Consider the following 56,877-nt stretch of genomic DNA (forward strand, 5'->3'; position numbering starts at 1 on the left):
TTTCCCGGTGTTCGGCAACAATTTCTACGCGCAGGAATTCGAGTCATGTAAAGAGTTGACTCTGATGTTCGACAAAAATTTCGAGGCGTTGCTGATCCCGGCAGCCGATCATCACTTCAGCAACGAAGTGGTCGGGCTCAATGATCAGTTCCGGTTTTTGAATGACCTGCTGGTCGAGCATCTGCTGGAAGTCGAACTGGCAAAAAGCTCGGCACGTTCGTTCGGGTTCTGACAGCGACCGCCGGTCGCCCGGGCACAGACGGCACCGCTCACAATGTTCGCTGGCTATTGCCGATCCCCTTGGCAATATCGATCCCCCAATCCATCGCCGCTTCCATGTCCAGCATATGCGGCCGTGGGTCGTGGTTTTCATCGATGGCCGTACCGTCCGGCCGATAGATACCGATGAACATGCCCAACGAACCGTCTTTCAATATCTCGGCCGTGACTTTGATGTTGCATCCGTTCGATAGCGTTTCCTTGTGCTCCATATGGCGCTCGGTCATGACTGCATTGCTCCCCTGGCTGAATTCAAACCCTACTGGCCATGCTAGCTCAGCCCTCCGGAATGCGCCGATTGGCAGGACCGGAGGCCTGCCCTGACAGCGGCGCAATGCCACCTATACTGAAGACCACCTCCCCCCAGGGGATCTGCACGTCCAACAATAAAAAGCAGAGGTGGAACATGGTCTGGCAGCAAGTCTACGATCCGTTCGGTAACCCGGTGCTTTCAACGCTCATGGCGGCGGTGCCGGTAGTGGTGATGCTGGCGTCCCTGGCGTTTTTCCATGTCAAGGCGCACCTGGCGGCATTGCTCGCCCTGGCCTCGGCCTTGCTGATCGCGATCTTCGCCTTCGGCATGCCAGCGGGCATGGCCGGTTCGGCGGCGTTGTTCGGTGCGGCCAACGGCCTGCTGCCCATTGGCTGGATCGTGTTGAACATCATCTTCCTGCACCGCCTGACCACCGAGAACGGTTCGTTCAAGGTGTTGCAAGACTCCCTGGCGCGCATCACCGATGACCGGCGCCTGCAATTGCTGCTGATCGCCTTCTGCTTCGGGGCGTTTTTCGAAGGCGCGGCCGGATTCGGCACGCCGGTGGCGGTGACCGGGGCGATCCTGATCGGGCTGGGGTTTTCGCCACTTGCCGCTTCAGGGCTGGCACTGATCGCCAACACCGCCCCCGTGGCCTTCGGCGCCCTCGGCACGCCGATCATCACCCTGGCCAAGGTCACCGGGCTCGATGAAATGGAACTGTCGATGATGGTCGGCCGGCAGTTGCCGTTCTTCTCGGTGCTGGTGCCGTTCTGGCTGATCTGGGCCTTTGCCGGCTGGCGCAAGATGCTCGAAATCTGGCCGGCGATCCTGGTGGCCGGGGTCAGTTTTGCCGTACCGCAGTTCCTGGTGTCCAACTATCACGGGCCGATGCTGGTGGACGTGATCGCCGCACTGATTTCCATGGCCTGCCTGACCGGTTTCCTCAAGGTGTGGAAACCGGCCACCGTACACACGTCCGCCGCCCTGACCGGCCGGGTCGACAACTCGAAAATCGACGCCGAGCACGACGAAAAGCCAGTACCCACTGCAACCTTTGCCAATGAGGCAAAACCGGCAGTGATGCGGGCGTGGATGCCGTGGCTGATCCTGACGGTCTTCGTGTTCATCTGGGGCACCCAGGGCTTCAAGAACACCTTCGACACCCGCCCCGCCATCGACCCGCAAACCAGTGCCGCCAAGCTCGATCCACAGGGCAAGCCGATGCGCGAGGCGAATCCGCTGTTTGCGCCGGTCGTGACCTTCACCACCCTGCACTTGCAGGTCGAGAAAGTCCCGCCCGTGGTGGCCGCGCCGAAAACCGAAGAAGCGGTATACAAGTTCACCTGGTTCACCGCCACCGGCAGCGGCATTCTGCTGGCGGCGATTGTCGGCGGTTTGCTGATGGGGTACTCGATCCCGCAACTGATTCACCAGTACCTGCGCACCCTGTGGGTGGTGCGTTATTCGCTGATCACCATCGCGGCAATGCTCGCGCTGGGCTTCCTCACGCGCTACTCGGGGCTTGATGCGACCATGGGCCTGGCTTTCGCCGCGACGGGCATTTTCTACCCGATGTTCGGCACCCTGCTCGGCTGGCTCGGCGTGGCGCTGACCGGCTCGGACACGGCGTCCAACGTGCTGTTCGGCGGTTTGCAACGGGTGACGTCCGAGCAACTGGGCATCAGCCCGGTGTTGATGGCCGCCGCCAACAGTTCCGGCGGGGTCATGGGCAAGATGGTCGACGCCCAGTCGATCGTGGTCGCCTCCACCGCCACCCGCTGGTACGGCCATGAAGGGGAAATCCTGCGCTACGTGTTCTTCCACTCGATTGTGCTGGCGATCCTGGTCGGTGGCCTGGTGACGCTGCAGGCCTACGTCGCGCCGTTCAGCCACATGGTGGTGGGCGGGCGCTGAATCGACCCCTTGTGGGAGCGGGCTTGCTCGCTCCCACATGGTACGTCGTGCAGACAAACATCCCAATGGACAGTCGGCTGTATCAGGCCAATGATGAAGGTCAGTGGCCTCCTGCGAGAATCGTGAACCCATGAACATTCTCTACGATGAACGCGTTGACGGCGCCCTGCCCGATGTCGACAAACAGGCGCTGTTGCAGGCCCTGCAAACCCGCTTGCCGAATCTGCAAGTCCTGCATCAGCGCGAGGAACTCAAGCCCTACGAATGCGACGGCCTGTCGGCCTATCGCACCACGCCGATGCTGGTGGTGCTGCCCCGGCACATCGAGGAAGTCCAGGGGGTGCTGCGGGTTTGCCATGAACTGCACGTCTCCGTCGTGGCCCGTGGCGCCGGCACCGGGTTGTCCGGCGGTGCGCTGCCCCTGGAGAAAGGCGTGCTGCTGGTGATGGCGCGCTTCAACAACATCCTGCACATCGATCCCGCCGCCCGCACTGCGCGGGTACAGCCCGGCGTACGCAATCTGGCGATCTCCCAGGCGGCGGCACCCTTCGGCCTGTATTACGCGCCGGACCCATCCTCGCAAATCGCCTGCTCCATCGGCGGCAACGTCGCGGAAAATGCCGGTGGCGTGCACTGCCTGAAGTACGGCCTGACCGTGCATAACGTGCTCAAGGTCGACATCCTCACCGTCGATGGCGAGCACCTGAGCCTGGGCTCCAACGCCCTCGACGCCCCCGGTTTCGACCTGCTGGCGCTGTTCACCGGGTCCGAAGGCCTGCTCGGGGTGATCACCGAGGTCACGGTCAAGCTGCTGCCCAAGCCCCAGACCGCCAAAGTGCTGCTAGCGGCGTTCGACTCCGTGGAAAAAGCCGGGCGCGCCGTCGGTGACATCATTGCCGCCGGCATCATCCCCGGCGGCCTGGAAATGATGGACAACCTGGCCATCCGCGCCGCCGAGGACTTCATCCACGCCGGTTATCCGGTGGATGCCCAGGCCATTCTGCTGTGCGAACTCGACGGCGTTGAAGCCGATGTCTCGGATGACTGCGAGCGGGTGCGCCAGGTGCTGCAACAGGCCGGCGCCATCGAGGTGCGCCAGGCCGGGGACGAAGCCGAGCGCGTGCGTTTCTGGGCCGGGCGCAAGAATGCCTTCCCGGCGGTGGGCCGCCTCTCGCCGGACTACTACTGCATGGACGGCACCATCCCCCGTCGCGAACTGCCCGGCGTGCTGCACGCCATCGCCGAGCTCTCGAAGGAATACGGTCTGCGGGTGGCCAACGTGTTCCATGCCGGCGACGGCAACATGCATCCGCTGATCCTGTTCGATGCCAATCAACCCGGTGAACTTGATCGCGCCGAAGCCCTGGGCGGCAAGATCCTGGAGTTGTGCGTGAAAGTCGGCGGCAGCATCACCGGTGAACACGGCGTGGGCCGCGAGAAGATCAACCAGATGTGCGCGCAGTTCAACAGCGATGAGCTGACCCTGTTCCATGCCGTCAAGACCGCCTTCGACCCCGGTGGCCTGCTCAACCCCGGCAAGAACATTCCGACCCTGCACCGCTGCGCCGAATTCGGTGCCATGCACATACACGGCGGTCAGTTGCCCTTCCCCGAGCTGGAGCGTTTCTGATGCGCAGCCCTGAAGATTTCGATGACAGCCAGTCACTGCTGGAACAGGTCAATCAGGCGCTGGAAAACGCCACGCCGTTGCGCATCCAGGGTTCCAACAGCAAAGCCTTTCTCGGGCGCACCACGGCCGGGGAAATTCTCGACACCCGTTCGCACCGGGGCATCGTCAGTTACGACCCGACTGAACTGGTGATCACCGCCCGTTGCGGCACACCGTTGTCGCAGCTGGCGCAGGTGCTGGACGCCGCGCAACAGATGCTGCCCTGCGAGCCACCGTCCTTCGGCGACGGCGCCACCGTCGGCGGCATGATCGCCTGCGGGCTGTCCGGGCCAAGGCGCCCGTGGTCCGGTTCGGTGCGGGATTTCGTGCTCGGCACGCGGGTCATCACCGGCCACGGCAAGCTGTTGCGCTTCGGTGGCGAGGTGATGAAAAACGTCGCCGGCTACGACCTGTCGCGCCTGATGGCCGGTAGTTACGGCAGCCTCGGGCTGATCACCGAAGTTTCCCTCAAAGTGCTGCCCAAACCCCGGCAAGCCTTAAGCATCAGCCTGGAAATGGACGCCGAACGGGCCTTGCTGCGCCTGGCGGAATGGGGCCAGCAGCCGTTGCCGATCAGTGCGGCCTGTCACGACGGTTCGCGCCTGCACCTGCGACTGGAGGGCGGCGAGGGATCGGTGGCGGCGGCCCATGAGCGCCTCGGTGGCGAACGTCTGGAGGCTTACTGGTGGGACGATCTCAATGAACAGCGCTTGAGTTTCTTCGATCAAGACCAACCGCTGTGGCGCCTGTCGTTGCCACACAACACGCCGCTTTTGTCGCTGCCGGGGCGCCAGTTGATCGACTGGGGCGGTGCCCAGCGCTGGCTGAAATCCGATGCCGATGCCGCGTACATCCGCCAGGTCGTCAACGAGGTCGGCGGCCATGCCACCTGCTTCAGCCACGGCCTGTCCGACAGCCCCTTCCATACGCTGCCACCGGCGCTGATGCGTTATCACTGCAACCTCAAACAACAACTCGATCCACTGGGCATCTTCAACCCCGGACGCCTGTACGCGGAGCTATGAACCATGCAGACGACCTTGAGTGAACGCGCCAGCCATCTGCCCCGCGCCGCAGAAGCCGAAAGCATCCTGCGCACCTGCGTGCACTGCGGGTTTTGCAATGCCACGTGCCCGACCTATCAATTGCTCGGCGATGAACTGGACGGACCACGGGGCCGTATCTACCTGATCAAGCAGGTGCTGGAAGGCAACGACGTCACGCAAAAGACCCAACAGCACCTGGACCGCTGCCTGTCGTGCCGCAACTGCGAAACCACCTGCCCGTCGGGCGTCGATTACCACAACCTGCTGGACATCGGCCGGGCGGTGGTCGATGCGGCGGTGCCGCGCCCGCTGGGTCAGCGCCTGTTGCGCGAGGGGTTGCGCCAGACTGTGCCGCATCCAGAGCTGTTCAAGAGTCTGGTCAATGGCGGCCAGGTGTTCCGCGCGCTGCTGCCCGGCACCCTGCAAAGCAAATTGCCGCGCAATGCATCGCCGGCCAAACAGCGCCCCGTGACCGTGCGTGAGCGTCAGGTGCTGATGCTCGAAGGTTGCGTGCAGCCCAGCCTGTCACCCAACACCAACGCCGCGGCGGCGCGGGTGCTGGACCGGTTGGGGATCAGCGTCATCGCGAGCCGCGAAGCCGGTTGCTGCGGCGCCGTGGACTACCACCTGGACGCCCAGGCCATCGGCCTCGACCGTGCCCGGCGCAACATCGACGCGTGGTGGCCGGGCATCGAAAAAGGTGCCGAGGCGATTGTGCAGACGGCCAGCGGTTGCGGCGCCTTCATCAAGGATTACGGCCACCTGCTCGCCAGCGACCCGGCCTATGCCGACAAGGCGAAAAAGGTCAGCGCGCTGGCCCGGGACCTGGTGGAGGTGTTGCGCGACGAACCGCTGGAAAAACTTGGCATCCACGCCTCGCAACGCCTGGCTTTCCATTGCCCCTGCACCTTGCAGCACGGGCAGAAACTCGGCGGTGCCGTGGAAGCGCTGCTGACCGGACTCGGTTTCAACCTGACCTCCGTCCCCGACGGCCACCTGTGCTGCGGTTCGGCGGGCACCTATTCGCTGACCCAGCCCGAACTCTCGCGACAACTGCGCGACAACAAGCTCAACGCCCTGGAAAGCGGCCATCCCGAGGTCATTGTCACGGCCAACATCGGCTGCCAGTCGCACCTCGACGGCGCGGGCCGAACCCCGGTGCGACACTGGATCGAACTGGTCGAAGCCGCCCTGCCTTAACCGAACCCTGGAGATGCCCATGAACAGCAAAGCCGTCCTGAGCCAGGCCGAAGTCGGCCAGATCATCAAAGCCGCCCGCGCCGAAGCACAGGCCAATCAATGGGCCGTGACCATAGTGGTGGTCGATGACGGCGGCCACCCGCTGGCCCTCGAACGCCTCGACGGCTGCGCCCCCGGCAGTGCCTACATCGCCACCGAAAAGGCCCGCACTTCAGCCCTCGGGCGGCGCGAATCGAAAAGCTATGAGGACATGGTCAACGCCGGGCGCTACGCTTTCCTTTCAGCCCCCTTGCTGACTTCACTTGAGGGTGGCGTGCCGATTGTTTTCGATGGCCAGGTGATTGGTGCCATCGGGGTGTCGGGCGTCAAGCCCGGGCAGGATGCGCAGGTGGCCAAGGCCGGGGCGCAGTGCCTGAAATAAGATGTCGGCATCACCATTCCCCCTGTGGGAGCGAGCTTGCTCGCGATAGCGGCAGACCAGTCGACATCGATGTTGAATGACACTCCGCCATCGCGAGCAAGCTCGCTCCCACAAGGTCCGTCCCACAGAGTCCGTGTTAAACCAGCCGAGAGGAGTTGCAGCAATGACCCGTCTAACTGCCAAAGACTTCGCCCCTGAACTGCTGGAACTCTACGACTACTACGCCCACGGCAAGATCAACCGCCGGGAGTTTCTCGATCGCGCGGCGTTGTTTACCTTCGGCGGTTTGACCGCTGGAGCCCTGCTCGCCGCGCTAAGCCCAAACTATGCGCTGGCCGAGCAAGTCGAGTTCACCGATCCGGACATCATTGCCGAATACATCACCTACCCCTCGCCCAAGGGCCACGGCCAGGTTCGCGCTTATCTGGTGCGTCCGGCCAAGGCCACCGGCAAGGTGCCGGCGGTGGTGGTCGTGCACGAAAACCGTGGGCTCAACCCCTACATCGAAGACGTGGCCCGGCGTGTGGCCAAAGCCGGGTTCATCGCCCTGGCCCCGGATGGCCTGAGTTCGGTCGGCGGTTATCCCGGCAATGACGACAAGGGCCGCGAGCTGCAGGCCAAGGTTGACCCGGAAAAGCTCATGAACGACTTTTTCGCCGCCGTCGAGTGGATGATGAAACACCCTGCCGCCACTGGCAAAGTCGGCATCACCGGGTTCTGCTACGGCGGTGGCGTGACCAACGCCGCCGCCGTGGCCTATCCGGAACTGGGGGCCGCCGTGTCGTTTTATGGCCGTCAGCCGACGGCCGAGGAAGTGCCCCGGATCAAGGCCCCGGTGATGTTGCACTATGGCGAACTGGATACGCGGATCAACGAAGGCTGGCCCGCCTATGAGACAGCGTTGAAGGCCGGGGGCAAGACCTATGAGGCCTATATCTACCCTGGCTGCAACCATGGCTTTCACAATGATTCGACACCGCGTTATGACGAGGCGGCGGCGAAGCTCGCGTGGGAGCGGACGTTGGGTTGGTTTCGCAAGTATCTGGTTTGACCAGAGGTTGAGGCCGGCAGGGCTGGCCTCATCGCGAGCAAGCTCGCTCCCACAGGGTCCGAGTCGAAGCACCTGTCTGTGAACGACTCAGGAACCTGTGGGAGCGAGCTTGCTCGCGATGGCGGCATCACTAATGGCGACTACTTCGGCTGAGCCACGGTCCGCAGATACGGCTTCAGGGTCTTGAAGCCATCCGGGTATTTCTTCTTCGCGTCTTCGTCAGACACTGAAGTCGGGATGATCACGTCTTCACCCGGCCGCCAGTTAACCGGCGTGGCAACGGTGTGCTTGGCATTGAGTTGCAGGGAATCGAGCAGACGCAGCACTTCATCGAAATTGCGCCCGGCGCTCATCGGGTAGATCAGCATGGCCTTGACCTTCTTGTCCGGGCCGACGATGAACACCGAACGCACCGTGGCGTTGTCCACCGCCGTGCGCGCGCCGCCGCTGGCATTAGGGTGAATCATGTCGTAGAGCTTGGCCACCACCAGGTTTTCGTCGCCGATCAGCGGATAGTTGACCGCCGTGCCCTGGGTCTCGGCGATGTCGCCGACCCAGCGGTTATGGTCACTGACCGGGTCGACGCTGAGGCCCAGGACCTTGGTGTTGCGCTTGTCGAATTCCGGCTTGAGTTTGGCCAGGTAACCCAGTTCGGTGGTGCACACCGGGGTGAAATCCTTGGGATGGGAAAACAGGATGGCCCAGCCATCGCCGATCCATTGGTGAAAATTGAGGGTGCCTTCAGTGGTGTCGGCGGTGAAATCCGGTGCTTCGTCGCCAATGCGGATAGCCATGTTCGATCTCCTTGCAGTGATGGACAGGGACGCCGTCAGGGCAGCGAATGCACTTCCCACGGCATGGACGCGAATCAGTATAGGAGAGGTTCGACGACTCGCCGCGACGGGTTGAACACGTCGCTAGCCCACCAGCGCAATCAATTGCTGACGCTGGGCATCGGTCAGCATCGGGCCGAAACCGGCCCGGGCATTTTCCGCCATGTAGCGCGGGTTGCCGGTGCCGGGAATCACGCAGGTCACCGCCGAATGTGACAGCAGGAACTTCAGCGCCAGTTGCGGCCAGCTCTTGACCCCGACCTGCGCCGCCCAGCCTGGCAGCGGCTTATCTTTCAGTTTGGCCAGCAAGCCGCCACCGCCAAACGGCCGGTTGCAAATCACCGCCACGCCCCGCTCGCGGCACAACGGCAGCAGGCGTTTCTCGACGCCGCGATCATCCAGGGCGTAGTTGATCTGCAAGAAATCCACTGGCTCGGCCTTGAGTACCGCTTCCACTTCTTCATAGGCCGATGCCGTGTAATGGGTGATGCCGATGTAGCGGATACGCCCTGCTTCCTTCCAGTGGCGCAGGGTCGGCAGGTGCGTCTGCCAGTCCAGCAGGTTGTGGATCTGCATCAGGTCGATCCGGTCGGTCTGCAACAGGGCGAAGGATTGTTCCATCTGCGCGATGCCTTCTTCGCGGCCCCGGGTCCACACCTTGGTGGCCAGGAAGGCCGGCGAGCGCGGCTCATGGATCGACAGCAACTCGCCTATGGTCTGTTCGGCGCGACCGTACATCGGCGAGCTGTCGATTAGCTTGCCACCCTTGTCGAACAAGGCATCCAGCACTGCGGGCAAGTCCTTGTAGGCCGGTTGCGAAGGCTCGACATCGAATCCGCGGTAAGTGCCCAAGCCTACGATCGGCAAGGACTCGTTGCTGGAAGGAATGACGCGGGTCTGCATGGTCTTGCCTCCTGTTCCCGTCGACGGCGCGGGTTGTGCCCCCGCCTGACCGAAGGTGAAGACCGCCGAAGCACCGGCAGCCAGCGTGAGTACTTCTCTACGGGTGTAACCCTCAGGATGGCTCATAAAACGTTTCTCACCAGTCGCCGGGGTCCGGGTTGTTGCGCCGACAACCCGGATAACCCGCGCCAAGGGTCGATTGACTACACTCAGAAAGCCTTGCGGCGCCAGCCACTTTCAAACCCCGAGCAGTCAATGCCGCCCACTAACGTTAGTCGAATGTCACGCACCTTGTTGTTACTCGTCGTCATCGTCGCTGCGTTGTACCTGGCGCTGTGCGTGGCGCTGTTCGTGTTCCAGCGGGCGCTGATCTACTACCCGCAACCACGCGCCGTCGGGACCGCCGGGATGCTGCTCACCCTGCCGGTCGCTGACGCGCAGGTGCTGGTTTCCATCCGACCGCACGAAGGTCCCAACGCACTGATTTATTTTGGCGGCAATGCCGAAGACGTCTCGCACAACCTGCCCGGGTTCTCTCAAGCGTTCCCTGACTACGCCCTGTACCTGCTGCATTACCGTGGTTATGGCGGCAGTTCCGGCTCGCCTTCCGAAGAGGCCATTGCCCGCGACGCCATCACTTTGTTCGACCAGGTACATGCCAGCCATCCGCATGTGGCGGTGGTCGGCCGCAGCCTGGGTTCCGGGGTGGCCGTGCGCCTGGCCAGCGAACGCCCGGCCGCGCGACTGGTGCTGATCACGCCCTACAACAGCCTCGAAGGGCTCGCCGCCCGGCAGTTTCGCTGGTTTCCGGTGCGCTGGTTGTTGAAGGACAAATACCCGTCCTGGCAGTACGCCGCCCGCATCACGGTGCCGACACTGTTGATCGCGGCCGAGCATGACGAGGTGATTCCGCGCCCGAGCACCGAACGTTTGTACACGCACTTCACCAAAGGCGTGGCGTCATTGCGGGTGATACCGGGGACGGGGCATAACTCGATCGGCGAAAGCCCTGAATACTTAAAGGCGCTGGGGGATGGGTTGTAGCAAGCAAGGTAGAACATACCTGTGACCTGTGGCGAGGGAGCTTGCTCCCTCGCCACAGACAAGCCCTTAAGTCGCCGCGCACGATTACCCGCAGTTGCGTCCGAGCGCCCCCCCGGAGCCCCCACACGAACACTGACCTTACAGATCGATCATCTGCATGTTCGCTTTGAGAAAGCCCATCAACTCGGCTGCCGCTGGCGACAGGCTGTGCCCCTTGCGGCACAGAATGCCGATCTGGCGTTCCAGCCGCGGTTCTGAAAGCGGCAGGAACGTCAGTTTCTCATTGCCCTGCGGGAACGCCAGGGACGGCAACGTGGTGATGCCAATGCCCTCTTCAAGCATCGCAATCAGCGAAATCATGTTGGAGACGAACAGCAGACTGCTGTCCAGCAACCCCGCCGCTTCCGTGCCCGCGAGCAAGCGCGAGGTGCCATTGCGCACTAACGGATAGGCTTGCAGGCTCGACCAATGCAGTGCCTCAGCCTGGGCCACCAACGGATGATCGTGGCGGCAGACCACACCCACCCGATCACTCAGGATCGGCACGAACTCAATGTTTTCGTCGGCCGCCCACACGCTACTGATCGCAAAATCCACCTGCCCCTGGACCAACAACTGCTGCACGCTGTCGGCATTGCCGTCCTGCATGCTGATCTGCATTTTCGGGTGCTCGCTGACAAACCGCGCGAGCAGATGCGGCAACAACCGACTGGCCACCGACGGCACCGTAGCGATGCTCACCTGACCGATTTCATGCCGCGCCAGCAAACTGACTTCCCGGGCGATGCGGTCGTGATGCGCCAGTAAATCCTGGAACAGCGGCAAACAGTGCTCGCCGAATGGCGTCAGTTCGGTTTTGCCGCCCTTTTCGAATAATGGCTGGCCGAGTTTCAGCTCCAGTTCGCGCACAGCCAGGGACAGCGCCGGTTGCGTGCGATAGGCCTGCCTTGCCGCGCCATGGAAGCTTTTCAACTGGGCAACCAGGACGAAATAGCGCAGTTGGGTAATCTTCAGCTCGGGAAGCACGGTAAGTTTTCCTTATCATTTCATATTTATTATTAATTTTTATTTGCAGACTAATACTCTCAAGATGGGGCCAACGCAATCGGAGGTTCCCATGGCACTGCAACCCTACAAAAACTACATCGGCGGCAACTGGTGCGAAGGCCAGGGCGTTATCGCCAACCACAGCCCTTCGGATGTTCAAGACCTCATTGGCCATTACCACCAGGCCAGCGCCGAGCAGACGCTGGATGCCATCGCCGCCGCCCGCGATGCCCAGCCGCAATGGGCCGCCAGTGGCCTGGAGCAGCGCCAGCAAGTATTGATGGCCATCGGCAACGAGTTGATGGCGCGTAAGGAAGAACTCGGCGAACTGCTCTCCCGGGAAGAAGGCAAGCCGCTGGCCGAGGGCGTCGGCGAAGTCAATCGCTCCGCGCAGTTCTTCCACTACTACGCGGCTGAAGTGCTGCGTCAGATGGGTGAGACAGCCGCCTCGGTACGTCCCGGCATCGAGATCGAAGTCCAGCGTGAACCGGTCGGCGTGATCGGCATCATCACGCCGTGGAATTTCCCCATGGCCACCGCCGCGTGGAAGATCGCCCCGGCCCTGGCCTTCGGCAACGCCGTGGTGTTCAAACCGGCAAACCTGGTACCGGCCAGTGCCTGGGCCCTGACTGAAATCATCAGCCGCCAGGCCTTGCCCGCCGGCACCTTCAACCTGGTCATGGGCAGCGGCGCGGTGGTTGGCGAAAGCCTGATCCAGTCCGCCGACATCGATGCGTTGACCTTCACCGGTTCCCTGCAGACCGGTCGCCGCGTCGCGGTCGCCACCGCCGGCAATCTGGTGCGTTGCCAACTGGAAATGGGCAGCAAGAACGCCTTGGTGGTGCTCGATGACGCCGACCTCGAAATCGCCGTGGAATGCGCGTTGAACGGCGCCTTCTTCGGTACCGGGCAAAAGTGTACGGCCTCTTCGCGATTGATCGTCTGCGACGGCATCCATGACCGCTTCGTCGAGGCGCTGGTGGCACGCATGCGTCAACTGAAGGTCGGTCATGCGCTCGGACAAGGGGTGCAGATCGGCCCGGTGGCTGAAGCCCGGCAACTGGAGCAGAACCTTCATTACCTGCAACTGGCCGAAGACGAAGGCGCAACCCTGGTCGAGGGCGGCGAACTGCTGAACCTGCAACCGGCCGGGCACTACATGCGCCCCGCCCTGTTCACCAACACCCACAACAGCATGCGCATCAATCGCGAAGAGGTTTTCGGGCCGATTGCCTGTGTGATCCGGGTCGGCGATTACGAAGAAGCCCTCGCCGTGTTGAACGACACCGAATACGGCCTCACCGCCGGGATCATCACCCAGTCGCTGCGTTATGCCAGCGACTTCAAGCGCCGTGCCCGCACCGGTTGCGTCATGGTCAACCTGCCCACCGCCGGCACCGATTACCACGTGCCGTTCGGCGGCCGCAAAGCCTCCAGCTTCGGGCCGCGCGAGCAAGGGCAGTACGCCCGCGAGTTCTACACCGTGGTCAAGACCACCTACGTGCGTCCTTGAACAGGAGATCACCATGCACGATTTATTGATGATCGACGGCCTGCAATATTCCCACTGGAACGAAGAGATCTTTCGCCAGATGCAGGCCGGTGGCCTGAGCGCGGTGCACGCCACCATCGCCTACCACGAGAACGCCAGGGAAACCCTGTCGCGCATCGGCGAATGGAACCGGCGCTTCGAAACCTGGCCCGAGCTGATTCGTCCGGTGCGCGAGGCTTCGGACATTCGCCTGGCACACCAGGAAGGCCGCGTCGGGATTTTCTTCGGATTCCAGAACTGCTCGCCGATCGAAGACGACATCAGCCTGGTGGAGGTTTTCCGCCAGCTCGGCGTACTGATCATGCAGCTCACCTACAACAACCAGAGCCTGCTGGCCAGCGGTTGCTACGAGACCGAAGACAATGGCATCAGCCGTTTCGGCCGCCAGGTGATCCGCGAGATGAACCGCGTCGGCATGCTGATCGACATGTCCCACAGCGCCGAGCGCAGCACCCTGGAAGCCATCGAGTTGTCGAGCCGGCCGGTGATCGTCTCCCACGCCAACCCGTCGAGTTTCCACGCGGCCAAACGCAACAAGTCCAACGCGGTGTTGCGCGGCATCGCCGAGTCCGGCGGTCTGCTGGGTTTCAGTACTTACCCGTTTCACCTCAAGGGCGCGTCGGGCTGCACCCTGGAATCGTTCTGCGACATGGTCGCCAGCACGGCGGAGCTGATGGGCGTCGAACACATCGGCATCGGCACCGACCTGTGCCAGCAACAACCCCTGCAAGTGCTCGAATGGATGCGCAACGGGCGCTGGAGCAAAGACAAGGATTACGGCGAAGGATCAAAGGACAACGCCAACTGGCCGGCACCGCTGCAATGGTTCCGCGACAGCCGGGATTTCCCGGTCATCGCCCAGGGCCTGCGCGACCGTGGCTTCGCCGAGGACGAGGTACGCAACATCATGGGACTCAACTGGTTGCGCCTGCTGGAAAACGCTACGACGGCGCAAGACTGACTCTTGATCGACACCGTGAGGACAGCATGAAAAATAACAACAATAGCCTCCCGTTCATCTCCCCGACCGGCGATGCACAGCCCCAGGCGCGTATTTTGGAGGCATCATGAAAACATCCGACTCCCTGCAAGCCGACGTCCAGCCACTGGACCTCGCACCGCCGAAAAAAGACATCGACTGGCCGCTGTTTTTAATCAGTGGCGGCTTCCTCGGCGCCTTCCTGATCGCGGCACTGATCAACATCGATGGCGTATCGCTGTTGGTGAATACGCTGTTCGCCTGGTCGACGAAGTTCTTTGGCTTGTACTGGCAGATCCTGATGCTGGCGACCTTCGCCATGAGCCTGTTCATCTGCTTCAGCAAATGCGGGCGGGTACGCCTGGGCGGCGTCGACCAGCGTCCCGATACCAGCACCTTCAATTGGATCGCCGTGATCATGTGCGCCCTGCTCGCCGGTGGCGGTGCGTTCTGGGCGGCAGCGGAACCGATGATGCACTTCGCCAGCCCGCCACCGTTGTTCGCCGGGGTGCAGCCTCACACCGAAGCCGCCGCACACGCTGCGCTCGCGCAATCGTTCGTGCATTGGGGCTTTCTGGCCTGGGCAGTGCTGGGCAGCCTGCTGGCCATCGTGCTGATGCATTTGCACTACGACAAAGGCTTGCCACTGGCACCGCGTACCCTGCTCTATCCGTTGTTCGGTGAGCGTGCGCTCAAGGGCCCGATCGGCACGCTGGCGGACGCCACCTCGATCATCGCCGTCGTCGCCGGGACCATCGGCCCGATCGGTTTCCTCGGCCTGCAAATCAGCAGTGCGTTGCATTCGGTCTGGGGCATTCCCAATGACCTGATGGTGCAGTCCATCACCATCGTGCTGGTCACGGTGATGTACACCATTTCCTGCCTGGTCGGCCTCGAAGGCATCCGCTTCGTCAGCGGGATCAACGTCTGGCTGATGATCGGCCTGGCGGTGTTCATGGTGCTGCTGGGGCCCACCGCTTTCATTCTCGGCGGCTTTCCCACCGCGTTCGCCTTGCACCTGGAGCAGTTCATTCCGATGACCCTGTTCCGCGCCGATCCGAAATGGCTGGACTGGTGGACGGTGTTCTACTGGGGCTGGTTCATTGGCTACGCGCCGATGGTCGCCCTGTATGTGGCGAAGATTTCCCGTGGCCGGACCATCCGTGAAGTGATCATGACCCTGTCGATCATCGCACCGCTGGTCACCATGTTCTGGTTCACCATCGTCGGTGGCGCCGGCATCGGCATGGAATTGCAGACGCCAGGCATCGTCACCGCCCACGGCGCGCAGCCCGAAGATCTGCTGCTGGGCGTGACCCAGAACCTGCCCCTGGGTGGACTGATCTCGGCGCTGTTCCTGTTCCTGAGCTTCATTTCCGTGGCCACCAACGGCGATGCGATGGCGTTCACCGTGGCGATGGCGATGTCCAGCAATGACAAGCCAAAGCCATGGTTGCGTGCCTTCTGGGCCATCGGCATGGGCCTGGCCGCGGTGGTGTTGATCACCATTGGTTCGGGCGGGGTCACGGCGCTGCAATCCTTTATCGTAATTACTGCCGTACCGGTTTCACTGCTGATCCTGCCGTCGCTCTGGGATGCTCTGCGCATCGCCCGGCAGATGGCTCGCGAACAGGCAGTCTGACGATGAACAGTTCAGGAATCGCAATGATGTCGCACACCGACACAGACACCTCTTCGGCCTTGCGGCCCACCGCCCGGGTCATGGACCTGGAGCGACTGGGCAGCCACTTTCAAAGCCGCTTGAGTTTCGTGCGCAGCAGCATGCGGCGGATGATGAACGAGCAGTGGCGCATCCAGCGCACCTGCTTCGACCTGGATGCCGAGGGCTTCGGTACGGCGATCTACCGCATCGACACCGCCAGTGCCCACTATCACTGCGTGATTTTCTCCACGTACCTGCCGCCGGAGAAGCGCAGCGACCGGGTCATCGCCGATCAGTGGGATGTCAGTTTTGTCCTGCTCGCCGGCGATGTCGATGAGCAGCAACTGGCTGACCTGCGACGCAATGTGCCGTTGCAGGAAGCCGGGCGTTTTGATTCGCGAGTGCTGGTGCTGTCGCGGGCCAACCGCAGCCTGCGCAACTTCGAACGCTTCCTCGAAGCGCTGGCCGAAGGTTGTCAGCCAGACCCGCGGCAACTGGCCGAGGTCGGCTACCTGTATCGCACCACCGCGGTGTACGGCAACGGCAAGTTCGGCATCGCCGACTTCAGTTGCCTGCAAGGCACTGCGGACTTCACACAACCCTTCAGCGCCCAGATGTTCACCGTGTATCTGTTGCGGCATTTCAGCATCGAGCAGATCGAACACATGGCCCGGGCGCGCAATCCACAGCGGGCGGTGGGCCTGGACCCTGCCCTGCAGCGTTACCTTGGGGTCGGCAATTCCACGGGGCTGGGCATGGCGCCGTTCCTGATCAATCACCCGCAACTGGTCAACCAATGGCTGTGGGCCAGGGAAACCGCACTGGCGCAGGTTGTGGCGCAAGCGGCTGACTTGCCTCATGCCCAGCGCTTTCAGGCGTTGCTGCTACGGGCCCGCCGGCACTTGCAGCAAACCAGCACCGAGGACCAACGGCAAAGCGGCATCGACCAGCAGACGCTGGCCGATCTCGAGCAATTGGCCGAGTGGTTCGCGGGCCAGTCGGTCAACGCGGGGTTGTGGTCACGCCTGCAAGCCTGGGCCGAGGTGAACGTCGGCACCGGTTGCCAGGAACTGCTGGTCAGCCTGCTGCTGGAGTTGTACCCCGAACAGGTCGATCCGCTGGCCGAGCAGATGTCGGTCAACGAGGGGTTTCGCCTGAACGCCGAGATGCCACTGGATGAGCTGTGCGATCTCATCGAGACCAAGTACCGCTGGGCGCTCGACTACGACTTGAGCGACGCCGAGGCCAACCACTTTTTCTGGTATCGCTCGGCGGAAAAGGAAGAACCACGCCTGGGCGAGCGGGCCATGGAGCCAGGCGCCGAGAAGGAAATGCAGTTGGGGATCGCGCACAACATTCAACGTTGTCATCGCGCCCTGCTGGCCTACCGCGAGCAACACCCACGGCAATTGACCGCGCACTTTCTGCTGGCGCTACCGCAGTTCAAAGGCACGGTCTGCCGCCTGCAAGGCATGGCCCGCTGCGCCTTCGGGGAAATCCGCGCCAACCTGATGGACCGCGGCATGCTGCCGATCCACTTGCTGCGCTGCAAGCTGGCGTTCTTCGGCGCCGGCAAGTTCGACCCCAAGTCCAGCCGCTGGGTGCGCATCACCTTGTTTCAGGGGGCACCGCTGGTCAGCGAGATCGGCCAGCCGTTCCCCGACGACTGGAATTTTGCCGTCATGCCTGAACTGACCAACGCTGCCGGAGCACTCTGAAATGCGTGTATCGCTCAATGAAATCCAGGTGATCTGCCGCAAGGCCTTCGAAGGCATCGGCTTTGCACCCGGTGATTGCGACGACGCCGCCGAAATGATTGCCAGGCTGCAACAGCAAGGCCTCGACGGTATCGGCGCGCTGCAAAAAGCGTTGGACTTCCTTCACGATGAAGTCGATCGCCCCATCGAAACCTGCTACGAAGACGCCACGCAACTGACCCTCGACGCCCATGGCCAGAGCGTATTGCGCTGCGCCGCCCAGGCAATCGAACTGGGGGTGAGCAAGGCCTTGCGCCGCGGCAGTGCGCTGATCCGCGTCCGCCATTGCCACAACCGCATCCTGCTGCTGGGCTACCTGGCGCGCTGTGCCGGAGAAGGCCTGAATTTTTGTGTGTACTGGCGCGATGCCCGGCAGGAGCTGGTGGCCACCTTCAGCGCCGGGAACACCCACCCGGCCTTGCGGGTATATGACCTGCCGCAACCGGCGCAGGGCGACGAGCAAAGCATCAACGTGCTGATTTCCAGACACTTCGCGCTGCTGCCACGCCTGAGTGCCGAAGACGCGGCCCCGACGCTTGAATTCAGTCAGCCGGCAGCCGCGGGCGGGCTGCAGGTCAATGATGAAGTCTGGGCCCAGTTGAAAAAGCTGGGTGAACGGGTGCTGGTGGAAAGCACCGAAGAATCCCGTCGCCGTGGAGCCGGTGAAGGCAGCGACGCCCGGTAAGCCCCTCAAACCCGTATCAGGAATCATCAATGAAACAGGCGATCAAGACCGACCTCTTTGCCTCGCGCGCGCCATTGGAATGGGCTGTTGTCGGCAACGGCACGCTGTACACCGCGCAAATCCCCATCGACCGCCAGGGCCAGGTGGTGAGCGGCGGCATCGAAGCACAAACCCGGCAGACCCTGGACAACCTGCGCCATACCCTGCAAGCCGCCGGCAGCTCGCTGGACGCGGTCACCCAGGTACTGATCTACGTCACTGACCGCAGCTACCTGGCAACCGTGAATGCGCTCTACACCGAGTACTTCCAGGCGCCCTACCCTAACCGCGCCGCCATGGTCGTGGCGGGCCTGGCCCGGGAAGAAATGCTCGTGGAGCTGGTGGTGTACGCCTGCATGGATTGATCGATTCAGGTCCGCTTGCGGGTCACTGATGTACACAAAACCTGTGGGAGCGAGGTTGCTCGCGATGGCGGTAGATCAGTCAACATCTCTGTTGCCTGAAAGGCCATCTTCGCGAGCAAGCCCGCTCCCACAAAAGTCCTACCCTTCGTCGGACATTCGGTTCCGGCTACAAACAGGTTCGCTCGCGCCGTGAACCTTGTCTCCAGACCCCGGTCATACCCGAGCGTTTTTCCTCTCCTATCGTCGTCATCTCATCCGAGTTGTCCGTCCATGCGCCAAACCGCCGTTGCCTTGCGCTTTTCTTCGCTGTGCCTGTTTTCCCTGCTCCCCGTTTATGCAAGCCCCGCCCATGCCGATGGGCAACGGCAACTGGTAGACGCCATCAACGACTATCGCGCCCATCCGCAACGCTGCGACCGGCGGCCGACGCAACGCTTATCACCCCTGACGCTCAAGTCGAACCTGGCCCTGCCTGTTGGCTATGGCGGTGGGCTGCGGGACCGGTTAAAGGCTTCCGGCTATCAGGCCACCATGGTGCGGTCGATTCGCGTGGTGGGTGCACGGGATGCCGAAGAAGCCTTCGATCTGTTCCAGGACGAGCACTGCGCCGCACTGCTCGACAACCAATACGCCGACATCGGCGTCAGCCGCGCCGGGAGTGAATGGCAAGTGGTGCTGGCACGGCCGGTGCTCGATGGGAAAACCGGCGACCCACGCAGCGCCGCACAGGCGTTGCTGGCGCAGGTCAACGCCGCCCGGGCCAGGCCGCGCATGTGCGGTCGCCAGCGGTTTGGCGCCGCGCGGCCGCTGTCCTGGAGTGCCGCCTTGGGTTCCGCAGCACAAAACCACAGCAAGGATATGGCCTACGGCAACTATTTCGCCCACCAGGCCCCCGACGGAGACATGCCCTATGACCGTGCCAAGGCCGCCGGCTACCGTGGCCGGCAGATCGGTGAAAACATCGCCGCCGGGCAAGGCTCACCCAGCAAGGCCATGGCCGGCTGGCTCGCCAGCCCCGGGCACTGCGCCAACCTGATGAACCCGATGTTCACCCAGGTCGGTGCCGCCTACGCCGCCAACGCCCGCAGCGACAACGGTGTCTACTGGACGATGCTGTTTGGCGCGCCTTGAGCCGCCGGCCGGACCCACCTCGCGGGCATTAAAAAGCCCGCACTGAGCGGGCTTTGTGGGTGGATGTAACAAGTAGGTGGCCGGTGCTGGTCTCCGGCTTACAAGGTTTATCAGGCCTCCCACAAAAGAGTCGTGAAACTGTAATGGAACTCTTCTGCTTCACACGGCATAAGGGCTGGATCCCAGCGCGGGGATCTTTCTAACCGTGTACCCTTCGGAACGCGCCCCACGTCTCCTTGCTATCCTTTTGCGCATCAGTCTGCGTCTTCACCTACAGGTTTGAGGATAGCAAAACAGGAGCGTTTTCCAACCGGGCTTTTAGACCGATTTCGACCAGCAGAAAACATGGCAGGACGGAAAAATACTATCAGTGCGCAGATGACTGTAATAGATGAATTTCGCCAGGGCAGCTGCCTTTGTGTGAGCCAGCTTGCTCGCGATGTGGCCAGCACATTCAACATTGATTTCGACTGCTCGCAAATTTTGCGTACACCCGCTAACCCTGTGGGAGCGAGCTTGCTCGCGATAGCGTCAAATCAGTCAACATCGATGTTGCCTGACACTCTCCCACAGTGATTTCGACTGCTCGCAGATTTTGCGTACACCCGCTAATCCTGTGGGAGCGAGCTTGCTCGCGATAGCGTCAAATCAGTCAACATTGATGTTGCCTGACACTCCGCATTCGCGAGCAGGGCGGATCGCCGCACCGTCGCTCCCACAAAGGTTGTACCTGTTGACCTGGCCGCTGCGCCTCACGAAGGCCGACGCACCACCCTCACCTTGCCGCTATCGCCACCACCGCAGAACAACCGCTCGCCACCATCGGACTCAAGCCCCGACACGCCCACGCCTTCGGGCATTGTCAGGCTCTGCAGCACTTCGCCCGATTGCGGATCGATGCGGCGCAATTCGCTCTCATCGCCTTCCCACGTACCGTGCCACAGCGCACCGTCCACCCAGGTCACGCCGGTGACGAAACGGTTGGATTCGATGGTGCGCAAGATCTTGCCGGTCTCGGGGTCGATCTGGTGGATCTTGCGTTCACGGTACTGGCCCACCCACAACGTCCCTTCGGCCCAGGTCAGCCCCGAATCGGTGCCTGCGCCGGGGGCAGGAATGGTTGAGAGGATACGACCGTTGCGGGGGTCGATCTTGTGGATGCGGTCTTCGGCGATCTGGAACAGGTGCTCCCCGTCAAACGCGGTGCCGGCATGGGCAGCGACATTGATCGAACCCAGCACCTTGCCGCTTTCCGGGTCCAGGGCGTTGATTTTGCTGTTGCAGGCGAACCAGACCTTTTCGCCGTCCCAGGTGACGCCGCACACGTGGTCGACATCGGCAAACGGGCCATATTCGCGAATGATTTCAGCAGTTGCTTGTTTCATCTGGCATTCCTCGACGGGGGTTGGTGGCGTTCATCCTAACCACCGGGCAGCGGCGCCGGGAGTAACAAGGTCGTCGCGAATCCCGGCACGGGCGGCGTCATCCAGCGCCGTGCGCGACCACGGCCAAACCACTGCACCTTGCCCTGCTCCGCCAGTGTATCGAGCGCCCGTTGCACCGTGCGCTGACTGGTACCCAGCGCCAGTGCCAGGGCGGAACTCGACCACGACTCGCCATCGGCGAGGCAGGCAAATACCGCGGCAAATTTTTCCTCGACCGGTTGCGCCAGTGTCACCACCTGCGTACACACTGGCGATTGCAGGGCATAACCGCGGGCCGTCGCGATGACACCAGCCAACGGCTTGAGCGCTTTACGCAACCTGCCGATTTCCACGCGAAGCCGGGCACGATGGGATTCATCCGAGAGCTTCAGGCGAAACGCCCGGGCGATCAGCACTTCCCGCGCAACGTCGCCGGGCCACGCCTCGGCCAACGCACGGGCGAGCACAAACAAAATCGGCCGCGTCGCGAGCGATACCGACATGCCACAACCGCGCACAACGTACCGGCAGGCATCCACCACCAGTGACGTTGAACAAAACAACGCTTCAACATCATCGAGCAACAGCGGCCGTACTTCACCCTGGGCAATCAGGCGTGCCGCGGGGGCATCGAGCAGATGCGCAGCGTGTTGGACCTCAGCGATCAGCGCGGCAATCCCGGCTTGACCGGCAGCCTGCCCGGCCCTGTTCAACGCCCCCCGCGCCACGTGCGATTGCAGGCGCCGAATGGCTATGCCCGCCAGCACCAGTTCATGGGTTGCCCGCAAGGCCGGCGGCAATCGGCCGGGATCGAGTCCGGTCAATAACTGCTGCGCCTCGTCGAGTTGCCCGATCAACAGCAAACGGCGAATTTGCAGGTAGCGCGCATGGGCGGCATTGACCCGGTCACCGTGGTGTTCAAGGGTGACCCGCGCCGTTTCGAGCGCCTTGACCGGCCACCCGAGCTCCCGCGAAGCCAGGGCGATTTCGGCCTCGGCCACCACACAGCGCGCCCGGGCCAGCACTTCCTTGGGCGCAAATGCCCGTTGCGCACGCTTGACCAGTGACCTGGCCCGCACCAGATCGCCCAGTTGCGCCATGGCGATACCGCGCAGGGCAAGCGCCGGCGCATCGTCACGCAAGGCCACGCGGTCCAGTGCGCCCAGCGGATTGCCCGCCGCCAGCGCCTGTGCGGCGGCCGTAATCATCGAGTCCATGGAAATCCCGCCACGCTTGTCACTCCCATCATTTGACACCCGGGTTTAGTCTAAATCACGACCTTTCACCAGGAGCGTAGAACGATGAACACCCACACAACCGCGTCCCGGGACCAATGGCTGACGGCTCGCCTGCAACTGCTCGAAGCGGAAAAGGCCCTGACCCGACGCAGCGATGAAGTGGCCAGGCAACGCCAGGCATTGCCCTGGGTTCGCCTCGACAAGACGTACCGCTTCGATACCGACAACGGCAGCGCCACCCTGGCCGAACTCTTTCAAGGGCGCTCGCAGCTGCTGGTCTACCACTTCATGTTCGGCCCCGACTACACGGCAGGCTGCCCGTCCTGCTCAGCCATCGCCGATGGCTTCGAGCCCGTCGTCGTCCACCTGGCGAACCACGACGTGACCCTGCTGGCGATATCCCGCGCACCGTTGGCGAAACTGCAGGCCTACAAGCGCCGAATGGGCTGGACCTTCCCCTGGGCCTCGGCCGCCGACAGCGACTTCACCGCCGACTTCAATGTCTATTTCACCGAAGCCCAGCAGCGCGAAGGCTTGGTCGAATACAACTACCAGCGCGGCGGCCATGCCATGGACGCCAGTGAAATACCGGAACCGGTGAAACAGTTCGCCGCGACCTGTGGCACCGATGCGCCCACCTATACCCGCGACCGGCCGGGGCTGAGTACGTTCGTGCTGGAAGACGGCGCGATCTATCACACCTACTCCACCTACGCGCGGGGTCTGGACGGATTGTGGAGCATGTACCAATGGCTCGACCGCGCGCCCAAGGGCCGCAATGAGACGGGGCCCTGGTGGCGTCGGCATGATGAGTACCGGTGAGCGCGGAGGCGGGGTCGACACTCCATGGATACGGAGCTGGCACACCAGGCAATCAGAGTGATCGGCGGTGTGTAATCACGCCGGCGGAATCGTCGCCAGCATGCCAATCAGGATGGTCAACAGCAGAAAACCGCCGAGAAAAATCGTCATCTTGGCCATGGGGCCTCCCACACAATGAATTGGCGGTACAGGGCGGCATGTGCCGCCGTACCGGAGATTTATTGTGGGCTGACGGCTGTATTCGTTACAGAGGCAGATTGCGCTGAAAAATACGGATCAGATCCGCTTTCAGGCTGTGCTTTCAAGGGTTTCCCAGGAAGCAGTTTGCGCGCGATATCCACGAAAGGCGTGACGATCAAGCCCTGCAGCGTCAGGTAACGCTCGTGATCCTGTTCGCCGGTACCGAAATGGATGGCCTCGGGTGTGGACCGGGTGACGTACAGCGTGCCGAACATCCAGTCCCACAGTGACAGGTTGATGCCGAAGTTCTTGTTGAAGTGTCGCGGTGCATCGCTGTGATGAATCTGGTGTTGCGCCGGGCTGCTCAGTACCCGCTCCAGCACCGGCCCGAAGGAAAACCAGACATGGCTGTGACGCAGGTTGGCCGCCAGGGCATTGAAGATGAATACGATGTAGGTCACGCCAAACAAGGTATAGCGGCTGATCTCCCCGCCACAGACGTACCAGAAGACACCGGCAAACGCGCCGACGCAGATGATGTCCGTGAGCTTTTCGACCACTTCTTCCAGAAAGTGCACGCGGCTGGCCGTCGCCGGCACCAGCACGGGCGCCGAATGATGGACTTTGTGGAAGGCCCACAGGTACCGCGAATGGAAAGCGCGATGGCCCCAGTAATGGCTGAAATCCTTGACCAGAAATACGCCCAGCCCATAGAGCAGGGTCAACGCCAGGTGCTCCTCCACTTGCGTACGCGCGCCCCATAGTTGGGTGAAGAACGCGATGTAGTCCGCTGAACGCAAGACGTACGGATCCACCAGACCGACGATGGGCAGCACCAGGGCAACCTTGAGGATGGCGAGTACGAAGTAGTAGCGGTAGTCCAGCAGTGCCGAGCGATGCAGGTACACCCGGCGGCCGCCGATGAACTGCCCGAATGAGCGAGCGTCGGTCAGGCCCCGGGATTCTCGGTAGCGGAACAGGCAGTAGGCGACGCCGTAAGACATGCAGAGAAAGGCTAGACCGAGTCTGCCGTTGAAGTCGAAAATGCCCAGGAACTGCCGGGTGACCGGTTCGATCACCCATTGGGATAAATAAAGATGGATTGTGGCAAGAACATCCATACCAGGCTGCCCAACGTAAATGGAAGGGCAATTGTAAATGAGAATGAGTCTTTAGTGTGTTGATTTATGACCGGCTGTCAGCCGCCCAGCGCAATGATCGCAAGGATCAGCACACCCCCCGTAGCGGCCATGATCACCCCACCCTGCCATTGCGTGGCGCCAGCGTATCTGGCGAGCATCCAGCCGGCGATGAACAGCACCACGAGCCCGATCAGGTTGGACAGGCGAATGGCGAGTGCCGTCTGATCCAGCAGTATGAACGGCACCACCAGCGGAAACGTCGAGCCCACGACCAACAGGAAAACCCCGAGGGCGCCCCTGAAGTCGTTCCAGCCCAGGCCCGCCCTGATCGGCAAGGAGGGCTGCTCGAGCAGCCGCCGGCGCAACAACTCCAGGCCCTCGCTGCCGGCCGCCGTCGCGAACTGCAACGGCAATACCTGCGCAACGAGCGCCTGGCCGGCCACGGCGTCCGCGCCATTGCGCAAGGCCATGTACAGCTTGATCCTGCGCGTGCGCTCGACCAGTGCGCGCAACAGGTACATGACCGCATCGGCCAGTCCCCAGGCGAGATTGCAGCCGAGCGCGGCAATCATCATCGTGCGTTCGGCTGCCTGGTCCGCCGTGGCCACGCTGATGGTGCCGGTGAACGTCATGGCCATCAGCAGGCCGAAGATCACCTCGGTAATGCGCTCGACAGGGTCCAGTACAGGCGCCCTTTCGAATTGACCATTGTCTGGCATGAACTCACCTCGTCGGAGTGTGCTTGCACGATATCGGTCGACGCGTCGGCCAGGCACCGGTTGCTCCGGCTGGATAGCCGCATCCCCGTCAAGTGTAGATTGAACGGCTACACTCATGCGCACACGTTATCTGCTTCAAGAGGAGTGGTTCATGCTTGATTACTTCGCCCTGGGCCTGCTGGTCTTTGTCGGGCTTGTGCTGTTTTACGGGATCATCCTGCTCCACGACATCCCCTATGAAATTGCTGTCCACCGCAACCACCCTCACCAGGATGCAATCCACGCCACCGGCTGGGTCAGCCTCTTCACCCTGCACGCGCTGTGGCCGTTCCTGTGGATCTGGGCCATGGCCTATCGAGAGGACCGGGGCTGGGGTTTCAGTGACGGACATTCACCCAAAAGTCATGTGGTTCACCTCGAACAACAGGTCGCCGAGCTGCAAGGCCGGATCGAGCGCCTGGAGGCAGCGACGGGCACGACCCAGAACCGGGTGCCAACGGACAATCTCGGCGAGGGCATTTGAGCCATGGATCTCTTACTCATTCTGACGTATGCCGCTCTGTGCGTAGCCATCTTCAAGATCTTCCGCATCCCCCTGAACAAATGGACAGTACCCACGGCGGTGCTGGGCGGAGTCGTGATTATCGGCGCGTTGATTTTCACGATGAACTACAACCACCCCTACTCCGAGGTGGCGCGTTCCTATTTCGTGTCGGTTCCGGTGATTCCCGTGGTCAGCGGCCAGGTGATCGATGTACCGGTGAAGTCCAACCAGCCCCTGGAAAAAGGCGATGTGCTGTTTCGCATCGACCCGGCGCCGTTCGAATACCGACTGAAATCCCTCAAGGCACAGCTGATTGCCGCCCAGGCCGATCGCGCGCGGATCACCGAGCTGATCAAGCGTAATTTCAGTACCCAACGGGAACTGGACATGGTGGTCGCGCGCAGCGATGACCTGAAGGCACAACTGGACAGCGCGCAGTACGAACTCGACAACACCACGGTCCGTGCGCCGAGCAAAGGCTTCGTCACCCATGTTTCGCTGCGTCCGGGCATGATGGCGACCAAGTTGCCGCTGCGCCCTTCGATGGTCTTCATTCCCGCGGAAGGGCATTACTTCTCCGCGTGGATGCGCCAGAACAGCCTGTTGCGCCTGACCGAGGGCGATGAGGCCGAGGTCGCTTTCGACGGCATTCCGGGCAAGGTGTTCGAAGGCAAGGTCAAGACCGTCGTTTCGGTGATCGCCGAAGGCCAGATCCAGCCGTCGGGCACGCTGATCGGCTTCACCGGTTCACCACCGGCCGGCCGGGTCCCGGTGATCATTGAGATCACCGACCCCGACTATGCACAGTACGCCGGCCAGATGCCGGGCGGTGCCTACGGCCAGGCGGCGTTGTACAGCCAGCATTTCCATCACATCGCGATGATGCGCAAAATCCTTCTGCGCATGGCCGCCTGGATGAACTACATCTTCCCGTTCCACTAACCCGGGCAGCATCGGCCACTGGCTCAATCCCTGGATTGGGTCAGTGGCCGGTTCAGCAAACCGGACTGATTTCGCAGGCTAAGGATCGGAGGAAGAAGGCCAGACAGTGGGTCGCACCATTGGGGTGCTGGAAGAATCGACAGGAAGGAGCGAGGCAGCGAGGGTCGGCGCTAAATAATCCAATACAGCAGCAGGCGAGAAGCAATCCAGTGAGACGCCTGGACCACCCCCCATGCCAGCAGGGCACACATCAACAGGTAGCCCGCAAGGAACCTGAACATCGCGTCCCTTTCCATGCAACCCTCCCGGCTTTACAGCCATACAAGGCGTTCAATGCCAGCGCGTAACCATTACGACGTCCGTCTCGCCCGTATAGGCTTCGATTGCCAGAATGGCTTCCAGTTCCACAGCCGTACAATTCGGGAAAAATGACCTGCCCCTGTCCGCAGGCAGGCCACTGCGGCGCTCACGTCACTTCAGATACCACCCCCAGGGTTCGCCGTTGTAGCGGGTGATCTGCTTGGTTTCCAGGTAGCTGTTGTAGCCCCACTCACCCAGTTCGCGACCAATGCCGCTTTGCTTGTAGCCGCCCCAGGGTGCCTCGACGAAGGTCGGTTGCGAGCAATTGACCCACACGATGCCTGCGCGAAAACCGCGAGCGACCCGTTCGCAACGCGGGATATCCCGGGACATGACGGCCGCCGCCAACCCGAACGGCGAGTCATTGGCCAGGCGGATCGCTTCGGCTTCGGTGTCGAAGGCCCGCAGGCACACCACCGGGCCGAAAATCTCCTCGCGCCACACGACGCTGTCCTGCGGGACATCGGCGAAAATCGCCGGCGTCAGGTAATACCCCTTTTCCAGATGACCCGGCCGCACACCGCCCGACACCAGCCGCGCCCCCTCTTGCTGACCGGCTGCAATGGCCGCCAGCACCTTGTCCAGTTGCCCCTGGCTGACCAGTGGTCCGAGCTTCACCCCTTCCTCGAAGCCCTGGCCAATCTGAATCTGCTCGGTGGCGGCAATCAAGCGCTCCAGCAACGCCGGGTACAACCCGCGTTCCACCAGCACCCGCGAAGTGGCTGAACAGACCTGGCCCTGGTTCCAGAAGATCCCGAACAGAATCCACTCCACCGCCGCCTCAATATCACTGTCGGCGAAGATCACGAAAGGCGATTTGCCGCCCAGTTCCAGGCTGATGTTTTTGATCTCGCTGGCAGCGGCCTGCATGACCTTGCGTCCGGTCGGCACGCTGCCGGTGAAGGCGATCTTGTCGACCTGCGGGTGTTCGGCCAACGGCGCTCCCGCTTCGCGTCCCCAGCCTGTGACCACATTCAGCACCCCGGCCGGCAACCCGGCCTGGTCGGCGATGCCGGCCAGTTCGAGGGCGGTCAGCGGCGTCAGTTCGGAAGGTTTGAGCACCAGGGTGCAGCCCGCCGCGAGTGCCGGGGCGACTTTCCACGCGGCCATCAGCATCGGGAAATTCCACGGGATGATCGCCGCGACCACGCCCACCGGTTCCTTGATCACCGACGAGGTGAAGCGCGCATCCGGCAAATCGATCGATTGCTCATTGGTTTGGTCCGACTGCTCGGCAAGTCCGGCATAGAAATCGAAGCACCCGGCGGTATCGGCAATGTCCCACAAGGCTTCCGGCAGCGGCTTACCGTTATCGCGCACTTCGATGGCCGCCAGTTCGTCCTGGCGAGCGCGGATGCCCTCGGCGATGTTCCTCAGCACTTGCGCCCGTCGTGCCCCGGACCAACGTGGCCAGTCACCCTCGTCAAACGCCCTGCGCGCCGCCGCCACGGCCAGATCGACGTCCTCGGCGGTCGCCGAGGCAACCCGCGCCAGAACCGACTCGTCACTCGGATCGAGGGTTTCAAAAACACCGCGCTGGACGGGTAAGACCCACTCGCCGCCGATGTACAACCGTTGATAGTCACCCATGGGACACTCCTTGATCCTGCGCTGCCGACGTTGCTGGTACAGCTGTTCGGCGACCTGCAATTGCTCGCGGTCATTGACCCCGAGCACATCGACTTCATCCACTTCCACGGCCGTCACCGTATGCCCCGCTTCGTTGGCCACCGCCACCGCGTCGGTGAGGTAGTACTCACCCTGGGCGTTGCGGTTGCCGATACGCTCCAGCAACCACAGGCAGGTGTCGGCACGCAGGCCCATGACGCCGCCGTTGCAGAAGTTGATGTCCAGCTCCTGCGGGCTGGCGTCTTTGGCTTCGCGGATGGCCCGCAGACGACCGTCCTTCACCAGCAATCGCCCATAGGGTCCCGGTTGCCGGGTATGGAAACCCGCCACCGCCACCGCTGCGCCGTCTATCAGCGCCCGACGCAAACGGTTCAGGGTCTGCGGGGTGATCAACGGCGAATCGCCAAACAGCACCAACACACAACCCTGCTCGTGAGCCTGCAGTGCAGGCCGGGCCGCCAGCAACGCATGGGCCGTGCCCAGTTGTTCGTGCTGGGTAAACACCTGCGCCGTCGGTGCCACCTGTTGCAGGTACTCGGCCACCTGCCCGCCGCCGGCGCCCACCACCACCGCCCGTTGCTCGATGCCCGCCGTCGCCACCGCCGCCAGCACATGGCCGAGCAGCGGCCGGTTGCCCACCGGGTGCAAGACCTTGGGCAGCGGCGAACGCATGCGCGTGCCCTGCCCGGCCGCGAGAATCACCGCCAGGGTCGGCCAGCCAATGTTGTCGCTCATCACGATCCTCCTGTGTGCATCACGGCTTCAGGCCGGATCGCGATAGAACACGTCGTCGGCGTAGGGATACCACCAGTCCTGGATTTTCGGCTGGTGGTCGATGATGACCATTTTCGAGCGGCGGAACGCTTCCAGCCCCTGACGCCCGAGCTCGCGCCCAAGGCCGGACATCTTCCAGCCACCGAACGGCAGCGCATCGTTGTCGATCAGCGGATTGTTGACCCAGACCATCCCCGCCTCCAGACGCTCGGCGGCCTCCATGGCTTCGGCCAGGTCAGTGGAAAACAGCGAGGCGCCAAGGCCGAACGGCGAATCGTTGGCCAAGCGCACCGCCTCGTCGAAATCGCTGACCCGGCAGATCGCCGCCACCGGGCCGAAGCACTCTTCCTGCAGAATCGCCATATCACCGGTCACGCCGGTGAGGATGGTCGGCTCATAGAACCAGCCGACGCTGTGCCCGGGTGGAATCCGCCCGCCGCACACCACTGTCGCGCCCTTGGCCACGGCGTCATCGACCAGGCGCATGACCTTGTTGCGTGCCGCCTCGCTGACCATCGGCCCGATCTCCGAGCGCTCCAGGCCATGACCGATACGCAGGGCGCGGGTGCGCTCGGCGAACTTCGCGACAAACTCGTCATGGATTTCATCGACGACGTAGAAGCGCTCGGCCGACGTGCAGATCTGCCCGCTCAAGTGGAACGCCGCCGTCACCGCCCCCGCCGCCGCCACGTCCAGTGGCGCATACCTGGAGATGATCAGCGGATCGCTGCCACCGGCCTCGATCACGCAAGGTTTCATCCGTTCGGCGCAGGCCACGGCCACCGCCTTGCCTGCGGCCACGCTGCCGGTGAAGGCCACCGCATGGGTCTGATCCGACTGCACCAGCAATTGCGCGGTGACTGCATCGCCCGGCACGCAAGACACCAGCCCCGGCAGCAACGCGGTGAAATGCTCCATGAACTTGAGGGTGCACAGGGTCGTGGCTTCCGCCGGCTTGATGATGCAGGCATTGCCCGCCGCCAGCGACGCGGCGACCGTCCAGCACATCAGCAGGATCGGAAAGTTGAACGGCATGATGTGCACGCTGACGCCGTACGGCTCGTAACGCACATGCTGGAAGGAGCCGATCTGCGTGGTGCCGGCGACCTTGCCGGCATCGTCCCGGGCCATCTCCGCGTAGTAGCGAAAGATCGGCGCGCAGTTGGCCAGTTCGCCCATGGCTTCGGGAAACGGCTTGCCCATCTCCAGGGTCATCAGGCGGGCGACTTCACGGTTGCAGGCCAGGTTCTGCTCAATGGCATTGGCCAGCTGATGCAAGCGCGCGGCGCGACTTTTCGCATCGATCAGGCGCCATTGGCGTTGCGCGGCGGTGGCGGCATCGGTGGCGGTCTGCACATCGGCTTCGCCACACACGCCGACTTGCCCGACCGGTTGCAGGGTCGCCGGGTCGAGCACTTCGCGCACACGGCCATCGGTCAGCGGCAGGAATTCAGAATTGATGAAACGCAATGCGGTGTCAGTGTTGAACGTGGCCATGGGATGATCCTTGAACCAATCGATAAGGGGTTTCACGCAACGTCGCCAGGGTCGCGGCGGGCAGCTCTTCACGCCAGTCGGGCACGTGCCGGTCGAGCCATTGGCGAAGGGGCGCAAAGGCCTCGGCGTCCAGGGCGCGGACAAACAAACCCAGGGTGCGCGGCAAATGCGCCAGGTAACCGTGCTTGCCGTCACGGCCGGCCAGGCGCACGAAAATCCCCAGCACCTTGGCGTGACGCTGGGCGGCCAGGCACCGGTAATCTTCGAGAAAACCCGGCGCATCCAGCTCCGGGCGCTGCAACAGGTAATGGCTGATCAGTGCCTCGCGCAGTGCCTCGGGCACATCGCGCCGGGCGTCTTCGAGCAGTGACATCAGGTCATAGGCCGCCGCCCCGACCAGGGCGTCCTGGAAATCCAGCAAGCCGCAGGCGGCGACACCTTCGCGGCCTTGCAACAGCATCAGGTTGTCGACGTGAAAGTCGCGCAGCACCAGGGCTTCACGGCGTTTTGCGACATCGCGACAAGTGTCGGCGAACAACGCCAGATACTCATCGCGCAGGTCTTGCGCCGCGTCCTTGCCGATCAGCAGCGGCACGTACCAGTCGATAAACAATGCGTACTCGTCCGCCAGTCGCTGCCCGTCGTAAGGCGCCAGTTCCGTGGCTGGCGCAGCGCGATGCAAGGCCACCAGCGTATCGACCGCCAGGTGATACAGCTGCGACTCCGAATGCCCGGCCAGCAGCAGCCGGGTGTAGGTGTCGTGACCGAAATCCTCGATCAACGCCAGCCCCGCCGCTTCGTCCACTTCCAGCAAGGCCGGCGCGGACAGGCCCAGCCCCTGCAACTGCCGGGCGATGCGCACGAACGGGCCGATCGGCTCACTGTCGGGGGGCGAATCCATCAGCAACAGGCCGGCGCCCTCCAGGCGGAAATAACGCCGGGTCGAAGCATCCGCCGGCAAGGCGACCAGCAAGGTCCCGGCGTGACCGGCGCGGGCCAGAAAGGCGGCGCGCAGATCTTCACGGGTTGGCAATGACGCCAGTGCATCTGTCATGGCAGTCACCGGATCATGTAGACCTTTTTGATGGTCTCGTGGACGGTGCACACACCCTTCCAGTCCTTGCCGAAGAAGGCGGCGGTGTCCGGCTTGATCTCGATCACCTCGCCGGACTCGTGGACGTACGTGCAGCGGCCTTCGAGAAAGTGGCAGAACTCGTCGCTGGTCACATGGCAGAACCACTTGCCCGGGGTGCAGATCCAGATACCGCATTCGGACTGGCCTTCGGGGCCTTTGTGCAGCACCACGCCGGAAACACGGGATTCGCCTTCGAGCATGGTCGGGATCACGCCCCAATCCTTGACGTCGGTGATGCTCAGCGGGTCGTACAGAAACGGGGTAGTCATTGTTTTTCTCCAAAAAAGTCCGTTGGCCCAATGCCGATCAGACACCGCGATCCTTGTGGGAGCGAGCTTGCTCGCGATGGCGCAATAACATTCAATATCAACGTTGACTGACCCGCCGCCATCACGAGCAAGCTCGCTCCCACAGGTTTCGCCTTTTAACCGTTCAGCATCAGGTTCAAGCCAGCATGTACACGTTGCGCAGGGTTTCGCGGACGTTGCATTCGCCCGTCCAGCCGGCCGGGAACAGCACCAGGGTGTTGGGGCGCACCTCGATCACTTCGCCGTTGTCATGACGGTACGTGGCGTGCCCCGCGATGAAGTGGCACAGCTCGTCCCGGGGAATCGACAGCCGCCAGCGCCCGGGGGTGCACACCCACAGTCCGCTTTCCGGACTGTTGTTCGGGCCCTTGAACAGCAAGCGGCCGCTGGAATGCGAGACGCCTTCGACGGCGTCGCTCTGCACGCCCCAGTCCACCAGGTCGGTGCGGCTGCTGACGGCTTCGAGGTACGGCGTGATACCCGCCGTGGTGGATGAATCAGGCATCGTTGAGCACCTTGTCGAGAATTGCAGCCGCGTCTTGCGGCCCCTTGCGCGATTGCATCTGCGCGCTGGTGCGCTGCAGGCGTTGGCGCATCGCCTCGTCGTTGAGGCACGCGTGGAGTTTTTCCGCCAGCTGTTCTTCGCTCCATTCGTAGCGGTCGAGCTTGAAGCCGTGGCCGCTTTCTTCGGCGCGCATGGCGTTGTCGTGGCCGTCCCAGACGTAGGACATGACGATCGCCGGTTTGCCGAAGAACAGGCACTCGGTGAAGCTGTTGTTGCCGCCGTGGTGGATCACCGCGTCGACCTGGGCAATCACCGATGGCTGCGGGAACCAGTTAGAAATCTGCACGTTGTCCGGCAGGTCCGGGTACTCGTCGAGGTGCTCGCCGACGTTGAACAGCGCCCGGTAAGACAGCTTGCCCACCGCCTCGATCAGACGCTTGAGCAGCTCGACATCGCCGGAACCGAGGCTGCCGAAACTGGCGTACAGCAGCGGCTTGTCGTTGTGGGCGCGAAACTGCGGAATCTCGTAGGGCGTGTCGTGGCGCACGCAACCCTGCAGGTAATGGAAGCGCTCGGCCGGCAATGGGTGGCGCCGGTCGAACTTCACCGCATCCGGGTACAGCAGCAGGTTCATGAACGGCGAGGCTTCAAAGAAGGTACCCAGCGGATACGGCTGCTCGCCATGGGCCTGGAGGAACTGGTTGAAGTCGTCGTGGATCGGCCCGACCACTTCTTCGAAACGCTGGCGGAATAGCGCGTGGCCAGCCTTGTCGTCGATGCTCATGCCCGACAGGTGCGGCGGGATATCCGGGTCTTCGATCTCGTTTTCCGAGCAGGAAATGATCCGCACCCAGGGCTTGCCGTATTGCTTGATCGCCGGGAACAGGATCACGTTGTCGACGCAGATCAGGTCGGGCTTGACCTTGTCCAGCACCGCCGGCAGGTCCTTTTGCGCCCACTTGGCGGTTTCGACGATGGCGGCCCAGCATTCCTTGACGTAGTTGTCGATCTGGTCGAGCGGCGACTTGCGGAAGTTCGGGATGTGGCCGTTGATGAAGTCCACCCAGTAGCGGGCCATCTCTTCGGCCGGCATCGGTGCCGACATGTTGACCATGTGCTCTTCAAAACCATAACCGGCGTAGACACCGCTCATGCCCGGGTCGGTGAGGAACACCGCTTTGTGCCCCAGGGCTTCACAGGCCTGGGCGATACCCACTGAGTTCAGGGCCGGGCCGTAGGCGGCTTCGGGGAAGAATGCGATCACTTTCTGTTTCATCGAGTGCTGCTCCTGCCTGGTCTTTTTATTGTTCAGCGCGTCAATACGCGGGCATGCCGGGCCTGCCAGCCCAGCCGGATGGTGGTGTCGATTGCAAAATGGGCGAATTCAAACTGTGAGGACGGCACGCGCACGATCAACGGTTTGTCGCTGAGGGGGGTCTGCACGTGCAGGTTGGTGTCGAGGCCGTGGTAGGCGATTTCGACGATCTTGCCGCTGACCTGATTGGCGCAATCGCCGCCCTGCTCCGTCAGCACTTGCAGGCGTTCGGGGCGCACCACCACGGCGACGGATTGGCCGCTCACCGAAGGCGCATCGGTTTCGACGCTCAACTCGTGGCCGCTGACCCGCACCGAGTGCGGGCCCGAGCGCACGCCTTCGAGCAGATTGCTGACGCCGATGAAGTTGGCGACAAAACGGCTGTTGGGGTTTTCGTAGAGCTCGGTCGGGCTGCCGCACTGGCAGACCTTGCCGCCATCGAGCACCGCCATGCGGTCGGACATCACCAGGGCTTCTTCCTGGTCGTGGGTGACGATGATGAAGGTGATGCCGCTCTCGTGCTGCAGGCGCTTGAGTTCCAGCTGCATCTTTTCCCGCAGCTTTTTGTCGAGGGCGCCCAAGGGCTCGTCGAGCAACAACACCCGCGGACGCTTGACCAGCGCCCGGGCCAATGCCACCCGCTGACGCTGGCCGCCGGAAAGCTGATCGGGCTTGCGCTCGGCCAGCTCACCCAGTTGCGCGGTGTTCAGCACTTCATCGACCCGGCGGCGGATTTCGGATTCCGGCAGGCGCTCCATTTCCAGGCCATAGGCGATGTTCTTGCGCACGGTCATGTTGGGGAACAGCGCGTAGGACTGGAACATCAGGTTCAGCGGGCGCTTGTTGGCCGGCAGCGGCGAGATGTCGTTGCCGTCCAGGTAGATGCAACCACCGCTGGGGGTCTCGAAACCGGCGAGCATGCGCAGCAGCGTGGTCTTGCCGCAGCCCGACGGACCGAGCAGCGCGAAGAACTCGTTCTCGCGGATGCTCAGCGACACCTCGTTGACCGCCAGGTCGTTGCCATAGGACTTGCTGACCTTATCCAGGATCAGTACCGCGGAAGAATTATTCATGGGTGCGAGGAGCCTTGTTGAGACGCTGCGAAGCCAGCAGCGCGGTGATGCTGACCAGCATCACCAGCGTCGCCAGAGCATTGATTTCCGGGGTGACGCCAAAGCGGATCATGGCGTAGATCTGCATGGGCAACGTGGTCGAGGCCTGGCCGGAGCCGGAGTTGAAAAAGGCGATGATGAATTCGTCCACCGACAGGGTGAACGAGAGCAACCCACCCGCCAGCACACCGGGGAAAATCACCGGCAGCAGTACCCGACGCAAGGTGGTGAACCAGCTCGCGCCCAGGTCGATCGAGGCTTCGAGGATCGAATAGTCAAAGTGCTTGAGCCGCGTGCGCACCACCGCGCAGACGAAGGCAATATTGAACACCGCGTGGCTGATGATGATCGAGTGCAGCCCCAGGCCGACCTTGAGCAGGTTGAAGAAACTCAACAGCGCAATCGCCAGCACGATGTCAGGGATGATCATTGGCGCCATCAGCAAGGTGTCGACCACCTGGCCTTTGTCGTTGCCCTTGCGGCGCAACTCGATACCCAGCGCCAGGAACGTGCCGAGCACGCAGGCAATCAAGGTCGCCGACAAGGCAACGATCAGGGTGTTGAGCGCCGCTGACAGAATCGCCGTGTTGTGCGCCAGTGCCGCGTACCATTTCAGCGATACGCCGCCCCAGGCGGTAGGCAATCCGGACTTGTTGAACGACAGCAGGATCAGCACCAGGATCGGTATATATAAGAAGGCGTACACCAGCCCCAGGTGCGAACCCAGCACGGTGGCGCTGACAGAACGAGACTGACTCATGAGCGCGCCCCTTCTGCACGACGGGCCACCAGGGCCTGGATGAACAACAGGATCAACATGATCGCGATCAGGAAGAAGCTCAGCGCCGCACCGAACGGCCAGTCCCGCGCCGTGAGGAATTGCGAATAAATCAGGTTGCCGACCATCTGCACCTGCTTGCCGCCCAGCAGGTCGGCAGTGATGAAGTTGCCGATGCTCAGCACGAACACAAACACCGCGCCCGCCGCGATACCCGGCACGCTCAGCGGCAGGATGATCCGGCGAAAGGTCATCCAGCCCGAGGCGCCGAGGTCTTTCGAGGCGTCCCACAATTCGTTGTTGATCCGCGACAGCGACGAGAAAATCGCCAGGATCACAAAGGGGATGTAGTTGTAGACCAGCCCCAGCACCACGGACGATTCGGTGTACAGCAGGCTGATGGGTTCGCCGCTGTAGCCGAGCATTTGCAATAGGCGGTTGATCAGGCCTTCGCGGTTGAGCAGGACGATCCAGGCGTAGGTGCGGATCAGGTAATTGCTCCAGAACGGCAGCATCACCAGAAACAGATACACCGCCTGACGCCGCCGTGGCGCACGGGCAATCGCATAGGCCGCCGGGTAGCCGATCAACACCGCGAACACTGTGGCCAGCCCGGCGATCTTCGCCGATTTGAGCAGGATGCCCAGGTACAGCGGATCGAACGCGCGCTGGTAGTTTTCCCAGGTGAACAACCAGTCGATGCCGCCATAGGCGCCACGTTCAACGAAGCTGTAGACCAGCACCAACAGGCACGGAATCACCAGGAACATCAGCAGCCAGCCGAAGCCGGGCGCAAGAAGCCAGGCCGACAGGCGCCTGTCAGCATGCAAAGCACTCATTAACCCTATCCTCCCGCCTCAGGACAGAGGCGGCTTGCGAGTGTGGCGAGGCATGCCGGGCATGCCTCGGATCGACGTGGCGTTAGTTCTGCGCCGCCATGATTTCGGTGACGGCGCGGGTGTAGGCCTTTTGCGTGGTGCCGCCCAGATCGCGCAATTGCTCCATTTTCAGCAGCTCGGCGGGGGCGATGGTCAGGTTGGGGTATTGCTTGAGCAAGTCAGCGGACAACCCGGCCATGGCCGCCTGGTTGGGAACTTTGTAGAGGATGTTTTCAGCGACCCAGGCGTGGTTTTCCCTGGCCAGCATGAAGTTGATGAACTTGAAGGCTTCGTCCTGGTGCTTCGAGCTTTTCAACACGACCATGGTGTCCACCCACAGGTCGGAACCTTCCTTGGGCACCACGAACTTGATCGCCGCGTTGGCCTGGGTGCCGTAGTTGCACCAGCCGTCCCAGGCGTGGGCCATCAGCGATTCGCCGGAGGCCAGCTTGGAGTAGAAGGTGGTGTCGTCGAAGGAGAGAATGCGTTTCTTGGTGGCGATCAGTTGATCGCGAACCGCGGCGATTTGCGCGGGGTCGCTGTCGTTGACCGACCAGCCCTTGGCGAGGAAACCGGCGCCGAGCATCCAGCGGTCGGTGGCGAGCATCGTCACTTTGCCCTTGAGCGCATCGCTCGGATTGAGCAGCTCGTTCCAGCTCTGTGGCGCCGGCGTCACCTTGTCGGAGCGGTAGCAGATGCCGGTAGTGCCCCAGGTGTAAGGCACGGAGAACCGGTTGCCCTGGTCATACTCCAGGTGCGTGGCTTCGGGGTAGAGGTTTTTCAGGTTGGGGACCTTGACCGGATCGATGTCCGCCAGCAGCCCCTGTTTGTGCAGGACTTCGGCGAAAGGCGAGGAGACGAACACCACGTCGTACCCTTCACCACCGGAGGCCATCAGCTTGCCCATGATTTCTTCGTTGGTGGCGTGCAGCGCCTTGTCGACGTCCACACCGCTGGCAGCCTTGAACTTCTCCAGCGCATCCGGGGCCATGTAGCCGTCCCAGATGGAAATCACCATATCTTTCGCACTTGCAGCCTGTGAAGCGATCGCCAGGGAAACGGCCAATCCCACGCACAGAAGATCATTCAGCTTGCTCATAAATACTCACCCGACGATTGTTTATTGTTGTGTTCGAAGGCAGTACGGCAAAACGAGAAACGATTGCTTGTGTTTTTTTTTAGAAATTAGGACCAGTATCAAAAGATGTCAACGCTTTTTTTACGGCCTGACGCTTCGCCGGCGCATGACATAAGATGAGCACCTGAGTCCGACAGCGGATCACAACGAGAAAACACGCTTGAGCACGACAGCCGAAAAAAAACCGCGCACCAATCACCTGGAACTGGCCCGGCGCATCCTCGAGCACACCCAGGAAAGCGGCCTGGTGGCCGGTGACCCGGTGGCCGAACAGGCCCTGGCCCGGACCTTCCAGGTCTCGCGCACGCTGATTCGCGGCGCGCTGAAAGTGCTGCTCGAAGAAAACCTGCTGAGCCATGAAGCGGGCAAGGGTTACACCCTGCTGGCCCCCCCGGCCGGCCAGACCTTCAATGCCGCCCTGCCCCAGGCCGAAGAAGAAGAACTGGCCGCCTCGGTGCTGCGCGACCGCATGGCCGGGCGCCTGGGCGACAGCATCAGCATCAGCGAACTAATGCGCCGCTACGACATCGGCCGGCCGGCGGCGCAAAAGGCCCTGCAGCAATTGAGCGAAAACCAGGCCATCGAGCGCGGCCCCGGTCAGTCCTGGCTGTTTCGCCCGTCACTGAACAGCCTGGCAGCCCTCGAAGAAAGCCTGAAATTCCGCCTGATTCTCGAACCTGAAGCGTTGCTCAGTCCCAGCTTCAACGCCGACCCGCAACGCCTGGCGCTGTTGCGCAGCGCCACCCAAAGCCTGCTCGCCCGCCCCGTGGAAGATTTCGATATCCAACAGTTTCGCGAACTGGACATCAGCTTCCACGAACTGCTGGCCCAGAGCTGCGGCAACCGCTTCATCAGCGACGCCCTGCTCCAGCATCAGGGCCTGCGGCGCCTGCCGAACCTGCTGCCCTCGGTGAGCGTGCACCGCCTGCAAGAGGCCCTGCGCGAACACCTGCAGATCATCGCGCAGATCGAACGCGGGCAGATGGAGATCGCCGCCGACCTGCTGCGCCTGCACCTGCGCCTGAGCGCCGCGCAACGCCCGCAAACCGCCAACCGTGGCATCCCGCAAAGTCATCTGTTCGGGCGTCGCTAACCGACTTGCAAAAAACATGATGATTTTTTTTTGAAAATAAGACAGCATCAAAAACACCTTCAGGAGCGGCGGGTCTGACCCGCCATGGACAGTCCCTCGCCATGCAAAAACAAAAACTGATCGCCCTGTTTCCCGAAGCCAGTTTCGGCGCGGCCTTGAACTGCATTGGTATCGCTCAGTCGCTGCGTGAACTGGGCGCCGGGCCGGTGTTCATCTGCCATGAACATTTCCAGGGGCTGTTCGCCGAATACGGTTTCGACGAATACCCGATTCCGCAAGCGAGCCCGTTGTCGGCGGCGGAACACCAGCACTACTGGGAGCGCTTCATCGAGCGCAGCATTCCCTACTTCGACCAGACCCCGCTGGCACAGATCGACAGCTACGTGGCGCCGGCCTGGGAAGCCATCATCGACACCGCGATCGAAGCGGAAAAACCCTTGCAGCAGTTGCTCGGCCGCCTCAAGCCCGACGTGATCGTGCTCGACAACGTGGTGATGTTCCCGGCCATCGCCAACGCCGGTTGCCCCTGGGTGCGAGTGGTGTCCTGCGCCGAAACCGAACTGCCGGATGCCAACGTTCCACCGTACCTGTCCGGGTGCCTGGCCAGCGACCCCCAGGCCTGCGAACGCTACACCGAGCAGTACCTGAAGGCTGTCGCACCGGCCCATGAACGCTTTTCGCAATTTCTCCTCGGCAACGGCACCGCGCCGTGCCCAGCGGGGCAGTTCCTCACTGACTCGCCATGGCTGAACCTGCTGCTGTCACCGACGCCAGTGCGCTATGAGCGCCAGCAAGCGCTGGACCCGCAGCGCTACGTGTACCTCGACGGTTGCGTACGCCGCGAAGCGCCGTACATCGTCCCGGACTTTCCACGGCACAACGACGCGCCGCTGATCTACCTCAGCTTCGGTAGCCTTGGCGCCGCCGACACCGGAATGATGAAGCGCCTGATCAGCACTATCGAAACCTTGCCGTACCGCTTCCTGGTCAACGTCGGCGCCTACCGCGACATGTACACCACCGTGCCGGACAACGTGTACCTCGACAGCTGGTTTGCCCAGCCGGCGGTGCTCAAGGAATGTCAGTTGTTCATCCACCACGGCGGCAACAACAGCTTCTGTGAAGCGCTGTATTTCGGCTTGCCGTCACTGATCATTCCCTATTGCTGGGACGGCCACGACAACGCCGCCCGCGCCGAGGAAGTCGGCGTCGGCCGCTACCTGCCGCGCTTTGCCGATCCCCTGGCCGCCCTGCCCGCCGCCCTCGAACAGCTGCTGGCCGACCAAGCGATGAAACAACGCCTCAAATCGTTCAGCGAGCGCATGCAAGCGACCCGCGGCACCGACATTGCCGCCCGCGCGATTCTTGCGCTGCCAGACCTCTAGCCAAAACAACAAAAACCGTCGGGCAACCGAACGCAATCGTCGCTGCCCGACACACCGCCGGAGTTTCAGCATGAATGTCCCATCGCGTCTCGATGCGCTTGACCGTGCCCTGCCTCACCCCTTTTGGCAGGACACCGTTACCCCACCGCCCGCCGCGCCCGCCGTCAGCGGGTCTATGCAGTTCGATCTGGTGGTGGTCGGTGGTGGCTTTACCGGATTGTGGACCGCGCTATTGGCGCGCCAACGCAACCCCGGGCTGAGCATCGCGATCATCGAGGCACGACGCTGTGGCGGTGAGGCCAGTGGGCGCAATGGTGGTTTCTGCGCGCCGAGCATTTCCCATGGCGTCTCCAACGCCCTCAAGCGCTGGCCGAATGAAGCAGAGCAACTGATCCGCCTCGGCCGGCAGAACCTCGACGAACTGGCCGCCGACCTGCAACGCTTCGGCATGCACGTCGAGTTCGAACGCCAGGGCAAGCTCAACGTCGCCAGCCAGCCGTGGCAGGTCGATGGGCTGCGCTCGATGCAGCGCAACTATGCGCGGTTCAACATCGACTGCCAGTGGCTGGAAGGCAGCGATCTGGCACACCAGCTTGATTCACCGGCGTATGCGGCCGGCCTGTTCGAGCCCAATTACGCCCTGCTCAACCCGGCGAAAATGGCCGCCGAACTGCGCCGCGTTTGCCTTGAGCAAGGCATTCAACTGTTCGAAAACAGCCCGGTCCTGCAACTGAGCGCGGACAAAGACAACCTGCGCCTGCGTACAGAAAGCGGCGAAGTGACCGCCGGAAAAATCGCCCTCGCCACCAACATCGCCCCGCCACTGCTCGGTCATCTGGCATCGAGCGTGATCCCGGTCTACGACTACTCGCTGGTCACTGAGCCGCTGAACGATGCACAACTGGCCGCCATCGGCTGGACCGGCCGCTACGGCATCGCCGACGCCGGCAATCAGTTCCACTACCTGCGCAAGACCGCCGACAACCGCATTCTCTGGGCCGGCTTTGATGCCATCTACCATTTCGGCGGGCGCCGCGACGAGGCCCTGACCCAGCGCCCGCAAAGCTTCCAGCGCCTGGCCGAACAATTCCAACAGACCTTCCCGGCCCTGGGCGATATGCGTTTCAGCCATGCCTGGGGCGGCATCATCGACACCTCCGCACGCACCACGATGTTCACCGGATGCGAGCACCAGGGCCGCGTCGCCTATGCCTTGGGCTTCACCGGGCAAGGGGTGTCCGCCAGCCGCTTCGCCGCGCTGAACATGCTCGACCTGCTGGCCGGCGAGCGCACCGAACGTACCGAACTGCTGATGACGTCCAAGGCGCCGTTCCGCTTTCCGCCCGAACCCTTGCGTTATGTAGGTGTGAAACTGGCCCAGCGTTCACTGGCGCGCGAAGACCGCGACGGTCACCGCGACCTGCTGCTCAAGACCTTCGATGCCTTTGGCATCGGTTTCGATTCCTGATCCGGAGACCACCATGTCCACAGCCCTGCCCCGGCACGTCATCGACTTCGCCAGCGACCTTGCTCCCCGTGAAACTGAAATCAACGACCCGGCCGTGGTTGACGCGCCTTACCGCAGCAAGAGTTGGCGGCACTTTGTGCAGCCCGGAAAAAACGCCGTGGCCGGCATCTGGGAGGCGGGACCGCACCGCGAGCGCTGTCAGTGCGATTACGACGAGCTGTGTCACATCCTTGAAGGCAGCGTGCGCCTGACCGATGCCGAGGGCGTCGCGCGCACGTTCGGCCCCGGTGATTCCTTCGTGGTCGCCAGCGGATTCAACGGCACCTGGGAAAACCTCACGACGGTGCGCAAGGTCTACTTCATCCTTGGCTAAACGGCCCCGACCGCTACGTCAGGCTGCTGACGTACCTGATTGCGCCCGTTGCGCTTGGCCTGGTACAGCGCATCGTCGGCGCGGGTCAGCAGGCTTTCCGGTGTGTCGCCAGTTTGCGCATGGGCCACGCCAAACGATGCGGTGATGGTGTCCAGCACCGTGTCGGTGCCCCGGGCCTTGACCCGCAGCGACTGGATTTTCAGGCGCAGGCGCTCGGCAAAAGCGCCCGCGGCCGCCATATCCGGGCAATCCTTGAGCACCACGCAGAACTCCTCGCCGCCATAACGCGCCGCGAACGCTTCTTCGGGCAGCGAATCGCGCAACACCCGGGCGACATGCTGCAGCACGCGGTCACCCAAGGGATGGCCGTACTGGTCGTTGAACTGCTTGAAGTGATCGATATCCAGCATCACCAGCGCCACACCCGTCGCCACGTTGCCCATGGCCTGTTCAAGCTGGCGGTTGAAGGTGGAGCGGTTGAGCAATTCGGTCAGGCCATCGAGGGTCGCCGCCAGTTGGGCGCGTTCGAGTTTGTCCCGCAGGCTTTTGATTTCATGCTGCGCCGACTGCAACTGGGCGAGGAAATGCTCCTGCTGCCCCTGCATCAGCCGAGTGCTTTGTTGCAGCTGGATCAGGATGCTCGGCAAGCGCTCGTCGGCGGGTTCTTCGAGCATCTGCAGGTATTGGCCAAGGCTGGCCTGGAAGTTCTGGTTGCCTTGCACGCTGCGCGACACATCGCGCTCCATGTCGTCGACCAGGTTGATCGCATCCTGCTGCCCGGAGCGGGCATCCGCCAGTTCATCGCGGATGATGTACTCGCGAAACAGCTTGGTGGCGGACTCCGGCGGAAAATAGTCAAAGTCGTTGACCACCCGGTCCAGTTGCCGGTTGAGCTCCGGCTCCTGGCCCTTGCTGTAGGTGTACCAGAGCGCGTAATGCACCGGGTTGGGCGGAATGTTGTGACGAACCATCAGCGGCACTGCCTGCTTGAGCAATGCCGCGGCCTCGCGGGAGTCTTCCGGATACAGCGCTAGAACAGTCGCTCGCGTGTCTGATTGGCTCATGGTTTCACTGTGATTGTTATCATTGGCGTTTGGCAAACTCGCTGAGCATAGCGATACGCCCGGCAAACGACCATCCCGATTTACACAATCATTTCAACCCGGTGTGCCCGAGGTATTGCACCCAGCTTTTTTGTGGGAGCGAGCCTGCTCCGGGCGGCGTTCCGACGATGGCGGTGTATCAACCAACGACGATGTTGGATTTGATGGCCTCATCGCGAGCAAGCTCGCTCCCACAGGGGCTCTGCGTTTTAACTGATCACCATCACCACTGCGCGAGGGCGGCAAAGCTTGCACCCGAGGTATTGCACCAGGCTTTTTTGTGGAAGCGAACTTGCTCGCGATGGCGGTGCATCAGTCAACGAAGATGTTGGATCTGATGGCCTCATCGCGAGCAAGCTCGCTCCCACAGGGTCCTGTGTTTTAACTGACTGCCATCACCACTGCGCGAAGGCGGCAAAGTTTGAACCCGAGGTTTTGCACCAGGCTTTTTTGTGGGAGCGAGCTTGCTCGCGATGGCGGTGCATCAGTCAACGAAGATGTTGAAGCTGATGGCCTCATCGCGAGCAAGCTCGCTCCTACAGGGGTTATGCGGTGCCTGTGTCAGCGCGCAGCCCAGGCATTGAAGCGCTGTTCAAGCTCTTCGCCATGGTCGACCCAGAACTCCGCGTCCACGGCCCGCGCACCGGCCAGGTTGGCCTCGGCGGTCGGCAGTTGCTCCTGCACGGCCTTGGGCAGCAATGGCAGGGTCTGGCGATGCACCGGCCCGTAGGGGATGGTTTCGGAGAAGACTTTTTGCGTCTGCGGCTGGCTGGCAAATGCAATGAAATTTTCCGCCAATGCCTTGTTCGGCGTGCCTTTGACCACCGCCCAGTATTCCGGGTCGTACAGGCTCTGCGGCCAGACGATGCTCAGCTTCATGCCTTCCTTCTGCGCCGAGGCGATCCGGCCGTTGTAGGCGGCGCTCATCACCACGTCCCCGGCCACCAGCCATTGCGCTGGCTGGGCGCCCGCCTCCCACCACTGGATGTTCGGCTTGATCTGGTCGAGCTTGGCAAAGGCCCGCGTCACGCCTTGCGGGGTGTTCAAGACCTTGTACACATCGTCCGCCTTGACCCCGTCGGCCAGCAAGGCGATTTCCAGGGTGTACTTGGCGCTCTTGCGCAGGCCGCGCTTGCCCGGGAAGTCGGCGACGTTCCAGAAGTCGGCCCAGGACTGCGGCGCCTTGGCCTGCTTGCTCTGGTCGTAGGCCATGACCATCGACCAGACGTAAGTGGCCACCCCGCACTCGGTCAGCGCACCGGGCACAAAGTTCGCCGAGTCACCGAAGCGTCCTTGATCGAGCTTCTCGAACAGGCCCTCCTCGCAGCCGCGCAGCAGCTCGGGGCTTTCGACTTCTACCACGTCCCAACTGGTGTGACCGGCGGAGACCATGGCCTTGATCTTCGACAGCTCGCCGTTGTACTCACCGGCGATGATGTTGCCCGCGCCACTGGCGTTGAAGGGCTGGAAATAGGCCTTATCCTGGGCCTGTTTGGTAGCACCACCGAAGGAAATCACGGTGAGGTCCTGGGGGGCCGCCCACACACTGGCACTGAGCAACGCCAGGGCAAACGGAACACTGCAACGCAAGGATCTGGACATGGATCGCTTCCTCGGGGCTTGTCGGCCCGTTGTTGTTATGGGTGTTCGGATTCACTCAAGTAAGCCGCCAGGCGATCCATCAAGCGGTCACAGGCCGCCATCTGGACAACGCTGACAAATTCATCGGGCTTGTGCCCCTGGTCCATGCTGCCGGGACCGCAGACCACCGAAGGAATGCCGGCCTGATCGAACAGCCCGCCTTCGGTGCCAAAGGCCACGGTGCTGAACGCGTCGCTGCCGCACAGTTGGGCAATCAGCCGGGCCGCCGCGCTGTCGACGGGTGTCGCAAGGCCGGGGTAGGCGGAAATTTTTTCAAAGCGGATAGCGGTATCGGTGTCCACGGCCTGCATGGCCGGCAGCAGCGTCTGCTCGGCGTAGTCCTGCAGTTCGTCAACGACCACTTGCGGGGCGAAGTCGGGCAAGGCGCGGATCTCGAAATCGAAACGGCAGTCCGCTGGTACGATGTTCAGCGCCGTACCGCCCTGGATCACCCCGACCTGCACGGTCGAGAACGCCGGATCGAAGCGCTTGTCGTGCAAAGTTGGCCGGGCCAGGGTGGCGCCGATGTCGCCCAGCCGACCGATCAGGCGCGCGGCCTGCTCGATGGCATTGACCCCGTAAGGCGCGTAGGCCGAATGGCAAGCGGCACCGCGTACGTGGCAACGCATCGCCAGCTTGCCTTTGTGGCCGAGCACCGGCTTGAGTTCGGTCGGCTCGCCGATCAGGCACAAGGCCGGAGCCGGGATGCGTTGCGGCAACACCTCCAGCAAACCGCGCACACCAAGGCAGCCGACCTCTTCGTCATAGGAAAACGCCAAATGCACCGGGCGCTTCAAAGGGCTGGAGAGAAACATCGGCACTGCCGCCAGCACCGAAGCCAGATAGCCCTTCATGTCCGCGGTGCCACGGCCGTAAAGCTTGCCATTCGCCTCGCTCAGGCTGAATGGCTCGAACGTCCAGGCCTGGCCGTCCACCGGCACCACGTCGGTGTGCCCGGACAGCACGATGCCGCCGGCCACACGCGGGCCGACCGTGGCCAACAGATTGGCCTTGGTTCGCTCGGCGTTGTAGATCAGTTCGCAATCCACGCCCAGTTCGTGCAGATAGTCACGCACGAACTCGATCAGCTCCAGGTTCGAATCGCGGCTGACCGTGGCGAACCCGATCAATCGCGCGAGCATGGCGCGGCTGCGCAACTCACTCATCGCCGGGCACTCCATAGGCGGGGGCCAGGGTCGGATTGAGGGCACGGGTCAGATAATCCTGAAGTTGCGGCTCGTAGGCCGCCCACAGCTTGCCCAGCTCGCCGATCGGGTTTTCATCCGCCCAATCCACCCGCAGGTCGACCATCGGCCAGGTCAGGTCACCGACCACCGACAGCGCCGCCGAGTGCACCGCGCCGGCTTCGCCACCGGCATCCTGCCCGGCCTGCAACGCGTTCATCAGCCGGGTGGCGAGGCAGCCTTCGCTGTTTTCGAACGCCGCGACCATGGCCTCGATCACCCCACTGTTGGCCAGCAGGTTACCGGCCGCCACGCATTGGTCACCGGCCACCGCATTATTGATGCCCAGGGCATGGTTGCCGCTGAACACCGCCGTGCGCCCATGGGCATCGACCACCGCCACCTGCCGATACTGGCTGTAGCCGTTGCGGGTCAATGAGTGGTCCAGCGCCTGGGGCGGCGCCGAGCCGCCTGCCAGTTCATCGAGGATCTGCGGACCGAGGGCCGGCAGCGTGATGTTCTGGCTCGACACCGCACCGACACCGGCACGCAGCCACGGACAGCGCGCGCCGACGGCGATGCTCGAAGAGCTGATGGCAATGCCCAGCTGACCGGTCTCGGCGCAGCGACCCACGATGGAAAAAGTCATGGCGAATTCCTTATTCAGGGATGACAGCGATCACGTCGATTTCCATCAACCACTGAGGCTGGCCGAGGGCACTGACCACCAGGCCAGTGGAAATCGGGAACACGCCCTTGAGCCACTTGCCGACCTCCTGGTACACCGGCTCGCGGTAGCGCGGGTCGATCAGGTAGGTGGTGGTCTTGACGATGTGGCTCAGGTCGCTGCCCGCCTCTTCGAGCAGTTGCTTGACGTTGCGCATGGCCTGCTCGGCCTGGGCACGCGGATCGCCGAGGCCTACCAATTGACCGTTGAAATCGGTGCCGACCTGACCACGCACATACACGGTGTTGCCGGCACGCACGGCCTGGCACAAATCGTTGTCCAGCGTCTGGTTCGGGTAGGTGTCTTTGGTGTTGAACATGCGGATGCGGGTATGAGTAGGCATTAACGAACTCCCATGAGGCTGGCTTTCTGAAGAGGTGCAGGGGCGGCTTCGGCTTGACGCTGGGTCGCATCCCGGTAGTTGAGATAGGTGTGCTGTTTAACGATGTGATCGGCGATGTGCTTGGCGTCGTGCCAGACGCCCCAGATAAACGCGGAGCCGCGACGGGACTGCCAAGGCAACCCGACGAAATACACCCCGGGCTCGGCCGACACGCCGCGCTGGTGCCGAGGCTTGCCGTTTTCCTTGAAGGCATCGACCTTCAGCCAGCTGTAGTCGGTGGAGTAGCCGGTGGCCCAGATGATGGTGGTGACGCCGGCCTTGAGCAGGTCCAGCTCCAGGATTGGATTCGTCACGCAGTCCGGGTCCGCCAGCATGGCCCGGGCTTCGGGTTCCAGCGGCAGGTCCAGGCCGTTGCGTTCGATGTAGGCGTCGGCCTTGTCGAGCAGCGCCAGGTAGTTTTCATCGCCACGCTGGATGTTGTCGGCGAGGTTATTCTCGAAACTCACCACAGCGCCGTTGAACGCCTGGGTCAGGCCGACCAGGGTCATGCCCTGGTGAGCCAGGCGGCGGAAGTCCACGGTGTGGCCGCCACGGGCACCGCTCACGGCGATGGTCACGTGCTCTTTACCGGGCTGCATGGCTTCGGCATCCCACTCGCCCAACACCCCCAGCCACCAGCAGAAATCACGGTTGCGATAGGCACGGGGCGGACGATCGTGGGCGCCCACCGACAGGTAGACCTGCTTGCCGGAACGTTGCAGTTCATCGGCGATCTGCACCCCCGAGGAACCGGCGCCCACCACCAGCACCGCGCCTTCGGCCAGTTGCTGCGGGTTGTAGTACTGGGCGGAGTGAATCTGGGTGATGCCGGCGATTTCGGGGGCAATCGGCGGGATTGCCGGACGCTGGAACGGACCGGTGGCGACCACCACATGCCGGGCCTCGATCACGCCATCAGAGGTTTCAACGGTGAAACCGGGACGGTCGATGTTACGTTCGACTTTTTTCACATCCACGCCGGTGCGGATCGGCGCGTTGAACTTCTTGGCATAGGCTTCGAAGTACGCAGCCACTTGCTCTTTACCGGCGAAGGCATCCGGGTCCAGACCGTCGAATTCCAGCCCCGGGAAACGGTCGTGCCAGGCAGGGCCGTTAGCTACCAGCGAATCCCAGCGACCGGTGCGCCAGGCTTCGGCGATACGATTGCGCTCCACTACGAGGTGAGGCACACCGAGCTTGCTCAGGTGTTCGCTCATGGCCACACCGGCCTGGCCGGCGCCAACAACAAGCGTATCAATTGCGGTTTTATCAACTGTCATGGCTGTGCACTTCTGAAAGGTGGTTTGATTCAGGTCGGTCATGGCTGCCGCCTCGATTCTGATCACTGTTGTTCTTCTGCTTCGGCTATCGGTGTCAGGGTGTTGGCCGCATTCTGTTCGGAGCCGGGAAATAGCGAAATTATGTTTTTTGTGGTCGCTGGCGAGGAAAAAGCGTCGAGGTGACCGACTGGCCGTGCAAGGTTGCGGTCGACCCGATCCCGGCCTATGGTCCAAGCGATGCATTGCCCGCGACCGGCGCGAAGACACGGCGCGGATTGCTGTCCATCCAGTGCGGATTTACGCAAGGAGTGATGACATGCCCGACAATTCCCGTCCTGCCGTGCTCGAACTGATCGGCAATACACCTCTGGTGCGCGTCAGCCGTTTCGATACCGGCCCCTGCACCCTGTTTCTCAAACTCGAATCCCAGAACCCCGGCGGCTCGATCAAGGACCGCATCGGTCTGGCCATGATCGATACCGCCGAACGCGATGGTCGCCTCAAGCCCGGCGGCACCATCGTCGAAGCCACCGCCGGCAACACCGGCCTGGGCCTGGCCCTGGTCGGTCGCGCCAAGGGCTACCGCGTGGTGCTGGTGGTGCCGGACAAGATGTCCACCGAGAAGGTCTTGCACCTCAAGGCCATGGGCGCCGAGGTGCACATCACCCGCTCCGACGTCGGCAAGGGCCATCCCGAGTACTACCAGGACGTCGCTGCGCGGCTGGCGGCGGAAATTCCCGATGCGTTCTTCGCCGACCAGTTCAACAACCCGGCCAACCCGCTGGCCCACGAATGCAGCACCGCGCCGGAGATCTGGGCGCAAACCCAGCATGATGTGGACGCCATCGTCGTCGGCGTCGGTTCGGCCGGCACCCTCACCGGCCTGACCCGCTTCTTCAAACGGGTGCAGCCGGACCTGGAAATGGTCCTGGCCGACCCGGTGGGTTCGGTGATGGCTGAATACAGCCGCGGCGGCACCCTCCCCACCCCCGGTTCCTGGGCGGTGGAAGGCATCGGCGAAGACTTCATTCCGTCGATTGCCGATCTGTCCAGCGTGCGCCACGCCTATTCGATCAGCGACGAAGAAAGTTTCGACCATGCCCGCCAGCTGCTGCGCGCCGAAGGCATTCTCGGTGGCTCGTCGACCGGCACCTTGCTGGCGGCGGCGTTGCGTTACTGCCGCGAACAGACCCAGCCGAAACGCGTGGTCAGCTTCGTCTGCGACACCGGTACGCGTTACCTGTCGAAGGTCTACAACGACCAGTGGATGAATGATCAGGGCCTGCTGCAACGCAAGCACTACGGCGACCTGCGCGACCTGATCGCGCGGCGCTTCGAGGATGGCCGGGTGATCAGCGTCGGTCCCGACGACACCCTGCTCACCGCGTTCCAGCGCATGCGCCTGGCGGACGTCTCGCAACTGCCGGTACTGGTGAAGGGGCAGCAACTGGTCGGCGTGATCGACGAGTCCGACATCCTGCTGGGTGTGCACGAAGACGTTGCGCACTTCCGCAAGACCGTGGCCAGCGCCATGACCGACAAACTGCAAACCCTGTCCCCCGGCGCTTCACTGGCTGAACTGGAGGCCGAGCTGGGCCGTGGGCTGGTGGCGATCATCCAGGATGCCTCGGGCTTCCACGGCCTGATTACCCGAACCGACATGCTCAACCATTTGCGGAGATCCCTGCCATGAGTCAACAGGACAAAAACACCCCGCCACAGGGCTTCGCCACCCGGGTGATCCACGCCGGGCAAGCGCCAGACCCATCCACCGGGGCGTTGATGCCGCCGATCTACGCCAACTCCACCTACCTGCAACAGAGCCCCGGGGTGCACAAGGGCCTGGACTACGGGCGTTCGCACAACCCGACGCGCTGGGCGCTGGAGCGCTGCGTGGCCGACCTTGAAGGCGGCACCCGGGGCTTCGCCTTCGCCTCGGGGCTGGCGACCATTTCCACGGTGCTCGAACTGCTCGACGCCGGCTCGCACATCGTCTCCGGCAACGACCTGTACGGCGGCACCTTCCGCCTGTTCGACAAGGTGCGCCAGCGCAGCGCCGGGCACCGCTTCAGCTTCGTCGACCTGACCGACCTGGCGGCGTTCGAGGCCTCCCTGCAAGACGACACTCGCATGGTCATGGTCGAGACACCGAGCAATCCGCTGTTGCGCCTCACCGACCTCGCCGCCATCGCCCGCACCTGCCGCGCGCGCGGCATCATCTGCGTGGCCGACAACACCTTCGCCAGCCCGTGGATCCAGCGCCCGCTGGAACTGGGTTTCGACATCGTGCTGCACTCGACCACCAAGTACCTCAACGGTCACTCCGACGTGATCGGCGGCATCGCCGTGGTCGGGCAGAACGCCGAACTGGCCGAGCGCCTGGGCTTCCTGCAAAACGCCGTCGGCGCCATCGCCGGCCCGTTCGATGCCTTCCTCACCCTGCGCGGCGTGAAGACCCTGGCCCTGCGCATGGAACGGCATTGCAGCAACGCACTGGACCTGGCGCAGTGGCTGGAGCGCCAACCGCAAGTCTCACGGGTCTACTACCCCGGCCTGCCGTCGCACCCGCAGCACGAACTGGCCCAACGGCAAATGCGCGGTTTCGGCGGGATGATCTCCCTCGACCTCAACAGCGACCTGGCCGGCGCCAAACGCTTCCTTGAAAGCGTGCAGATCTTCGCCCTGGCCGAAAGCCTGGGCGGCGTGGAAAGCCTGATCGAACACCCGGCGATCATGACCCACGCCACCATCCCGCCCGATACCCGCGCAGAACTGGGGATCGGTGATGGGTTGGTGCGGTTGTCGGTGGGGGTCGAGGATGTGGAGGATTTGCGGGCGGATCTGGCACAGGCGTTGGCGCGGATGTAACGCTTGCGAGAGGACCAAAGTCAAAAGATCGCAGCCTGCGGCAGCTCCTACAGAAGGTGTGCATCCCAATGTAGGAGCTGCCGCAGGCTGCGATCTTTCAAGGCTTCATCTATACGAGCCATTGCACCCATCTTCTCCATGCGCTGGAAGACCATGCTGGTCAAGTACGCAGTAGTCCCTATAATCGCGGCGTTTTCGTCTACCCTCACGAAGCGTCGTGCAGCAATCAGCTTGTGCGGGGCGCATCGACATTTTTCCGCTATTGAACCGGAGAACTTCCATGCTCAAACGTACCCTGGCATTGGCCGTCGGCCTGACCCTATCCCTTTCCACCCTGCTGGCACAGGCCGCCGACACCCTCAAGGTCAGCGCCATCCCCGACGAAGCCCCCACCGAATTGCAGCGCAAGTTCAAGCCCCTGGGCGAGTACCTGGAGAAGCAACTGGGCATGAAGGTCGAGTTCGTACCGGTGTCCGACTACCCGGCGGTGGTCGAGGCCCTGGCCACAGACCGTATCGACATGGCCTGGCTGGGCGGCTTCACCTTCGTGCAGGCGCGGCTGAAAACCGGCAATGCCATTCCATTGGTACAGCGTGAGCAGGACGCCCAGTTCACCAGCAAATTCATCACCGCCGACCCGGCCGTCAAGTCGCTGGCCGACCTCAAGGGCAAGTCGTTCGCCTTCGGTTCGGTCTCGTCGACGTCGGGCAGTTTGATGCCGCGCTATTTCATGCTGCAGGACGGCATCAAGCCTGAAACTTACTTCAGCCGTGTCGGTTACTCCGGCGCCCACGACGCCACCGTCGCCTGGGTTCAGGCTGGCAAAGTGGACGCCGGCGTGCTCAATGCCAGTGTCTGGGAAAAACTGGTCAAGGCCGGCAAGGTCGACACCGACAAGGTCAAGGTCTTCGCCACCACGCCGGCCTACTTCGACTACAACTGGACCGTGCGCGGCACCCTCGACCCGGCCCTCGCCGAGAAGATCAAGGTGGCCTTCCTCGCGCTCGACCCGGCAAAACCTGAAGACAAGGCCATTCTGGACCTGCAAGCCGCCAGCCGTTTCATCGAGACCAAGCCTGAGAACTACAAGGGCATCGAGGAAGCCGCGCGCGCTGCCGACCTGCTGAAATGACCTTGCACCTGAACCGGGTCAGCCTGACTCACGGCAACGGCGTGCGTGCGCTGCATGAGATCGACCTGCACATCGCTGCCGGTGAGCAGGTCGCGATCATCGGTCCGTCCGGCGCTGGCAAGTCGAGCCTGCTCAACGTGCTGGCCACCGCCCTGCGCCCGGACAACGGCGCGGTCGAGGTACTCGGCGAGCACGCCTGGCAGCTTGGGGCCCATCGGCGTCAGCAGCTGCGGGCGCGCATCGGCCTGGTGCACCAGGCGCCACCCCTGCCACCGCGGCAACGGGTGGTCACGGCGGTGCTGGCCGGAAAGCTGGGTCAGTGGGGTTTTGCCAAAAGCCTGCTGAGCCTGCTGCATCCGGTGGATGTTCCCGGAGCGCGGGCGGCACTGGCCAAACTGGACCTGGGAGACAAGCTGTTCGCCCAGTGCCAGCAATTGTCCGGCGGCCAACTGCAGCGCGTGGGCATTGCCCGGGTGCTGTACCAGGCGCCCGAAGTGCTGCTGGCCGATGAGCCGGTGTCGGCGATGGACCCGGTGCTGGCCGGGCACACCTTGTCGATCCTCTGCCGCCACGCCCGGGAACACAAGGTGACCCTGGTCGCCAGCCTGCATGCGGTGGACCTGGCCCTGGCGCACTTTTCACGCATCATCGGTTTGCGCGAAGGCCAGGTCCTGTTCGACCTTCCCGCCAGCGACGTCGACCACGATTTGCTCGACAAGCTCTACGCCAACGAACAATTGCTATCGCCGCCCGTTCCGGTGGCGCCCTTGAGCCTGCAGATTCCCCGATGCTGACGCGCGATACACGAGACCCGGCCACCCTGCCCCGCCTGCTGCTCAGTCTGTTGGCGCTTGCCCTGCTGTGGCCCGGTATTCATTTCAGCGAACTGGATCTGGGTGTGCTGCTCCAGGCCGACAGCCAGAGTGAGATGGGCCGGTTTGTCTCAGCCTTCTGGCCACCGGCCCATGGCGAAGAGTTCCTCCAGCTACTGTGGCAAGCCACGCTGCAAACCCTGGCCATCGCCACCGCCGGCATGGCCCTGGCCTTGATGTTGGCCGTGCCCGCCAGCTTGTTGGCCAGCCGGGCGCTGTCGTTGTCCGCCGCCTCTCGCAGCGGTCGCCCGAGCGCCTTGGGCCGACTGTTGCGCTGGCCGGTGCGCGGGCTGCTGATCTTCCTGCGCAGCGTGCCGGAAATCGTCTGGGCCTTGCTGTTCGTGCGCGCCGTCGGCCTTGGCCCGACCGCCGGGGTGCTGGCGATTGCCATCACCTACAGCGGCATGCTGGGCAAGGTCTACGCGGAAATCTTCGAGTCCGTCGACCAGCGTCCCGCCCACTCGCTGCTGCAAGCCGGCAGCGGCCGGTTGGCGGCGTTCTGCTACGGCATCCTGCCCAATGTCGCGGCGGAGTTGCTGTCGTACACCGTATATCGCTGGGAGTGCGCGATCCGCGCCTCGGTGGTGATGGGCTTCGTCGGTGCCGGCGGGCTGGGCCAGCAGATTGACTTGTCGTTGCGCATGTTCGCCGGCGGTGAAGTGGCGAGCATGTTGCTGACCTTTTTCGTCCTGGTGCTGTTCGCCGACCAAATCAGCCGCCTGTTGCGCTGGAGGTTCGCATGAATCGCCTGATCAACCTGCTACTGATCCTGTGCATTGGCGCGGCGGTCGTCGCTTCGTTCCGCTATCTGGGCATCGACCTCGGCGAACTGACGGGCAGCGGCAACCTGAAGCAGATGGGCGCCTACGTGCTGCGTTTTCTCAGCCCCGACCTGAGCGCCGGCCATCTGCAAGCCATCGGCCGTGGCGCCGTGGAAACCATGGCGATGTCGGCCCTTGGCACCCTGCTCGCAGCGGTATTTGGCCTGGTACTGGCTCTGCCGGCGGCCGGGCGTTTCGGCTGGCCGTTGCAGAGTGCGTCGCGCCTGGTGCTGAACGCCCTGCGCGCCATTCCCGAACTGGTGTGGGCCGCGCTGATGGTGCTCGCCGCCGGACTCGGCCCCAACGCCGGCACCCTGGCATTGGCGATGCACACCACCGGGGTGCTGGGTCGATTGTTCGCCGAAGCACTGGAAAACACCCCGCCGCAACCGGCCGAAGCGATCCGCTTGCAAGGCGGCAACGTCGTCTGGGCCTTTTGCTACGGCACCCTGCCCAACCTGTTTCCGCAGCTGTTGGCGTACATCCTGTACCGCTGGGAAAACAACATCCGCATGGCTAGCGTGCTCGGTTTTGTTGGTGCTGGGGGGTTGGGGCAGATGCTTTATGTGAGCCTTAGTCTGTTTCAGGAGGCTCAGGCCAGTACGGTGATTTTGGCGATGTTGGTGCTGGTGTTTGCGGTTGATGGGTTGAGTAGTTGGAGTCGGCAGCGGTGGGTTAAGGCTTGATGAGGGATTGGATGGATTTGGTCAGCTGATTGCATTCGGGCTGAGCGAGCATTTGGATGGAGTTGACTAGCGCGTTTTATGGGTATGACCGGCAGAAAACGACCCATAGCTGTCGTTGGACAGCCCCGGGGCCTCCGCCAAAAAACTGGTATTTGTGATCAGGGCCGCGAGGTTCGCTTTCGTCGTAAACAATCTCGTCGATCCAGATCGAATCTGGATTTCTCGACTTATGTTCATCAGGAACTACTTTTACTTGAGCCTGCTGCTACAGCTTCGGCGTAGAGCATTTCGACTAAAAGGAGCTTGGAAGATGAAATTCAATATGAAGGCGCCAGGTAAAAGTTTGCATCATGGCGAGTGGCGTCCCCTCAAAACGGCAGGGGTTATCTGTTCCTTGGTAGCGGCAATCGCTGTAGCCACTCAGGCTATCGCCGCAGAGACCGAGAAACCAAAACCTGCATCGGAAGCCACCAAGGCCGCTAACAATGCGCTGCTCAAGGAGCTGCCTTTCAACGACAAGACGTCCTTTGAGCTGGCGCATAAGGGGTTTATTGCGCCCCTGCCGTCGGCTGTCATTAAAGGCGCGTCAGGCAATGTGATCTGGGATCCAGCGAAGTATTCGTTCATCAAGGAGGGTGAAGAGGCTCCGGACACCACCAACCCCAGTCTCTGGCGGCAGTCGCAGCTGATCAATATTTCAGGCCTGTTCGAGGTTACCGACGGAATCTATCAGGTTCGCAACTACGACCTGTCGAACATGACCATCGTCGAGGGCAAGGATGGCATCACCGTCTTCGACCCGCTGATTTCCGCTGAAACCGCCAAGGCAGCACTCGACCTCTACTATCAACATCGACCGAAAAAGCCCGTCGTGGCGGTGATTTACACCCACAGCCATGTTGACCACTACGGTGGTGTACGCGGTGTGGTGAACGAAGACGATGTGAAAGCCGGCAAGGTGAAGATTTATGCCCCTCTTGGATTCATCGAGCATGCGGTAGCTGAAAACGTCATGGCCGGCACCGCCATGAGTCGTCGCGCCAGCTACATGTACGGCAACCTGTTGCCTCCGGCTCCGACCGGTCAGTTGGGTGCCGGCCTGGGCACCACGACATCGGCTGGCACGGTGACGCTGATCCCGCCGACCGACATCATCAAGACGACCGGCGAAACCCATGTCATTGACGGCCTGACGTACCAGTTCCTGTACGCGCCTGGCAGTGAAGCTCCTGCTGAGATGCTCTATTACATCAAGGAGAAGAAAGCGCTCAACACCGCCGAAGACTCCACCCATACCCTGCACAACACTTACTCGTTGCGTGGCGCGAAGATCCGCGAACCGTTGCCTTGGTCAAAATACCTCAACGAGGCGCTCAAGCTGTGGGGTGACGACGTCCAGGTGATGTACGCCATGCACCACTGGCCAGTCTGGGGCAATAAGGAGGTGCGCGAGCAACTGTCTTCCCAGCGCGACATGTATCGCTATATCAACGACGAAACCCTGCGGATGATCAACAAGGGTTACACCATGGTCGAGATCGCCGAGCAGTTCAAACTGCCCAAGGCGATCGCCAACAAATTCTCCAAC

General features: G+C 62.6%; 53 protein-coding genes and 1 pseudogene (2 of these 54 cut by a window edge). 29 read left to right on the forward strand and 25 right to left on the reverse strand.

Going from position 1 to position 56,877, the window contains the following annotated elements; all coding sequences use genetic code 11:
• On the forward strand, positions 1-232 hold the 3' portion of the coding sequence (locus AB4O40_RS05235) for a hypothetical protein (protein ID WP_056727286.1). It extends 29 nt beyond the left edge of the window; only the last 232 of its 261 coding nucleotides appear in the window; its start codon lies off the left edge, out of view; the stop codon is at positions 230-232.
• Between the two features lie 37 nt (positions 233-269).
• Here AB4O40_RS05235 and AB4O40_RS05240 read toward each other — a convergent pair whose 3' ends face one another.
• Complete coding sequence (locus tag AB4O40_RS05240) at positions 270-506, reverse strand: hypothetical protein (protein WP_056727288.1); 237 nt, start codon at positions 504-506, stop codon at positions 270-272.
• A 179-nt stretch (positions 507-685) separates the two neighbouring features.
• Between AB4O40_RS05240 and AB4O40_RS05245 the strand changes: the two genes are divergently transcribed.
• From AB4O40_RS05245 to yghX, 6 genes are all read left to right on the forward strand, one after another.
• On the forward strand, positions 686-2,449 hold the full coding sequence (locus tag AB4O40_RS05245; RefSeq protein ID WP_460055709.1) for an L-lactate permease: 1,764 nt from the start codon (positions 686-688) through the stop codon (positions 2,447-2,449).
• Between the two features lie 130 nt (positions 2,450-2,579).
• Positions 2,580-4,079, forward strand: coding sequence for a glycolate oxidase subunit GlcD (gene glcD / locus AB4O40_RS05250; protein WP_460055706.1), 1,500 nt, complete (start codon positions 2,580-2,582; stop codon positions 4,077-4,079).
• Positions 4,079-5,143 carry a glycolate oxidase subunit GlcE gene (glcE, locus tag AB4O40_RS05255; RefSeq protein WP_460055703.1) on the forward strand — a complete coding sequence of 355 codons (1,065 nt, stop codon included), beginning with the start codon at positions 4,079-4,081 and terminating at the stop codon, positions 5,141-5,143. Before glcD ends, glcE begins: the two co-directional genes overlap by 1 nt.
• A 3-nt stretch (positions 5,144-5,146) precedes the next feature.
• Positions 5,147-6,364: a glycolate oxidase subunit GlcF gene (glcF, locus tag AB4O40_RS05260; RefSeq protein ID WP_056727299.1), complete on the forward strand. Its 1,218-nt coding sequence runs from the start codon at positions 5,147-5,149 to the stop codon at positions 6,362-6,364.
• A 19-nt stretch (positions 6,365-6,383) separates the two neighbouring features.
• The gene (locus AB4O40_RS05265; RefSeq protein ID WP_056727301.1) at positions 6,384-6,785 is read left to right on the forward strand and encodes a heme-binding protein; all 402 of its coding nucleotides are present in this window, start codon (positions 6,384-6,386) and stop codon (positions 6,783-6,785) included.
• Between the two features lie 163 nt (positions 6,786-6,948).
• Positions 6,949-7,836 (forward strand): YghX family hydrolase, encoded by an 888-nt coding sequence (gene yghX, locus AB4O40_RS05270; RefSeq protein WP_056727303.1) that lies wholly within the window; start codon positions 6,949-6,951, stop codon positions 7,834-7,836.
• Positions 7,837-7,976: 140 nt separating this feature from the next.
• On the opposite strand, the gene AB4O40_RS05275 is transcribed toward yghX, so the two are convergent.
• Both AB4O40_RS05275 and AB4O40_RS05280 read right to left on the reverse strand, forming a co-directional pair.
• Entirely contained in the window at positions 7,977-8,630 is a 654-nt protein-coding gene (locus AB4O40_RS05275; RefSeq protein WP_056727305.1) for a peroxiredoxin, read from the reverse strand.
• Between the two features lie 123 nt (positions 8,631-8,753).
• Positions 8,754-9,698 carry an aldo/keto reductase gene (locus AB4O40_RS05280; RefSeq protein ID WP_177336493.1) on the reverse strand — a complete coding sequence of 315 codons (945 nt, stop codon included), beginning with the start codon at positions 9,696-9,698 and terminating at the stop codon, positions 8,754-8,756.
• Between the two features lie 129 nt (positions 9,699-9,827).
• Here AB4O40_RS05280 and AB4O40_RS05285 point away from each other — a divergent pair, with 129 nt between their 5' ends.
• Complete coding sequence (locus AB4O40_RS05285; RefSeq protein ID WP_056727309.1) at positions 9,828-10,616, forward strand: alpha/beta hydrolase; 789 nt, start codon at positions 9,828-9,830, stop codon at positions 10,614-10,616.
• Positions 10,617-10,754: 138 nt separating this feature from the next.
• Here AB4O40_RS05285 and AB4O40_RS05290 read toward each other — a convergent pair whose 3' ends face one another.
• Positions 10,755-11,642 (reverse strand): LysR family transcriptional regulator, encoded by an 888-nt coding sequence (locus AB4O40_RS05290; RefSeq protein ID WP_460055698.1) that lies wholly within the window; start codon positions 11,640-11,642, stop codon positions 10,755-10,757.
• A 91-nt stretch (positions 11,643-11,733) separates the two neighbouring features.
• On the opposite strand from AB4O40_RS05290, the gene AB4O40_RS05295 reads away from it, so the two are divergent.
• The 7 genes from AB4O40_RS05295 to AB4O40_RS05325 all read left to right on the forward strand — a co-directional run bounded on the left by AB4O40_RS05295 (position 11,734) and on the right by AB4O40_RS05325 (position 19,834).
• Positions 11,734-13,176, forward strand: a complete 1,443-nt coding sequence (locus AB4O40_RS05295) for an aldehyde dehydrogenase family protein (RefSeq protein ID WP_056727313.1) — start codon at positions 11,734-11,736, stop codon at positions 13,174-13,176.
• Between the two features lie 13 nt (positions 13,177-13,189).
• On the forward strand, positions 13,190-14,176 hold the full coding sequence (locus AB4O40_RS05300; protein ID WP_056727315.1) for a dipeptidase: 987 nt from the start codon (positions 13,190-13,192) through the stop codon (positions 14,174-14,176).
• A 106-nt stretch (positions 14,177-14,282) separates the two neighbouring features.
• On the forward strand, positions 14,283-15,836 hold the full coding sequence (locus tag AB4O40_RS05305; protein ID WP_056727317.1) for a BCCT family transporter: 1,554 nt from the start codon (positions 14,283-14,285) through the stop codon (positions 15,834-15,836).
• A 23-nt stretch (positions 15,837-15,859) separates the two neighbouring features.
• Positions 15,860-17,575 (forward strand): hypothetical protein, encoded by a 1,716-nt coding sequence (locus AB4O40_RS05310; protein ID WP_056727318.1) that lies wholly within the window; start codon positions 15,860-15,862, stop codon positions 17,573-17,575.
• A 1-nt stretch (position 17,576) separates the two neighbouring features.
• The gene (locus AB4O40_RS05315) at positions 17,577-18,299 is read left to right on the forward strand and encodes a DUF3726 domain-containing protein (RefSeq protein ID WP_056727320.1); all 723 of its coding nucleotides are present in this window, start codon (positions 17,577-17,579) and stop codon (positions 18,297-18,299) included.
• Positions 18,300-18,328: 29 nt separating this feature from the next.
• The gene (locus AB4O40_RS05320) at positions 18,329-18,703 is read left to right on the forward strand and encodes a RidA family protein (RefSeq protein ID WP_056727322.1); all 375 of its coding nucleotides are present in this window, start codon (positions 18,329-18,331) and stop codon (positions 18,701-18,703) included.
• A gap of 270 nt (positions 18,704-18,973) precedes the next feature.
• Positions 18,974-19,834, forward strand: a complete 861-nt coding sequence (locus AB4O40_RS05325; RefSeq protein ID WP_056727323.1) for a CAP domain-containing protein — start codon at positions 18,974-18,976, stop codon at positions 19,832-19,834.
• A 752-nt stretch (positions 19,835-20,586) separates the two neighbouring features.
• Here the strand turns inward: AB4O40_RS05325 and AB4O40_RS05330 are convergent.
• Positions 20,587-21,219: a Vgb family protein gene (locus AB4O40_RS05330; RefSeq protein ID WP_056727325.1), complete on the reverse strand. Its 633-nt coding sequence runs from the start codon at positions 21,217-21,219 to the stop codon at positions 20,587-20,589.
• 35 nt (positions 21,220-21,254) lie between these two features.
• A complete protein-coding gene (locus tag AB4O40_RS05335) occupies positions 21,255-22,475 on the reverse strand; it encodes a helix-turn-helix domain-containing protein (protein WP_223541790.1) in 1,221 nt (406 codons plus the stop codon).
• Positions 22,476-22,559: 84 nt separating this feature from the next.
• Here AB4O40_RS05335 and AB4O40_RS05340 point away from each other — a divergent pair, with 84 nt between their 5' ends.
• A complete protein-coding gene (locus tag AB4O40_RS05340; RefSeq protein ID WP_056727329.1) occupies positions 22,560-23,318 on the forward strand; it encodes a DUF899 domain-containing protein in 759 nt (252 codons plus the stop codon).
• Between the two features lie 218 nt (positions 23,319-23,536).
• Here AB4O40_RS05340 and AB4O40_RS05345 read toward each other — a convergent pair whose 3' ends face one another.
• Both AB4O40_RS05345 and AB4O40_RS05350 read right to left on the reverse strand, forming a co-directional pair.
• A complete protein-coding gene (locus AB4O40_RS05345; protein ID WP_223541791.1) occupies positions 23,537-24,619 on the reverse strand; it encodes a sterol desaturase family protein in 1,083 nt (360 codons plus the stop codon).
• A 77-nt stretch (positions 24,620-24,696) separates the two neighbouring features.
• Positions 24,697-25,359, reverse strand: coding sequence for a VIT1/CCC1 transporter family protein (locus AB4O40_RS05350; protein WP_223541792.1), 663 nt, complete (start codon positions 25,357-25,359; stop codon positions 24,697-24,699).
• Between the two features lie 151 nt (positions 25,360-25,510).
• Here AB4O40_RS05350 and AB4O40_RS05355 point away from each other — a divergent pair, with 151 nt between their 5' ends.
• Complete coding sequence (locus AB4O40_RS05355; protein ID WP_056727334.1) at positions 25,511-25,882, forward strand: DUF3302 domain-containing protein; 372 nt, start codon at positions 25,511-25,513, stop codon at positions 25,880-25,882.
• 3 nt (positions 25,883-25,885) lie between these two features.
• Positions 25,886-26,845 carry an efflux RND transporter periplasmic adaptor subunit gene (locus AB4O40_RS05360; RefSeq protein ID WP_460055685.1) on the forward strand — a complete coding sequence of 320 codons (960 nt, stop codon included), beginning with the start codon at positions 25,886-25,888 and terminating at the stop codon, positions 26,843-26,845.
• Between the two features lie 471 nt (positions 26,846-27,316).
• Here AB4O40_RS05360 and AB4O40_RS05365 read toward each other — a convergent pair whose 3' ends face one another.
• The 11 genes and pseudogenes from AB4O40_RS05365 to AB4O40_RS05415 all read right to left on the reverse strand — a co-directional run bounded on the left by AB4O40_RS05365 (position 27,317) and on the right by AB4O40_RS05415 (position 38,235).
• Positions 27,317-28,795, reverse strand: coding sequence for an aldehyde dehydrogenase family protein (locus AB4O40_RS05365; RefSeq protein ID WP_460058171.1), 1,479 nt, complete (start codon positions 28,793-28,795; stop codon positions 27,317-27,319).
• Between the two features lie 345 nt (positions 28,796-29,140).
• A pseudogene (locus tag AB4O40_RS05370) lies at positions 29,141-29,569 on the reverse strand (NTP transferase domain-containing protein); the annotation flags it as partial.
• Positions 29,570-29,596: 27 nt separating this feature from the next.
• The gene (locus AB4O40_RS05375; RefSeq protein WP_460055682.1) at positions 29,597-31,105 is read right to left on the reverse strand and encodes an aldehyde dehydrogenase family protein; all 1,509 of its coding nucleotides are present in this window, start codon (positions 31,103-31,105) and stop codon (positions 29,597-29,599) included.
• Positions 31,086-32,159: an aminoglycoside phosphotransferase family protein gene (locus AB4O40_RS05380; RefSeq protein WP_223541794.1), complete on the reverse strand. Its 1,074-nt coding sequence runs from the start codon at positions 32,157-32,159 to the stop codon at positions 31,086-31,088. The genes AB4O40_RS05375 and AB4O40_RS05380 overlap by 20 nt, the downstream gene beginning before the upstream one ends.
• Positions 32,160-32,164: 5 nt before the next feature.
• Entirely contained in the window at positions 32,165-32,509 is a 345-nt protein-coding gene (locus AB4O40_RS05385; protein WP_007976122.1) for a cupin domain-containing protein, read from the reverse strand.
• A 175-nt stretch (positions 32,510-32,684) separates the two neighbouring features.
• Positions 32,685-33,053, reverse strand: coding sequence for a cupin domain-containing protein (locus AB4O40_RS05390; protein WP_056727345.1), 369 nt, complete (start codon positions 33,051-33,053; stop codon positions 32,685-32,687).
• Positions 33,046-34,329: a nucleotide disphospho-sugar-binding domain-containing protein gene (locus tag AB4O40_RS05395; RefSeq protein WP_460055677.1), complete on the reverse strand. Its 1,284-nt coding sequence runs from the start codon at positions 34,327-34,329 to the stop codon at positions 33,046-33,048. Before AB4O40_RS05395 ends, AB4O40_RS05390 begins: the two co-directional genes overlap by 8 nt.
• A 32-nt stretch (positions 34,330-34,361) precedes the next feature.
• Positions 34,362-35,441 (reverse strand): ABC transporter ATP-binding protein, encoded by a 1,080-nt coding sequence (locus tag AB4O40_RS05400; protein WP_460055674.1) that lies wholly within the window; start codon positions 35,439-35,441, stop codon positions 34,362-34,364.
• Positions 35,434-36,240, reverse strand: coding sequence for an ABC transporter permease (locus tag AB4O40_RS05405; RefSeq protein ID WP_056727350.1), 807 nt, complete (start codon positions 36,238-36,240; stop codon positions 35,434-35,436). The genes AB4O40_RS05400 and AB4O40_RS05405 overlap by 8 nt, the downstream gene beginning before the upstream one ends.
• A complete protein-coding gene (locus AB4O40_RS05410; RefSeq protein ID WP_056727353.1) occupies positions 36,237-37,097 on the reverse strand; it encodes an ABC transporter permease in 861 nt (286 codons plus the stop codon). Before AB4O40_RS05410 ends, AB4O40_RS05405 begins: the two co-directional genes overlap by 4 nt.
• 82 nt (positions 37,098-37,179) lie before the next feature.
• Positions 37,180-38,235: a polyamine ABC transporter substrate-binding protein gene (locus AB4O40_RS05415; protein WP_056727355.1), complete on the reverse strand. Its 1,056-nt coding sequence runs from the start codon at positions 38,233-38,235 to the stop codon at positions 37,180-37,182.
• 199 nt (positions 38,236-38,434) lie between these two features.
• Between AB4O40_RS05415 and AB4O40_RS05420 the strand changes: the two genes are divergently transcribed.
• From AB4O40_RS05420 to AB4O40_RS05435, 4 genes are all read left to right on the forward strand, one after another.
• Complete coding sequence (locus tag AB4O40_RS05420) at positions 38,435-39,367, forward strand: GntR family transcriptional regulator (protein WP_056727356.1); 933 nt, start codon at positions 38,435-38,437, stop codon at positions 39,365-39,367.
• Positions 39,368-39,468: 101 nt separating this feature from the next.
• A complete protein-coding gene (locus AB4O40_RS05425; protein WP_460154680.1) occupies positions 39,469-40,752 on the forward strand; it encodes a nucleotide disphospho-sugar-binding domain-containing protein in 1,284 nt (427 codons plus the stop codon).
• 70 nt (positions 40,753-40,822) lie between these two features.
• Positions 40,823-42,220, forward strand: a complete 1,398-nt coding sequence (locus tag AB4O40_RS05430; RefSeq protein WP_460055669.1) for an NAD(P)/FAD-dependent oxidoreductase — start codon at positions 40,823-40,825, stop codon at positions 42,218-42,220.
• Positions 42,221-42,233: 13 nt separating this feature from the next.
• Positions 42,234-42,593 carry a cupin domain-containing protein gene (locus tag AB4O40_RS05435; protein WP_056727362.1) on the forward strand — a complete coding sequence of 120 codons (360 nt, stop codon included), beginning with the start codon at positions 42,234-42,236 and terminating at the stop codon, positions 42,591-42,593.
• Here AB4O40_RS05435 and AB4O40_RS05440 read toward each other — a convergent pair.
• From AB4O40_RS05440 to AB4O40_RS05465, 6 genes are all read right to left on the reverse strand, one after another.
• The gene (locus AB4O40_RS05440; protein ID WP_056727364.1) at positions 42,590-43,657 is read right to left on the reverse strand and encodes a GGDEF domain-containing protein; all 1,068 of its coding nucleotides are present in this window, start codon (positions 43,655-43,657) and stop codon (positions 42,590-42,592) included. The two genes, AB4O40_RS05435 and AB4O40_RS05440, sit on opposite strands and share 4 nt — an antisense overlap.
• 600 nt (positions 43,658-44,257) lie before the next feature.
• Positions 44,258-45,298, reverse strand: coding sequence for an ABC transporter substrate-binding protein (locus AB4O40_RS05445; protein ID WP_056727367.1), 1,041 nt, complete (start codon positions 45,296-45,298; stop codon positions 44,258-44,260).
• A gap of 35 nt (positions 45,299-45,333) precedes the next feature.
• Complete coding sequence (gene argE, locus AB4O40_RS05450; RefSeq protein WP_414913316.1) at positions 45,334-46,503, reverse strand: acetylornithine deacetylase; 1,170 nt, start codon at positions 46,501-46,503, stop codon at positions 45,334-45,336.
• Positions 46,496-47,170, reverse strand: a complete 675-nt coding sequence (locus AB4O40_RS05455) for a DUF1028 domain-containing protein (protein WP_056727371.1) — start codon at positions 47,168-47,170, stop codon at positions 46,496-46,498. Before AB4O40_RS05455 ends, argE begins: the two co-directional genes overlap by 8 nt.
• A 10-nt stretch (positions 47,171-47,180) precedes the next feature.
• Complete coding sequence (locus tag AB4O40_RS05460; protein WP_003201555.1) at positions 47,181-47,591, reverse strand: RidA family protein; 411 nt, start codon at positions 47,589-47,591, stop codon at positions 47,181-47,183.
• Complete coding sequence (locus AB4O40_RS05465; protein ID WP_460055662.1) at positions 47,591-48,952, reverse strand: flavin-containing monooxygenase; 1,362 nt, start codon at positions 48,950-48,952, stop codon at positions 47,591-47,593. The genes AB4O40_RS05460 and AB4O40_RS05465 overlap by 1 nt, the downstream gene beginning before the upstream one ends.
• Positions 48,953-49,226: 274 nt before the next feature.
• Here AB4O40_RS05465 and AB4O40_RS05470 point away from each other — a divergent pair, with 274 nt between their 5' ends.
• The 7 genes from AB4O40_RS05470 to AB4O40_RS05500 form a co-directional block, all read left to right on the forward strand.
• Positions 49,227-50,603, forward strand: a complete 1,377-nt coding sequence (locus AB4O40_RS05470) for a pyridoxal-phosphate dependent enzyme (RefSeq protein ID WP_460055659.1) — start codon at positions 49,227-49,229, stop codon at positions 50,601-50,603.
• A complete protein-coding gene (locus AB4O40_RS05475; protein ID WP_056727374.1) occupies positions 50,600-51,778 on the forward strand; it encodes a trans-sulfuration enzyme family protein in 1,179 nt (392 codons plus the stop codon). Before AB4O40_RS05470 ends, AB4O40_RS05475 begins: the two co-directional genes overlap by 4 nt.
• A gap of 280 nt (positions 51,779-52,058) precedes the next feature.
• Positions 52,059-52,910, forward strand: a complete 852-nt coding sequence (locus AB4O40_RS05480; protein WP_223541805.1) for a putative selenate ABC transporter substrate-binding protein — start codon at positions 52,059-52,061, stop codon at positions 52,908-52,910.
• A complete protein-coding gene (locus tag AB4O40_RS05485; protein ID WP_460055653.1) occupies positions 52,907-53,704 on the forward strand; it encodes a phosphonate ABC transporter ATP-binding protein in 798 nt (265 codons plus the stop codon). Before AB4O40_RS05480 ends, AB4O40_RS05485 begins: the two co-directional genes overlap by 4 nt.
• Positions 53,698-54,525 carry a PhnE/PtxC family ABC transporter permease gene (locus AB4O40_RS05490; RefSeq protein ID WP_414913312.1) on the forward strand — a complete coding sequence of 276 codons (828 nt, stop codon included), beginning with the start codon at positions 53,698-53,700 and terminating at the stop codon, positions 54,523-54,525. The genes AB4O40_RS05485 and AB4O40_RS05490 overlap by 7 nt, the downstream gene beginning before the upstream one ends.
• Positions 54,522-55,289, forward strand: coding sequence for a phosphonate ABC transporter, permease protein PhnE (gene phnE, locus AB4O40_RS05495; RefSeq protein WP_347911945.1), 768 nt, complete (start codon positions 54,522-54,524; stop codon positions 55,287-55,289). Before AB4O40_RS05490 ends, phnE begins: the two co-directional genes overlap by 4 nt.
• Before the next feature lie 253 nt (positions 55,290-55,542).
• Positions 55,543-56,877 carry the 5' portion of an alkyl/aryl-sulfatase gene (locus AB4O40_RS05500; protein WP_223541808.1) on the forward strand. Its footprint extends 753 nt past the window's final position, so only the first 1,335 of its 2,088 coding nucleotides appear in the window; it begins with the start codon at positions 55,543-55,545; its stop codon lies beyond the right edge, outside the window.

The organism is Pseudomonas sp. S2_F07 (assembly GCF_054668325.1).

Coding starts and splice junctions, on each gene's coding strand:
- AB4O40_RS05240 (WP_056727288.1), bottom strand. CDS start 506: ATGACCGAGCGCCATATGGAGCACAAGGAAACGCTATCGAACGGATGC.
- AB4O40_RS05245 (WP_460055709.1), top strand. CDS start 686: ATGGTCTGGCAGCAAGTCTACGATCCGTTCGGTAACCCGGTGCTTTCA.
- glcD (WP_460055706.1), top strand. CDS start 2,580: ATGAACATTCTCTACGATGAACGCGTTGACGGCGCCCTGCCCGATGTC.
- glcE (WP_460055703.1), top strand. CDS start 4,079: ATGCGCAGCCCTGAAGATTTCGATGACAGCCAGTCACTGCTGGAACAG.
- glcF (WP_056727299.1), top strand. CDS start 5,147: ATGCAGACGACCTTGAGTGAACGCGCCAGCCATCTGCCCCGCGCCGCA.
- AB4O40_RS05265 (WP_056727301.1), top strand. CDS start 6,384: ATGAACAGCAAAGCCGTCCTGAGCCAGGCCGAAGTCGGCCAGATCATC.
- yghX (WP_056727303.1), top strand. CDS start 6,949: ATGACCCGTCTAACTGCCAAAGACTTCGCCCCTGAACTGCTGGAACTC.
- AB4O40_RS05275 (WP_056727305.1), bottom strand. CDS start 8,630: ATGGCTATCCGCATTGGCGACGAAGCACCGGATTTCACCGCCGACACC.
- AB4O40_RS05280 (WP_177336493.1), bottom strand. CDS start 9,698: ATGAGCCATCCTGAGGGTTACACCCGTAGAGAAGTACTCACGCTGGCT.
- AB4O40_RS05285 (WP_056727309.1), top strand. CDS start 9,828: ATGCCGCCCACTAACGTTAGTCGAATGTCACGCACCTTGTTGTTACTC.
- AB4O40_RS05295 (WP_056727313.1), top strand. CDS start 11,734: ATGGCACTGCAACCCTACAAAAACTACATCGGCGGCAACTGGTGCGAA.
- AB4O40_RS05300 (WP_056727315.1), top strand. CDS start 13,190: ATGCACGATTTATTGATGATCGACGGCCTGCAATATTCCCACTGGAAC.
- AB4O40_RS05305 (WP_056727317.1), top strand. CDS start 14,283: ATGAAAACATCCGACTCCCTGCAAGCCGACGTCCAGCCACTGGACCTC.
- AB4O40_RS05310 (WP_056727318.1), top strand. CDS start 15,860: ATGATGTCGCACACCGACACAGACACCTCTTCGGCCTTGCGGCCCACC.
- AB4O40_RS05315 (WP_056727320.1), top strand. CDS start 17,577: ATGCGTGTATCGCTCAATGAAATCCAGGTGATCTGCCGCAAGGCCTTC.
- AB4O40_RS05320 (WP_056727322.1), top strand. CDS start 18,329: ATGAAACAGGCGATCAAGACCGACCTCTTTGCCTCGCGCGCGCCATTG.
- AB4O40_RS05325 (WP_056727323.1), top strand. CDS start 18,974: ATGCGCCAAACCGCCGTTGCCTTGCGCTTTTCTTCGCTGTGCCTGTTT.
- AB4O40_RS05330 (WP_056727325.1), bottom strand. CDS start 21,219: ATGAAACAAGCAACTGCTGAAATCATTCGCGAATATGGCCCGTTTGCC.
- AB4O40_RS05335 (WP_223541790.1), bottom strand. CDS start 22,475: ATGGACTCGATGATTACGGCCGCCGCACAGGCGCTGGCGGCGGGCAAT.
- AB4O40_RS05340 (WP_056727329.1), top strand. CDS start 22,560: ATGAACACCCACACAACCGCGTCCCGGGACCAATGGCTGACGGCTCGC.
- AB4O40_RS05345 (WP_223541791.1), bottom strand. CDS start 24,619: ATGGATGTTCTTGCCACAATCCATCTTTATTTATCCCAATGGGTGATC.
- AB4O40_RS05350 (WP_223541792.1), bottom strand. CDS start 25,359: ATGCCAGACAATGGTCAATTCGAAAGGGCGCCTGTACTGGACCCTGTC.
- AB4O40_RS05355 (WP_056727334.1), top strand. CDS start 25,511: ATGCTTGATTACTTCGCCCTGGGCCTGCTGGTCTTTGTCGGGCTTGTG.
- AB4O40_RS05360 (WP_460055685.1), top strand. CDS start 25,886: ATGGATCTCTTACTCATTCTGACGTATGCCGCTCTGTGCGTAGCCATC.
- AB4O40_RS05365 (WP_460058171.1), bottom strand. CDS start 28,795: ATGGGTGACTATCAACGGTTGTACATCGGCGGCGAGTGGGTCTTACCC.
- AB4O40_RS05375 (WP_460055682.1), bottom strand. CDS start 31,105: ATGGCCACGTTCAACACTGACACCGCATTGCGTTTCATCAATTCTGAA.
- AB4O40_RS05380 (WP_223541794.1), bottom strand. CDS start 32,159: ATGACAGATGCACTGGCGTCATTGCCAACCCGTGAAGATCTGCGCGCC.
- AB4O40_RS05385 (WP_007976122.1), bottom strand. CDS start 32,509: ATGACTACCCCGTTTCTGTACGACCCGCTGAGCATCACCGACGTCAAG.
- AB4O40_RS05390 (WP_056727345.1), bottom strand. CDS start 33,053: ATGCCTGATTCATCCACCACGGCGGGTATCACGCCGTACCTCGAAGCC.
- AB4O40_RS05395 (WP_460055677.1), bottom strand. CDS start 34,329: ATGAAACAGAAAGTGATCGCATTCTTCCCCGAAGCCGCCTACGGCCCG.
- AB4O40_RS05400 (WP_460055674.1), bottom strand. CDS start 35,441: ATGAATAATTCTTCCGCGGTACTGATCCTGGATAAGGTCAGCAAGTCC.
- AB4O40_RS05405 (WP_056727350.1), bottom strand. CDS start 36,240: ATGAGTCAGTCTCGTTCTGTCAGCGCCACCGTGCTGGGTTCGCACCTG.
- AB4O40_RS05410 (WP_056727353.1), bottom strand. CDS start 37,097: ATGAGTGCTTTGCATGCTGACAGGCGCCTGTCGGCCTGGCTTCTTGCG.
- AB4O40_RS05415 (WP_056727355.1), bottom strand. CDS start 38,235: ATGAGCAAGCTGAATGATCTTCTGTGCGTGGGATTGGCCGTTTCCCTG.
- AB4O40_RS05425 (WP_460154680.1), top strand. CDS start 39,469: ATGCAAAAACAAAAACTGATCGCCCTGTTTCCCGAAGCCAGTTTCGGC.
- AB4O40_RS05430 (WP_460055669.1), top strand. CDS start 40,823: ATGAATGTCCCATCGCGTCTCGATGCGCTTGACCGTGCCCTGCCTCAC.
- AB4O40_RS05435 (WP_056727362.1), top strand. CDS start 42,234: ATGTCCACAGCCCTGCCCCGGCACGTCATCGACTTCGCCAGCGACCTT.
- AB4O40_RS05440 (WP_056727364.1), bottom strand. CDS start 43,657: ATGAGCCAATCAGACACGCGAGCGACTGTTCTAGCGCTGTATCCGGAA.
- AB4O40_RS05445 (WP_056727367.1), bottom strand. CDS start 45,298: ATGTCCAGATCCTTGCGTTGCAGTGTTCCGTTTGCCCTGGCGTTGCTC.
- argE (WP_414913316.1), bottom strand. CDS start 46,503: ATGAGTGAGTTGCGCAGCCGCGCCATGCTCGCGCGATTGATCGGGTTC.
- AB4O40_RS05455 (WP_056727371.1), bottom strand. CDS start 47,170: ATGACTTTTTCCATCGTGGGTCGCTGCGCCGAGACCGGTCAGCTGGGC.
- AB4O40_RS05460 (WP_003201555.1), bottom strand. CDS start 47,591: ATGCCTACTCATACCCGCATCCGCATGTTCAACACCAAAGACACCTAC.
- AB4O40_RS05465 (WP_460055662.1), bottom strand. CDS start 48,952: ATGACCGACCTGAATCAAACCACCTTTCAGAAGTGCACAGCCATGACA.
- AB4O40_RS05470 (WP_460055659.1), top strand. CDS start 49,227: ATGCCCGACAATTCCCGTCCTGCCGTGCTCGAACTGATCGGCAATACA.
- AB4O40_RS05475 (WP_056727374.1), top strand. CDS start 50,600: ATGAGTCAACAGGACAAAAACACCCCGCCACAGGGCTTCGCCACCCGG.
- AB4O40_RS05480 (WP_223541805.1), top strand. CDS start 52,059: ATGCTCAAACGTACCCTGGCATTGGCCGTCGGCCTGACCCTATCCCTT.
- AB4O40_RS05485 (WP_460055653.1), top strand. CDS start 52,907: ATGACCTTGCACCTGAACCGGGTCAGCCTGACTCACGGCAACGGCGTG.
- AB4O40_RS05490 (WP_414913312.1), top strand. CDS start 53,698: ATGCTGACGCGCGATACACGAGACCCGGCCACCCTGCCCCGCCTGCTG.
- phnE (WP_347911945.1), top strand. CDS start 54,522: ATGAATCGCCTGATCAACCTGCTACTGATCCTGTGCATTGGCGCGGCG.